Source organism: Streptomyces sp. JK94 (genome assembly GCF_053613315.1).
Window position 1 is genome coordinate 342146 of sequence record NZ_JBSICH010000007.1, and the last position, 54079, is coordinate 396224.

The following is a 54079-nucleotide window of genomic DNA, read 5'->3' on the forward strand; positions in this document are numbered from 1 at the left end:
GCGTCCCCGGCGTCCGCCGCCGTGCCGCTCACCGTCACCCGCAGGCCCCGCCGGGCGTCCCCGGCCTCGGGCAGGGCCGCGTCGACGACCCGGACGTCCCGGACGGCACCGCCGGCGGACCGGGCCGTGAAGCGCCCGCACGCGTCCGGCAGCGTTCCGAGCCAGGCCAGTGTCCGGTCGATGTCGGCCGCGCGGTGCGAGGTGACCCGGTAGTGCAGCTGGGCCCCGCCCGCCGTGTCGTCCAGGGCGACCGCGGCGCGCGGGGCGGTGGCGGCGCCGAAGAGTTCCTCGGTGTAGAGGACGTCCAGCAGCCGCCGGCAGCCGGACCGCTCCGCGGTGGCCTTGAGCACCCCGTCCCGCCAGGTCGCGGCGCCCCGGGTCGGCTCCCAGGTCTCCCCCAGGTCGGCCTCGGTGATCAGGGCCGCCCGGGCCTGGTCCCGGGTGAGCACGGGCGGCACGGCGGGCGACGGGAGCGCGGCCGGGGACTGCGCGGTCGCCGGCGCGGTGCCGGGCGGCCGGTCCCCGTGCCGCCCGCCCCAGGCGCAGGCGGCCACCGCCAGCGCCAGCGCCACCGTCAGCGCCGCCGGGAGCGCGCGGGCGAGCAGGGGGCGGGCGGCGGCGTGCTGCATGGGCGTGCCTCCTGAAGGGCCGGGGGACCGGCCCGCCGGGACCGGTCGCACCCTCCACGGCACCACCGCCCCCGCCCCGCCACCAGCGTGCGGGGCCGTCCGGGTGAGGCGGGGGCGGGGGCGGGCGGAGCGGCTACCGCCCCAGCCACACCGTCGTGTCCGGCCCCAGGCGGCCGTCGTCCAGAGGGGCGCTGCTCAGCAGCACCTCCCCGGCCGGCAGGTCGACCGTGGTGCCGGAGAGGTTGGTGACGCAGCGCCAGCCGTCCGAGCGGTCGAACTGCAGCACCTCCGCCGGGACGTCGTCCGCCCAGGTCAGCGACTCGCCGTCGAGCAGCTTGCGGCGCAGGCGCAGGGCCGTGCGGTACAGCTCCAGGGTCGATCCCGCCACCCCGTCCTGGGCCTGGACGGCGTACGACGCGAAGTCCGGGGGCTGCGGCAGCCACGACGCGCCCGCGCCGAAGCCGTACGAGGGGCCCTCGGTCGTCCACGGCAGCGGCACCCGGCACCCGTCGCGGCCCTTGCGGACGTGACCGGTCTGCTCCCAGATCGGGTCCTGGAGCACCTCGGTGGGCAGGTCGGCCACCTCGGGCAGCCCCAGTTCCTCGCCCTGGTAGACGTACGCCGAACCGGGCAGCGCCAGCATCAGCAGCGTCGCCGCGCGCGCCCGGCGCAGGCCGGCCCGCGCATCGACGGCCGGTGCGTGGCCGCCGGACAGCAGCCAGGCGTCGGTGTCGGTGCCCGGCGGCAGGACCAGCCGGGTGGCGTGGCGGACCACGTCGTGGTTGGAGAGCACCCAGGTCGCCGAGGCACCGGCGGCGCGGGCGTCGGCCAGCGAGCCGGTGATGATCCCGCGCAGCTCGGCCGCGTCCCAGCCGGCCTGGAGGTACTCGAAGTTGAAGGCCTGCCCCAGTTCGTCCGGGCGGGCGTACAGCGCGCGCCGGGCACCCGGCACCCAGGCCTCGGCGACCGCCGTCCGGGGCGGGGTGTAGGTGTCGAAGATCTTGCGCCAGTCCCGGTACACCTCGTGCACGTCGTCGCGGTCGTAGAACGGGTGGGTGCCGGGGGCGAACTCCGCGAGCGCCGCCTCGCTGCTCAGCTCGGGGGAGCCGAGGTCGCGCAGCGGCTCGGTCAGGTCCTTGACCAGCGCGTGCGCCACGTCGACGCGGAAGCCGTCCACGCCCCGGTCGCACCAGAACTTCAGCGTGGTGCGGAAGTCGGCGCGGACCTGCTCGTTCTCCCAGTTCAGGTCGGGCTGCTCGGGGGTGAACAGGTGGAGGTACCACTGTCCGTCGGGCACCCGCTTCCAGGCGCTGCCGCCGAAGACGGACTGCCAGTCGGTGGGCGGCAGTTCCCCGTGCTCGCCGCGGCCGTCCCGGAAGACGTAGCGGTCGCGGGCCGCGGAGCCCGGCCCCGCGTCCAGGGCCTCGCGGAACCACGCGTGGCGGTGCGAGGTGTGGTTGGGGACCAGGTCGACGATCACCTTCAGTCCCAGGCGGTGGGCCTCGGCGGCCATCGCGTCGAAGTCGTCCAGGGTGCCCAGGCGCGGGTCGACGTCGCGGTAGTCGTCGACGTCGTAGCCGCCGTCGGCGAGTTCGGAGGGGTAGAACGGGCTGAGCCACAGCGCGTCGACGCCGAGGGTGGCCAGGTGGGACAGGCGCTGGGTGACGCCGCGCAGGTCACCGAGCCCGTCGCCGTCGGCGTCGGCGAAGCTGCGGGGGTAGACCTGGTAGATGACGGCCTGCCGCCACCAGTCGGGGTTCTGGGACGACAGATCGGGCGTGCGGGTGGTGCTGCGTACGGTCACGCGGTCTCCTTCGCGAGCGTGCGGGCGACACGAATAGATCTGTCCACATCACCCGAAAAGTGAACCCGCGGGGCGAGTGACGCGCCGTCGCCCGCACGCCTTCTACGCGCCCCGGTGTTCGACCGCGCTCAGGTACAGCTCCACGTACCGCGCCACGTCCACGTCCAGCGCCACGTCCACCAGGGCCTGTTCACGCGTGCCCCCGTGCAGTTCGGACTCGCCGGGGCGGGCGCGGCGGTCGACGACGGTCTGGCCGCGGGCCGGTCCGGGGGCGAGGGAGACCTCGACGGGCAGCCGGTGCGTGGTCAGGCCCCGCGGGTCGATCACCGCGCAGACCGCGCCCGCGTCGCCGAGACCGCCGCCGGGGTCCGCCTCGTCGGTGGCCGGACCGCGGTGGGCGAGCAGCTCACCGGCGAGCCGGGTGCCGGGCTCGGCGCTGGCGCGCAGCCGCCGTACGTCCGGGCCCGGGACGATCACCCGCTGGAAGACGTCCAGTCCGTACATCGTGATCGGCACCCCGGCGGTGAGCAGGATCGCGGCGGCCTCCGGGTCGTGCCAGACGTTGAACTCGGCGACCGGCGTGGCGTTCCCGGTGGCCACCGCGCCGCCCATGAACACGATCCGCCCGATGTTGCCGGTGACCTCGGGGTGGGTGCGCAGCAGCAGGGCGATGTTGGTCGCCGGAGCGGTCGGGACGAGGGTCACCGGGCGCGGGGAGGCGAGGATCTCCCGGCGCAGCAGGGTCACCGCGTCCACGTCCGCGGGGGCGCGGGCCGGCGCGGGCAGGCCGAGGTCGCCCATGCCGTCGTGGCCGTGCACGTGCCGGGCGGTGCGCACGGCCTCGATCAGCGGACGTCCGGCGCCCCGGGCGACGGGGACGTCCGGGGCGCCGGCCTGCTCCAGCACGGTCAGGGTGTTCCGCACGACCCCCTCCACGTCGGTGTTCCCGGCCACACAGGTGACCGCGCGCAGGTCGAGCCCCGGGTGACGGACGGCCAGCAGCAGGGCCAGGGCGTCGTCGACGCCGGTGTCGCAGTCGACGATCACCGGGATGGGCGGCCGGCCGGAATCGGTCGTCACGACGGGGCTCCTCGGGTTCCGTGCGGGCGCGGCTCCCGGGGACCCTACGCGGGCGGCCCGCTTTCCCACAGCTCGGGGCCGGGGCCCTTGAGAGGCCGGGGCTGTCCGGAGGCCGGGGCCGTGCGGGTGGTGGACACGGCGCCGGTCGGGTCGTCCCCGGTCAGTAGCGCACGGCCCGGGCCACCGCCGTGCGCACGTCACCGGACAGGTCGTGGCTGCTGCGGGCGGTGGCCCGGGCACTCTCCCCGGCGGGGACGTCCGGGACCGTGACGACGACGGTGTCGAGCAGGTCGCCCCCGGTGTTCGTGAGGTTCACCTGCACCGCGAACGACTTCGTCGAGTCGGCGGTGTTGCGGACGGTGACCTCGACGGTGGTGCGTCCGTCGGAGGCGGTCTCCGGCGCGCCCAGCCGCACGTCGCCCTTGACGTCGGCGCCCTCCTGGATGTCCTCCAGCCACCGCCCGGCCTCCGCCGTCGCCGACGCCACGGCGTCCGAGCCCCGGGAGGCCAGTGAGGACGCGGCCGACGCGGCCCGGCTGGCCGCCGCGCTGCCGGCGTCCGTCGGTACGGCGCCGTCGCCGTCGTCGCCGTCGGAGCACCCGGCCAGCAACGCGCCGGCCAGCACGACCACGCAGACCGCCCCGCGGGTCCGGTGAGCCCGGTGACCGGCCATGACGCCTCCAAAGAGCTGGTGAGCACTGATCCCGCGCCGGCACGCGGGTGCTCCCCAGTGAAGGTCCACGGCCGCCACCGCGCACGCCGGAGTCCGGCGGTCGGGTGAGCCGTGCGGCGCGCCGAGTGCGGGGAGGAGGGAGGGGAGGGGAGGGGGGGCGGGCCTTGCAGTCCGGTGGCGGGGCGTGGGGGCGTGGCGGGGTCAGGCCTGCCGGGTCCGGCGAGGAGGGGAGGCCTGTCCGTTCCGGGAGGAGGGGAGGCCTGTCCGGTCCGGGAGGAGGGAGAGGCCTGTGCGGGGTGGGAGGAGGGGGCGGCCTGTGCGGGGTGGGGGGCGCCGAGGGCCCCGGTCACACGTGACCCGGCCCGCCGCCGCCGAACGACCCGCTCGACCCCGGCAGCCAGCGGCGGCGGTTCTGGTCCTCGCCCCGGCGGCTGCCCGAGTGGTGGAGTTGGTACGGCATGAGCCGCGGGCTTCCGTCGGCCGCCAGCGGGATCTCGTCCGGCTCCCGGATCTCCCGTTCCTCGTGCACGGCGCCGGTGCGGGGGAGTTTGCCGTGCTCTTCGGCGTGGGGGCGCTCGGATTCACGTTCCATGACGTTCAGGCCCATGCGCACGGCCCAGATCAGCACGCCGACGATCACGAGCCCGCCGATGAAGGCCACCGTCATGTTCACCGCGTGCGAGGACGCGGCCAGCAGTTCATACGTTGCCGTACTCATGTTCTGATTATGTACCCCAAATGGGATAAAGCGCCACGAATGCCCGGTTGTCCCCCGCGCCCTCCTCAGGGCGCGCGCAGCGCGTCCACCGCGATCCGGGCGGCCGTGCCGATCACCGCGTCGGCCGCCGGGAGCGTGGCCGCCGTGTGGGCGGTGCGGGTGAAGACGGCCACGGCGTAGCGGCCGCCGTCCGGGTACTCCACGACGCCGACCTCGTTGCGCAGCGTCGGCAGGGTGCCGGTCTTGCCGGCCACGTGGACGTCGTCGAAGGGGAAACCCGAGGCCAGGCGGTGCGGCCACACCTGGAGGCCCATGACGCGGCGCATGGCGGCGCCGTACTCCGGCGGGCCCGTCTCGTCCCGCCAGAGGGCGGCGAGCAGCCGGGTCATGTCCCGGGGGGTGCTGCGGTTGGTGCGGGCCGGGTCCAGGGCGCGCAGCCGGGTGATGACGCGCGGGTCGGTCAGCGCCCGGGCGCCGGCCGGGCCCGCGTCCTCGCGCATGGTGTCCAGCATCTCGCCGAAACCGTGCACCATCCGCGTACGGGTCAGGCCGAGGCGGGCGGTGGTGCGGTTGACGGCGTCCAGCCCGACCCGGCGCAGCAGCAGTTCGGCGGCGGTGTTGTCGCTGACGGACATCATGAGGAACGCCGCGTCGCGCAACGACAGCCCGACCGGGTCGAGCATGGCGGCGAGCCCCGTCTGCCCCGGGGTGCGCCCGGCCGGCGGGCACTCGACCCGCTCGGTCAGGTCCAGGGCCCCGGCCGCCGCCAGCCCGTGCAGCGTGACCAGGACGCACACCTTGTGGACACTGGCCGTGCACACCGGTTGGTCCGCCCCGGCCTCGACCTGCGCACCGGAGTCGATGTCCACGGCGTGCACCCAGCCGGTGACCCCGGCGTCGGCGAAGGCCGCGTGCAGACGGCCGGACACGGCGATGTCCTTCATGGCCGGTCCTCCGGTGCCGGGCGGGGGCGCGGGGGTGCGGCGGGCGCCCGGCCGGCGCCGGGGGCCGGGTGGGGGCGGCCGGGGGAGGCGGTGTCGGTCAAAGCCAGAACTCCGATGCCGGGCGAAGGTGCAGGGGCCGGGCGGGTGTCTCGGCGCGGGCGCCGGCCGTGGTGCGCAGGGCGTGCGTGGCCGCGTCCGCGAAGGCGCCGACGGCGGCGTCGCCGCGCCCCTTGGGCCAGGCCACGGAGTGCCGCCAGGCCGGCGCCGCCCCGGCCAGCGGACGCCAGACCAGGTCCCGTTCGGCGGGGGCCGCGAGGTGGGTGTCGCGGGGGCCGAGGGCGACGGCGCCGGCCGACAGCACCAGGCCGCGGACGAAGCTGGCACCCTGGCCGTGCCGTACGGCGGCGGGGGTGTAGCCGCCCCGCGCACAGGCGGTGAGCAGGTCGTCGTAGACCGCGGGGGCGTGGGTGCGCGGGAAGAGGACCAGGTCGTAGCCGCTGAGAGCGGCGAGCGGTACCTCGTCGAGGTCCGCCTGGGGGGCGCCGCGCGGCAGCAGCACGCCGAGGTCGCGGCGCAGGACCGGGCCCAGCTCCAGGCCGGTGACGTCGCAGGGGTGGTGGATGAGGCCGACGTCCAGTTCGCGGGCGGCGAAGGCGGTGAGCTGCTCGGCGGTGGACAGCTCGTGCAGCTCCAGTTCCAGGCCGGCGTGCCGGTGCCGGAAGTCCGCCAGCAGCGCGGCGACGGTCTCGCCCGAGATGTCGGGGGACAGGGCGGCGCGCAGCAGACCGGTCTCGCCGTCCCGGATGCGGCGCGCGGCGGCCAGGAAGGAGTCGGAGCGGTCGAGCAGCGCACGGGCCTCGGCGAGCAGCAGGGTGCCTGCCTCGGTGATCGTCACCTGGCGGCTGGTGCGCTCGAAGAGCCGGACGCCCAGCGCCTCCTCCAGCCGCCGGATGCGCTGCGACAGAGGGGGCTGGGCCATGCCGAGACGGGTCGCGGCACGCCCGAAGTGTGACTCTTCTGCAACAGCCACGAAGCACTCCAGGTGCCGCACCAGGTCCACGACCAGTAATCATATCGGGGATTGATCGATCCGACATCCATATCAATCTTGGACAGGAGCCCGGTGGGGTTGCTCTGCTCGGGGCATGCGCTCCCTCCGTTACCTCACGCTCCGCCCTCGCCGGTGGCCCGGCGCGCTCGCCCTCGTCCTCGTCCTCCCCCTGGCCGGCTGCGCCGCCGCCGAGCGCCCGGACCCGGCACCACCGGCGAGCGGCCCGTCCACGGCCGGCGGCGGCACGGCCGGCACGGCGCCGGACGTCCGCGCCCGGCTGCGGGTGGACGGCGGCACCCGCGAGTACCTCCTGCACCGGCCCGCCGCGGGCGCCGACGACGGCCGAAGGCCGCTCGTCATCGCCTTCCACGGCCGCGGCGCCGACGCCGCCGAGCTGCGGGCGAGGAGCCGGCTGGAGAGGGCCGCCGGGGCGCGCGGCATGCTGGTCGCCTACCCCGAGGGCCTCGACAACGGCTGGGGCGCGGGCACGCGGGCGACCGAGCGGCGCCCGGACCCCGGCCTCGACGTGCGGTTCACCGAGGCACTGATCAAGCACCTGGTCCGCACCGAGCGGGCCGACCCGGAGCGCGTCTACGCCACCGGCTTCTCCAACGGCGGCTCGATGGCGCTGCGCATGGCCGCACAGCGGCCGGGCCTGCTGGCGGGAGCGGCCTCCGTCTCCGGGCAACTGCCCGCGGGCACCGCCGCGGTCGAGCCCTCCGGGCCCGTCCCCGTCCTGGTCGTCTACGGCGCCGACGACCCGGTACGGCCCCTGGAGGGGTGGCCCTCCCCTCCGCCGGACCCCGAGGAGCCGATCATCCCCAGCCTGTCGGCCCGGGACAGCGCGGAGGCGTTCGCCGTCGCGGGGGGCGCCGGCGAACCGGTCACGGAGGAGAAGAAGGGCTACGACCACACCGTCTGGCACCTCGCGGGCCCACCGGCTTCTCCGGCCTCTTCGGGTTCTCCGGCCTCACCGCGCGATCCGGCGGCCACCGTCGAACTGCTCGTCGTCCACGACGCCGGCCACACCTGGCCGGGTTCGGACGTCACCCCGCCCAGGGGCTTCGGCCCCACCAGCAAGGCCCTGAACGCCACCGACACGATCCTCGACTTCTTCACCGACGAGTCCTGAACCGAACCGAACCGAGCGGGCCGAGCCGAACCGAGCGGGCCCAGGCCGAACCGAGCCGGCCGAGGCGCCGAGGCCGAGGCCGAGGACGAGCCGGGCCGACCCGAACATGCCGCCCCGCCCGCCCCACCCGGCCCACCCGGCCCCGGACCCGGCACGAGGTCCGGCTCAGCACCCGCCAATGACCGGTCACCCGCCGGGAGCCCCCCACGAACAGCCGTCCCCCACGAACAGCCGTCCCCCACGAACAGCCGCCCGCCCCCACGAACAGTCACACCCCACGAACAAACGCCTCCGCCGAACAGCCGCCGCCCCCGCCGACAGACAAGGAAGCCTCCGATGCCGGACCTGCCCCACGTCACCTCCCCCCGCCGCCGCGGGCCGCGCAACGGCGTGCGGGCCGTCACCGCCGTGGCGGTCGTCCTCGCGCTTGCCGCGGGCGGCTCCTACGCGGCCGGCCTCGGCCCCTTCTCGCGGGACGACGACGGTCCCGACCCCGCCGCGATGAAACAGGCCCGCGCCTTCCTCGCCGACTGGGCCGCCGGGCGCCTGCCGAGCGCGGCCGGCCGCACCACCAGACCCGACGCCGCCCAGGAGGTGCTGCAGAGCTTCACGGCGGGGCTCGACATCGGCAAGCCGGGGCTGACGGCGGCGGGGGAGGCGGTGGAGGCCGAGGACGGCACCCTCGGCGTCCCCTTCACCGCCCGGATGCCCATCACCGGCCTGGGCACATGGACGTACACGTCGCGACTGCCGCTGCGCGAGCAGGACGACGGCGGCTGGAAGGTGGACTGGCGGCTGTCCCTGGTCCATCCCCGGCTCAGCGACTCGGAGAAGTTCCGGCTGGAGCGCGAGGAGACGACCCCGCCCCAGGTCACCGACCGGAACGGGACCTCCCTGACGGGCGGCGGGCACCCGTCGCTGACCCCGCTCCTGGGCCGGCTGGCGGGCGGCGCCGACGGCGGACCGCGGGGCGCCGTCGAGCTGGTCGACCGGGTCACCGGTGAGACCGTGCGCACCGAGGCGTCCTTCGGGAAGGAGCCCGACCCGGCGACGGACGGCCGGCCCGTCCGCACCACCCTGGACGCCACCTGGCAGTCCGCCGCGGAGGAGGCCCTCACCGAGGCCGGCGGCAAGAACGCCGCTCTGGTCGCCCTGCGCATCGACGACGGCGAGGTCCTGGCCCTCGCCAACTCCCCCTCCACCGGCTTCAACCGCGCCGCCTCCGGCACCTACGCCCCCGGCTCCACCTGGAAGATCGTCACCAGTGCGGCCCTGCTGCTCAAGGGCGCCGTCAGGCCCGACGACGTGGTGGACTGCCCCAAGTACCTGACCGTCGGGAAGGAGTTCCACAACGTGGAGACCTCCGAGCACCCCGGCGCCACCTTCCGCAAGGACTTCACGGAGTCGTGCAACACCGCCTTCATCAGCCTGCGCGGCAAGCTCGACGACGGGGAGCTGGGCGAGGTCGCCCGCACCTACTTCGGCGTCGGCCAGGAGTGGCACATCGGCATCCCGACGTACGACGGCTCCGTGCCGGTGCCGAAGGACGAGACGGAGAAGGCCGCGTCGATGATCGGTCAGGGCCGGGTCCAGGCCAACCCCCTGATCATGGCGTCGGTGACGGCCACCGCCGTCTCCGGCGAGTTCCACCAGCCGTCCGTCACCGCCGGGGCCACGGACGAGACCCGCACCGAGCCGCTCCCCGACGAGGTCGTCACCCGGCTGCGCGAGCTGATGCGCGCCACCGTCACCGAGGGCACCGCGCGGACGCTGGCCGGTCTGCCCGGTGGGATCGGCGCGAAGACCGGCACCGCCGAGGTGTCCGAGGACCAGGACAACAACGGCTGGCTCGTCGCCCACCGCGGCAACGTGGCCGTCGCCGTGGTCGTCGAGGAGGGGGTCACGGGCGGCGGCTCGGCGGGCCCGGTCGTGCGCAGCCTGCTGTCCGCCGTACCGGACGACCCGTCCTGAGCCGGTGCGCAGCCTGCCGTCCGCCGTCCGGGCCGCCCCGTCCGGGCGCCCCGTGCGCCCCGTCCTGGGGCCGCCTGAGCCGCCTGAGGCGGGTACCCGGGCGCGCGGGGAGCGCTCCCCGGGCCGTCGGGCACGGCGGGCGCGGCATCACGAGCGTGAGGACGACCGTCGGCGCACACGGCGGAGCCCCGGTGAGGCCGGGCGGGTGGGACGGGCCCTCAGCCCCGCGGGAGGTCCCGGTCGCCCGGCGCCGGGCCGCCACCCCCGCCACCCCCGGTACCCCCGGCGTCCTCGCGCCGCACCGTCTCGCCCCGGACGACGCGCGGCGCGTCCCGGTCCTGTGCCGGTGACCGCTCCTCGTCCTTCATCGCCCGGGCCTCGGCCTTGAGGATGCGGGCCGACTTGCCCGCCGAGCGGGTCAGCTCGGGCAGCTTCTTGGCGGCGAGAACGGCTATGACGACGATGAGCAGGATCGCCAGCTCGCTCAGTCCGAACACGGCACTCCCCTGGTGAACGTACGGTGCGGACCCGCGGCGCGGACCCGCTCGGAATCTACGGCACGGCCGCCGGGCGTCAGAGGTCGAACTCGTGCGGCGGCAGGTCCAGGGCGAAGCACGCCTCGCGCACCACGGCCCGCTCGTCCTTGTCGAAGTCGCCGTCGGCGCCGCCGATCACGATGCCGATCTGCACCACCGCCCGCGCCTCGGCGGGCTTCTTCTTCGCCTTGGCGATCTCCTGCAGCACCTCGACCCTGCCGAGGGCGAAGTCCGCGGTGAGCTTGTCCAGGTTGCCCTCGAAGCGGCGGCGCAGATCGTCGGCGGGGAAGTTGCGCAGCGCCTCGTTGGTCGCGATCAGCTGGGACACCCGCTGCCGCTCCGACGGGTCGACGCTTCCGTCGGCCGCGGCGACCAGCGCGCACATCGCCATGCTCGCGTCGCGGAAGGCGCCGCTCTCGAGGTCGTGCTTCTTCGCCACGAGTTGCGTCTGCATCTGCGACGCGGACTCCTTGAAGCGGTCCCACAGGGCCATGAGAACTCCGTACGGATCGGAAGCGGACTCTTCTACAGTTCTGTAGAAGTTACCAGTCCGCCGCGTCACCCGGCCCGCGGAACGGACAGGTGCCCGCCGTCGTGGCCGTAGACCGCGTGGGAGCCGTACGACGCGCGGTGCTCGACCAGTTCCCGGACCCAGCCGTCGACGAGGGCGTTCCAGTCCAGCGGCCCGGCCGGCCCGTCGTGCGGGACGGTGTAGCGGCTGAGGGCGTCGTGGCCGTCGGAGCAAGGGCCGCCGCGCTTGTCCGCCTCCAGCACCACCTCCAGGGCGCCGGGCAGGGCCAGGAAGGTCAGCTCGATCTCGTTGACGTGGTCGGCGTACCGCGGGGGCGGGGAGAGCTCGATCTCCTGGCGGAAGGGCAGCCGTTGCCCGGTGCCGCCGATGCGGCCGTACTCCAGGCCCGCGGAACGCAGGCCGAAGCCGAGCTGCCCGAGGGCCCCCAGGACGGCCTCCTGGGCCGGCAGGGGCGTCACGGCCAGCGGGTCCGGGTCGCCCCGGCCCGTGGTGCCGGCCGCCGCCAGCTCGGTGCGTACGCCGAGCGCGACGTCCGGCGTGCGGCCGGGCAGCTCGGTGACCGGCGTCTCCCAGGGCAGGGGCACCGAGAAGGGCACGCTGTGCCGCTCGCCCGCGGCGAGCCGGAAGGCCCCGCCCGCGGTGTGCCGGCCGAAGGCGACCTCGTCCCCGCCGTCCCCGGGTCCGGCGGGCGAGGCCCCGACGCGGGCCACCAGCTCCAGCGCGACGTGCTCGACGTCGTGGCCACCGGGGCCGCCGACGAGGTCGACCCGGCCCGACAGCACGCCCCCCGGCCGGGCGGCGCCCGGGTCGAGGACCGTGTCCACCGTGGGCCCGCCCACGGCGAGGGCACCGGGCAACCGCTTGAACACCATCGAGGCGTGCACTCCTTCACGTGGGCGCGGGAAACTACCGTGCGGGGGCGCCGTGCGGGGAACAACCGGAACCGTCCGGCCGTTCTCTACAGGCGAGTAGAAGCATAGGGGTCGAGGGACTCCCTATCTTTTTGCTCGTCCTTTACCATGAGGGGGAAAGCCCCCGGGCAGCCGGCTCGTACCGGCGCCCACCGACCCCGTTAAGGAGTCCCGTTCCGTAATGGAGCCTCCCAGTACCGGCCGTGGCACGGCCGGCCCGCAGATCCCCCGGTATGCGCGTGAGGGAAGCGGGGTGGCACGGTGACCGAGGTCCTGCTGCTCCTGCTGGCCCTCCTGCTCACCCTGGCCTGCGCCCTCTTCGTCGCGGCCGAGTTCTCCCTCACCACCGTCGAGCGCGGTGACCTGGAGCGTGCCGCGGAGTCCGGCGAGCGCGGTGCCGACGGCGCCCTGAAGGCCGTCCGGTCCCTGACCCTCCAGCTCTCCGGCGCCCAGCTCGGCATCACCGTGACCTCCCTGGTCATCGGCATGCTGGCCGAGCCGTCGATCGCCGTGCTGCTGCGCGGCCCGCTGACGGCGATCGGCCTGGGCGGTGCCGCCTCGACGGTGGCGACCGTGCTCGGCGTCGTCGTCTCCACCGTCGTCCTGATGGTCGTCGGCGAACTCGTCCCCAAGAACTGGGCGATCTCCCGCCCGCTGGCCGTCTCGAAGGTCGTCGCGGGCCCGCAGCGCGGCTTCACCACCGCCTTCGGCCCCTTCATCCGGCACCTGAACAACACGGCGAACCGCTTCGTGCGCCGCTTCGGTCTGGAACCGGCCGAGGAGCTGGCGTCCGCCCGCAGCCCCGAGGAACTGGTCGCCCTGGCCCAGCACTCGGCCGCCGAAGGCACCCTGGAGGCGGACTCGGCCGAGCTGTTCGTGCGCACCCTGCACCTGAGCGAGCTGACCGCGGAGAACGTCATGACCCCGCGCGTGGACGTCAAGGCCCTGGAGGCCCACGCCACCGCCGCCGACGCCGCCAACCTCTCGCACGCCACCGGCCTGTCCCGCTTCCCGGTCTACCGGGACAGCCTCGACGAGGTCGTCGGCACCGTGCACATCCGCGACGTCCTGGCCCTGGAGCCGGAGCGGCGCCCCTCCACCCCCGTCACCGAGCTGGCCACCGCGCCGCTCCTGGTGCCGGACAGCCTGCCCGCCGACCGCCTCCTGGAGCGCATGCGCCGCGCCCGCACCATGGCCGTCGTCATCGACGAGTACGGCGGTACGGCGGGCGTGGCGACCGTCGAGGACATCGTGGAGGAGGTCGTCGGCGAGGTCCGCGACGAGCACGACCCGGTCGAGATACCGGACCTCCTGCCGGCCCCCGCCGAGTCGGACGGCCGCGCGGCCTGGGAGGCCGACGGTTCGCTGCGCCTGGACCGGCTCGCCCGGATCGGTCTGACCGCACCGGACGGGCCGTACGAGACGCTGGCCGGCCTGGTCGCCACCCATCTGGCGCGCATCCCGGCCAAGGGCGACGTCATCGACCTGGACGGCTGGCGCCTCGACGTCCTCGACGTCGACCACCACCGGGCCGACCGCCTCCGCGTCACCGCGCCCGCGCCCGCCCCCTCGGCCGGCCGGACGCCGGAGGTGGCCCGATGACCGCCGTACAGCTCTTCATCGGCGCCCTGACGCTGCTGACCAACGCGTTCTTCGTCGGCGCCGAGTTCGCCCTGATCTCCGTACGCCGCAGCCAGATCGAGCCGCGCGCGAAGGCGGGCGACAAGCGCGCCCGGATGACCCTGTGGGGTCTGGAACACCTCTCCGCGATGATGGCCACGGCCCAGCTGGGCATCACCGTCTCCTCGCTGGTGCTCGGCGCGGTCGCGGAGCCGGCCATCGCGCACCTGATGGAGCCGGTGTTCGAGGCGGTCCACATGCCGCACGCGCTGGTGCACCCGGTCGCCTTCGCGATCGCCCTGGCACTGGCGACGTACCTGCACATGCTGATCGGCGAGATGATCCCGAAGAACATCGCGCTGGCCGCCCCGGCGACCACCGCGCTGTTCCTCGGCCCGCCGCTGGTCGCCCTCACCCGGGCCCTGAAGCCGTTCGTCTTCGGCGTCAACGCCGTCGCCAACACCCTGCTCAAGCTGCTCAGGGTCGAGCCGAAGGACGAGGTCGAGGCCGTCTTCACCGACGACCAGCTGGCCCGCATGGTGGTGGACGCCAGCGAGGCCGGCCTGCTGACCCCCGCCGACGGCGAGCGGCTGCGCGACGCGCTGGAGCTGGGCACCCGCCCGGTCGGCGAGATCCTGGTCCCGGCACCGAGGATGCGCACGGTCGCCCACACGGTCACCCCGGCCGAGCTGGAACGCCTGGCCGCCGAGGCGGGCTACTCCCGCTTCCCGGTCACCGGTCCGGGCGGCACGGTCCTCGGCTACCTGCACATCAAGGACACGCTGGGGCTCACCGACCGCGACGCCCCCTTCCCGCGTTCGGCGCTGCACCGCGTCACCCGGGTCCGCATCGACACCCCGCTCGACGACACCCTCACCGCCCTGCGCACCGAGGACAGCCACCTGGCCGCGGTCACCGGCGAGACGGGCGCGGTCCTGGGCTTCGTGACGATGGAGGACGTCCTGACGGAGCTGGTGGGTCCCGCCGCGGCGACCTCGTGACCTGAGCCGCGGACAGGGGACGCGGGGCCGCAGGGCGCCCGCGACCGTCTCTCCCGGCGTCACCGCCCGTGGCCGTCTCCCCGGCTTGACCGCCGGGGGAGACGGCCACGGGCGCGTGGGCACTGGTCCCCGCCGGTGCCCGCCGGTGCCCACCGGTGCCCGCTGGTCCCCGCTGGTGCCCACCGGTGCCCGCTGGTGCCCACCAGTCCCCACCGGAGCCTCTGGTCCCCGCTGGTGCCCACCGGTCCCCGCCGGAGCCGCGCACGGCCGCCACCGGGCCGGCCCGCCCCGCCCCGCGGATATACGTTCGCCGCGACAGCTTTCCGCCGGGCGCGACTAGAGTTCGGGTGTGGGGGGAACCGGTTCCCCCGCGGCGGGCCGTGTCCTTCAGCGGTCCGCGGGAAGGCACGTGCATGTCCCCGGAGAGCAGGCTGGACGCCGAAGGCCGGCCGCAGGCCGCCGACCGGCTCGACGACGACCAGTACCCGGCGTACACCATGGGCAGGGCGGCCGAGCTGATCGGCGCCACGCCCGGTTTCCTCCGCGCCCTCGGCGAGGCGGACCTGATCAGCCCGTCGCGTTCGCAGGGCGGACACCGCCGCTACTCGCGCCGGCAACTGCGCCGCGCCGCGCGCGCCCGCGAGCTGGTCGACCAGGGGACGCCCGTCGAGGCCGCCTGCCGCATCGTCCGCCTCGAGGACGACCTGGAGGCGGCGCTGCGCATGAACGAGGAGCTGCGCCGTGGGGCCGAACGGCGCGATGAGTGAAAAACTGATACCGGTGAAACAGATATTCGCCGGGAGCCGGAAAACTATTCCGCGATGAAATCTGCGGGCGTTTCCTTTCCCTTGCCGCCGGTGCATTCCGTGCTAGGCTGGACGTCAGTTGCAGTTGTGGTTGCCATTTGTGTTACCGGTTTTTCCGGGCAGGTGATCGCCGCAGCGAGTGAAGGCCCGCGAGGTGCGGGCCTCAACACTGCCTAGGAGAAAAACATGGCTTCCGGTACCGTGAAGTGGTTCAACGCCGAAAAGGGTTTCGGTTTCATCGCGCAGGACGGCGGCGGCGCCGACGTCTTCGCCCACTACTCGAACATCGCCACCCAGGGCTTCCGTGAGCTCCAGGAGGGCCAGCGCGTGAACTTCGACGTCACGCAGGGCCAGAAGGGCCCGCAGGCGGAGAACATCGTTCCCGCGTAACGCGCGCATCGCGTCATACGGAGCAGGGCCCGCACCGCACGGTGCGGGCCCTGCTCCGTATGCGTGCGCCCGGCCGGCCGGTCTGCGTGCGCCCGCCTACCAGCCGGTCGCCAGCAGATGGTTGAGGAGCAGGGCCAGGACGGCCTGCGCCGCGAGCCACCCCCGCCGCCGGGTGAGGAACGCGCCGGCCGGCAGCAGCCACAGGGCGAAGGGCAGCCAGATGCGTTCCGTCTCCGCCTTGCTCATGCCGGACAGGTCGGCGACCAGCAGGGCGAGCAGCCCGGCGGCCACCAGGAAGGCCGCCCGGACGTCCTCGGCGTTCACGCCCTCACCGCGCCGCAGGCCCAGCCCGCCCTCACCGCGCCGCCGGACCAGCACGCCCGCGGCGCGCCGCAGCCCCGCCACCGTCGCCAGGCCCGTGATGAGCACCGTGCAGGCGAGGTTCGCCCACACCCAGTAGCCGTAGGGGCGGATGCCGGCCGCCCCCTGGTAGTAGCGCTCGACCAGCAGGCGGTACGCCTCCCACCAGTCGAACCCGGCCGCGGTGAACGCCACCGGCACCACCGCCATCCCCGCCAGCAGCGGCACGAACAGCACGGGACGCTCCCGCACCCCGCGCCGGCCGAGCCACAGCACCGCCGCCCCGATCACCGCGAACAGCGTCAGCCCGTACGAGAGGTAGCAGGTCAGGCCGAACAGCAGGCCCGAGCCCGCCGCCCACCACAGGGAGCGCCCGGTGACCGCGAGGGCCAGCAGCGCCACGGCCCACGCGGCGACCGCCGCGAAGTACCCGTCGGCCGACGTGCCCATCCACACCGCGGCCGGTGCCAGGACCAGGAAGGGCGCCGCCCGCCTCGCGGACCGCTCGCCGGCCAGCACCCGCACCGCCACCAGCACCGCCACGCACGCCGTCGCGCCGACGGTGACGCACCAGACCCCGGCCCAGCCCTCGCCGCGCAGCCCGATCCGGTCGAGCAGCACGAAGGTGAGCGTGGCCGCCGGGGGGTGACCGGCGACGTGCGCCGGCCAGTTGTCGGGGGAGTCGATCAGGATGTGCCGGGTGAAGTCGCGCAGGGTCGCCGGGACGTCGTGCCAGCGGTCGATGACCTGGAGGTACTCGAAGCGGGTGGTGAGCCGGACCGCGACGCCCCGGTGCCAGCCGTCGACCAGCGCGAGGGAGAAGGTCCAGGCCGTCGCCGTCGCCCAGGCCGTCGCGAGCAGGGCGCGCCAGGGCAGGCGGGCGGCGACGGCCGGGCCGTACGCCGCCACCCCCACCGCCACCAGGACGGCCGCGGGCGTGCCGGGGCCCACGTGCGGGTCCCAGCGCCCGACCAGCGGCGGCCAGCCGACCAGCAGGGAGCGGTCGGTGGCCTGGAGGTGGCGGCCGATCAGCACGGCAGCCGTCACGAGGAGCACGGCGGCCAGGACGGCGTACAGGTCGCCGGGGGCGCGGAGCCCGCGGAGGGCGGGGCGGTGGCGGGTCACACCGGCACGGTAGGCCGGGAGATCGCCGGGACGGTGGTGCGCACGGCGGACGTCAGCGTTTCGTCATGGGTCGCGGTCCGTCCTCGGGGCCGGTCCCGGCCTACCGTCGGGACATGCGCGACCCCGCCTCACGGCTCCCGTCCGCACCGGGCTTCTGGCGCAGCCCCGTGCGCGGCCCACGGTTCACCTCGGTGCTCGGCCTCGTCCTGCTCGCCGGCGTCACCGTGCTGTTCCTGACCGGCCTGCTCTCCTACACCGCGTACAACCCCGGCCTGGACCCGGTCAACGACAAGACCCCGGACCGGGGAGTGCTCGGCTTCCACCTCTTCGCGTGGCCGACCGACCCGGTCTGGCTGTACCGCCTCACCCAGGGCGTCCACGTCACCCTCGGCCTCACCCTGATCCCGGTGCTGCTGGCCAAGCTGTGGTCGGTCGTGCCGAGGCTGTTCACGCTGCCGCCGGCCCGCTCGCTCGCCCACGCGCTGGAGCGGGTCTCGCTGCTGCTGCTGGTCGGGGGCGCGCTGTTCACGTTCCTGACCGGTGTGCTCAACATCCAGCTGGACTACGTCTTCCCCGGCTCCTTCTACCCCCTGCACTTCTACGGGGCCTGGGTCTTCTTCGCCGCGTTCCTCGCGCACGCCGCGCTCAAGGTGCCGGTGGCGCTGCGCAACCTCCGGGCGCTGCGCGAGGACCGCGACGACGACCTGGTCGCCCCGCGCCCCGATCCGCCCACCGTCTCGCGGCGCGGGGCGCTGTGGCTGGTCGGCGGCGGCTCGCTGCTGATGTCCGCCACGAACGCCGGCCGCAGCTTCGACGGGCCGCTGCGGGAGACGGCCGTGCTCTCACCGCACGGCGGACCCGAACCCGGCAGCGGCCCCAACGGCTTCCAGATCAACAAGACCGCCGCCTACGCGGGCATCGACCCGGCCGAGACGCGCGAGGACGCCTGGCGGCTCGTCGTCACGGGCCGTACGGGAACCGTCCGGCTCGGTCGGGCCGCACTGCTGCGCATGGAGCAGCACGGCGCGGCGCTGCCCATCGCCTGCGTCGAGGGCTGGTCGACGTCCGACCAGTGGTGGGGCGGGGTGCGGCTGCGGGACCTCGCCGCGCTCGTGGGCTTCGAGGAGGACCCGCCGGACGTGTTCGTCGAGTCCCTCCAGCGGCGGGGTGCCTTCCGCCGCGGCGCCCTGCGGGCCAACCAGGTGGCCGACCCGCGCTCGCTGCTCGCCCTGCGCGTCAACGGCGAGGCGCTGAGCGCCGACCACGGGCACCCGGCGCGGATCATCGTGCCCGCCGCGCCCGGCGTGCTCAACACCAAGTGGGTGGCCCGGCTGACGTTCGGAGACCTGTGAGGGACCACGTGCGCGGACCGAGGTCCGGGGAGTCCGCCGGGGAGCCGTCCGGGAAGCCCGCCGGGAAGCCGTCCGGGAGGCGGCGCGTGCCGCGGCCGGTGATCGGCAGCCCCTTCCAGCTCCTGCTGCTCGCCTGCTCGTTCGCGCTCGCGGGCTACGCGGGTGTGCGGCTGCTCGCCGGTGACCCGCTCGGCGTGCTGCTGTGGTTCGTGGGGGCGGCCCTCCTGCACGACCTGGTGCTGCTGCCCCTGTACGCGCTGGCCGACCGGGCGGTCGTACGCGGGCTGGGGGCGGCCGGGCGCCGCGGGTGGGCGCTGTACGTGCGGGTCCCGGCCGCGTTCTCCGGGCTGCTGCTGCTCGTGTGGTTCCCGCTGATCAGCGGGCGGGTGGACGGGCGCTACCGGTCGGCCACCGGACTGTCGGCGCAGGGCTTCACGGCCCGCTGGCTGCTGATCACGGCCGTCCTGTTCGGCGGCTCGGCGCTGCTCCTGGCGCTGCGCAGTGCGAGGAAGCGGCGCCCGCCCGACGTCCACTGAGCGACGGTCCGCCAGCCCGCGGCGCCCGCGTGGCGGGCCAGGGCGGCCACGCCGATCCGCGCCCAGGGGAAGGCGCTGCCCGCCGTACGGCCGTCGGTGACGCCGACGACCTGCACCTCGGCGCGTTCGTCGACGTCCGCCTCGGCCGCCTCGGCGATGAGCAGGCCGCCGGGCACCAGCAGGGCGGCGACGCGGGCCAGCAGGGTGCGGGGATCGCCTCCGATGCCGACGTTGCCGTCCATGAGCAGGACGGTGTCCCAGCGTCCCTCACCGGGCAGCGGGTCGAAGACGGAGCGCCGCAGCGACGGGCCCCCGAGCCGCCGGGTGCGGGCGACGGCCGCCTCACTGACGTCGATGCCGAGGACGGTCCGGCCGCGGGCGGCGAGTTCCGCCACCAGCCGTCCCGGGCCGCAGCCCACGTCGAGCACGGCCCCCTCGCACCGGTCCAGCGCCTCCAGGTCCGCCGCATCGGCCCGCGCGCACCAGCGCTCCACGTCCAGCGGCAGCAGCCAGCCGTCCGTGCGGCGCAGGAACAGCGGGCCGCGGCCGGCGCGCAGGGCGGCGGCGTAGGGGTCGGAGGCGGCCCAGGGAGGCGGGGCGGCGGTGCGCGGCGCGGGTGCCTGGGGGCGGCCGGGGGCGCCGGCCGGCCGGCCGTTCGCCGGGCCGCCCGCCGCCCTGCTCAAGGCCCCGCTCATCGGCCCGCCCGTCCGTCCGCGGACGCCGTGGACGCGGCCAGCCGGGCGGCGAAGCGGCTGTGCGGGGCGCGGGCGGCGACGGCCCGCGCGTCGGCGGCGGTGTCGACGTCGCGCAGCCGCGGCAGGTCGCGCACCAGCAGCCCCGCCGAGCGCAGCCGCTCCCGCTGCACCGCCCCCGTCGTCGGCGTCGACATGGGCACGCCCCGCAGCAGCGCGGGGTCGGGGCGGGCCAGGCCCAGGGCCCAGAAGCCGCCGTCCTCGGCGGGGCCGAAGTACGCGTCGCAGCCGGCGAAGTCGACGCCGAGCAGCTCCGGCGTCACCTGCGGGGTGTCCATCCCGATCAGCAGGGCGGGCCCCGCGCACCCGGCGAAGGCGTCCGCGAGCCGTGCGTCGAGTCCGCCCGCGCACTGCGGTACGACGTCGAAGCCGGACGGCAGCCAGGGGCCGGGGGAGCCGTCGAGCACCAGGACCCGGCGCCGCGCGCGGGCCGCCGCCACGGCCCGCAGGGTGTCGGTGAGGGCCGCCTCCGCGAGCGCGGCTGCCTCGGCGGGGCTGTGGGGCGGGGTGAGCCGGGTCTTGACCCGGCCGGGCCGGGGCTCCTTGGCGATGACCAGGAGGGTGGTGCTCACCATGCTCAACGTGAGTTCCCTTCGTGGGCGGCGTCATGCGGGAGCGGGCCGGCCGGACGCTCGGCGAGGACGTCGCGCATGTCCCGGACCGCGTGCCAGGTGCCGCGCCAGGTCCCCGTCACCTTCGAGGCCCCGGTGCGCGGCAGGTAGGGGACGTCGTGCTCGGTGACCGTCCAGCCCGCGTCGGCGGCGCGCACCACCATCTGGAGCGGGTAGCCGCTGCGCCGGTCGGTGAGGCCGAGGGCGAGCAGCGGCTCGCGGCGGGCGGCGCGCAGCGGGCCGAGGTCGTGCAGGCGCAGGCCGGTGCGGCGGCGCAGCATCCGGGCGAGGGCGAGGTTGCCGGCCCGGGCGTGCGCGGGCCACGCGCCCCGGCCTCGCGGGCGTCGGCGGCCGAGTACCAGGTCGGAGGTGCCGGCGCGGATCTCGCGCACGAAGGGCTCCAGCAGGCCCGGGTCGAGAGAGGCGTCGCAGTCGCAGAAGCAGACGACGTCGGCGGTGGCGGCGGTCAGCCCGGCGTGGCAGGCGGCGCCGAAGCCGCGGCGCGGCTCGGTCACGACCGTGGCGCCGAGCCCGCGGGCGAGGTCCGCCGAGCCGTCGGTGGAGCCGTTGTCGACGACGAGCGCGCGCCAGCCGGCCGGCACGCGGGAGAGGACCCAGGGTAGCGCCCCGGCCTCGTTGAGACACGGGAGCACGACGTCGACGGGCGGAGCGGGCGAGATGGTCACGGCTTTCACCCTACGAACCGGAATCGGGTGAACCGGACTTCCGCTCCTTACGAAACGCGGACGTCCCGGCCCCGGCGCCCCGGCCGGCGACGCCGGGGGCCGCACGGTGCGAGGCTGTGCCCATGCGCCAGCAGCAGCCGTACGAGTCCGCTCCCCGGGACCCCTCCCCCGGCCCGGCCGGGTCCGCCCGGGTCCTGGTCGTCGACGACGATCCCACGGTCGCGGAGGTCGTCGCCGGTTACCTGGACCGCGCGGGGTACGTGGTCGACCGGGCCGCCGACGGCCCCGCCGCGCTCGACCGGGCCGCCGAGCACCGGCCGGACCTGGTGGTGCTGGACCTCATGCTGCCCGGCATGGACGGCCTGGAGGTGTGCCGGCGGCTGCGCGGCAGGGGGCCCGTGCCGGTCGTCATGCTGACCGCCCGCGGCGACGAGGACGACCGCGTCCTCGGCCTGGAGGTCGGCGCCGACGACTACGTGACCAAGCCCTTCAGCCCCCGGGAGCTGGTGCTGCGGGTGGAGTCCGTACTGCGCCGGACCCGGCCCGCCACGGAGGCGCGACCGCTCGGCGCGGCCGGCCTGACCGTCGACCCGGCCGCCCGGCGGGCCACCAAGGAGGGCGTGGAACTCGCCCTGACCCTGCGCGAGTTCGACCTGCTCGCCTTCTTCCTGCGCCACCCGGGCCGGGCGTTCACCCGGGAGGAGCTGATGCGCGAGGTGTGGGGCTGGGACTTCGGTGACCTCTCCACCGTCACCGTCCACGTCCGGCGGCTGCGCGGCAAGGTCGAGGACGACCCGGCCCGGCCCCGGCTGATCCAGACCGTGTGGGGCGTGGGCTACCGCTTCGACCCGGCCGGCGTGGAGGCGGACTGACCGTGCGCGACACCCTCCTCATCGCCCTCTACGCCTTCGCGGGGGCCGCCGCCGCCGGACTGGCCGGGGCGGGCGTACTGCGACTGATCCGCCGGCGTTCACTGACCGCGTCGCTCGCGGTGGTCGCGGCGGTCGCCGTCCTCGCGATGCTCGCGGGCACCCTCGCCGTCGCCTGGGCGATGTTCCTGTCCCCGCACGACCTGTCCGTCGTCACGACCGTCGTGGCGATGGCGGCCGTGGTGTCCCTGGCCACCGCACTGCTGCTGGGCCGCTGGGTGGTCGCCCGCAGCCGGGAACTGACCGCCGCCGCCCGCTCGTTCGACGACCACGGCGGCTACGCGGCCCCCACCGTCCCGGCCACCGCCGAACTGGACGCGCTCAGCCGCGAACTGGCGGCCACCAGCGACCGGCTCAGGCAGTCCAGGGAGCGGGAGCGGGCCCTGGAGGCCTCCCGGCGCGAACTGGTCGCCTGGATCTCGCACGACCTGCGCACTCCGCTGGCCGGTCTGCGTGCCATGTCCGAAGCCCTGGAGGACGGCGTCGCCGCCGACCCCGCCCGTTACCTGAGACAGATCCGCACCGAGGTGGAACGCCTCAACGGCATGGTCGGCGACCTCTTCGAGCTGTCCCGCATCCACGCCGGCACCCTCCCCCTCGCCCCGGCCCGGATCTCGCTCTACGACCTGGTCGGCGACGCCCTCGCGGGCGCGGACCCGCTCGCGCGGGAGCACGGCGTGCGGCTGGTCGGCGACGCGGTGGCGGCCGTGCCGGTCGAGGTCGACGGCAAGGAGATGAGCCGGGTCCTCGGCAACCTCCTGGTCAACGCGATCCGCCGGACGCCCGCCGACGGCACGGTGGCGGTCGCCGCCGAGCCCTCGCCGGCCGGGGTGGTGCTCTCCGTCACCGACGGCTGCGGCGGCATCCCCGAGGAGGACCTGCCGCGCGTCTTCGACACCGGCTGGCGCGGCAGCCACGCCCGTACCCCGCCGGCCGGGGCCGGCCTGGGCCTCGCCATCGTCCGGGGCATCGTGGAGGCCCACCGCGGGCAGGCCACGGTACGCAACATCCCCGGCGGCTGCCGCTTCGAGGTGACCCTGCCCCTGGCGGACGCCTGAGAGCGTGTCGGGCGACTGACCGTTTGCGGTGTGGCCCTCCCCGAACCACCTGGGAAGGGCCACACCGCGCTCCGGCCGAGGCCGCTCAGCCGGCAGTCTTCGGAGCGAAGGCCGCGAAGCCGATCGGGACCGTGCCCATCGCACCACTGCCATAGGGATGGTTACTGGCGGTCGAGCCGTCCGGGAACAGCGTCGTCCGAGAGCATCAGCCCGACGAACGAGGCCCAGGCGGCGGTCGGCACAACGAGTGCGGGACCGGTCCTGTCCTTGCAGTCCCGGATACCGACAAGACCCCACCGAGGAACTGCGCCTTCTCATCGCCCCGCGCGACGAGGAGACAGCCCCGGGCGAGGCGCTGTCGTACGGGCGCCGGTACGCCTTGGCGATCCTCGCCGTCCTCGACCTGATGGGAGACGACGCGTGAGGCGCGCTCCCTTCCCAGACGCCGGGCCCTTTCCCGCCGGGGCCCGACCGTCAGCCCGGCGCTGGGGGAACACGGCTCCTCTCCTTCTCCCCGAGGAGCCGTACCGCCCCGGCGCCGGGGTGACCCCTCGCCCTCACGCTCAGGCCCGTGCCTGCGCGCTCCTGAGCCGGGCGCGGTACCGACGGCGGCCGAGACCGGTCGTACACAGCCTGGTGGCTGCTGACGAGCTGCGGTTCGCCGAGCTGTCCAGCTCCTCGCCGGTACCCGCCGAGGAGCTGGACAGTGACAACCACGACCATCACGACACCGACCGAACCGGGCGTCGGCAGCCCCGGACCGGATGCTGAACCGGCCTACGGGCAACTGCCGCGCTGCCGGGTGGCCGGGTGTTCACTCCCCCCGCAGCCCGGCCCGCGCGAACTCCCGCATCCCCTCCGCGAACCCCACCCGAGGCCGCCAGCCCAGCTCGCCGCGCAGCCGCGCGGAGTCGGCGGTGATGTGCCGTACGTCGCCGAGGCGGTACTCGCCGGTGACCACGGGCTCGGGCCCGCCGTACGCGGCGGCCAGGGCGGCGGCCATCTCGCCCACGGTGCGCGGCTCGCCGCTGCCGGTGTTGTACGCCGTGAGCGTCCCGGGCGGCGGTACGGCCTCCAGCGCCGCGACGTTCGCCGCCGCCACGTCCCGTACGTGCACGAAGTCCCGGCGCTGGCGGCCGTCCTCGAAGACGCGCGGGGCCTCGCCGCGGGCGAGGGCGGAACGGAAGAAGGAGGCCACACCGGCGTACGGGGTGTCGCGCGGCATCCGGGGCCCGTACACGTTGTGGTAGCGCAGCGACACCGCCGTCGCGCCGGTCGTCCGGGTCCAGGCGGCGGCCAGGTGCTCCTGCGTCAGCTTGGTGGTCGCGTACACGTTGCGCGGATCGGCCGGGGCGTCCTCGCCGACCAGGCCGGGGGAGAGGTCCTCGCCGCACACCGGGCACAGGGGTTCGAACCGGCCCGCGTCCAGGTCGGCGACGGCACGCGGCCCCGGCCGCACCACCCCGTGCCGGCGGCACGCGTAGCGCCCCTCCCCGTACACGACCATCGACCCGGCCAGCACCAGCCGCCGCACGCCCGCCTCCGCCATCGCCGCGAGCAGCACGGCGGTGCCGAGGCCGTTGCGCGAGACGTACTCCGCCGCGTCGGCGAAACCACTGCCGAGCCCGACCATCGCCGCCTGGTGGCACACGGCGTCCACCCCGGCCAGCGCCCGGCCGACGGCCGCCGGATCGCGCACGTCGGCGCCGGGGTCGTCGCGCACGTCGTAGCCGACGGGTTCGTGCCCGCGCGACCGCAGCGCCTCGACGACGTGGGACCCGATGAACCCGGCACCGCCGGTGACCAGTACACGCATACGGCCACGCTAGGTCCGCGGGGGCGCCGGACCGGGCGCCCCGCCCGGCACGTCACGGCTCCGTAAGGAGGAGGGGCGGACGCGGTCCGCCGGTGGCTTTACCTTTTCTTTGCAACCCGCTCCGGTGCCGCCTCGTCTCTCCGTCCGATCCCCCACCCGCGCGACACCCGTGCGCCCCGCGCGCACACCGATCCGACGAGAGAGAGCGACCCGATGCGCCGCACCATCCTCAGCGCCGTGGCCCTGGCGTGCACCGCCCTGCTGGCCGGCACCGCACCCGCGTTCGCCGACGACCCCACCGCGGCCCCCGCCTCCGCATTCGCCACCCCGAGCCCCGGCACGGACGGGAACGAGGCCCCGTCGGTCTCCGACGGTTCACCGGCTCCGGCCGAGCCGACCGCCGCACCGGCTCCGGCCGAGCCGACCGCCGCACCGGCTCCGGCCGAGCCGACCGCCGCACCGGCCGAGGGCCAGGTCTCCGCCGTGCCCGAGGGCGCGCCCGACACCGGGGCCGCGGCGCCGGCGTCCGCCGGGACCGGCGAGAGGGCCGTCGGGGCGGGCGCCGGTGCCGTGCTCGCGGCGGGCGGCGCCGTCCTCTTCGCCGTACGCCGTCGGCGGGCGGCGACCGGGGCATGACCCCGCTCTCCGGGCGCGCCCTCGCCACCGTCGCGCTGGCCGCGGCCCTCGTGGGCTGCGGTGCCGGCCAGGGAGGCGGCCAGACCCCGCCCGCCCGCTCCGCGTACACGGCACCGCCCGCGCACCCCGCCACCGGACCGGTGCGGCCCCTGGGGCGTTCGGTCCCCGTCGGCCTGCGCGTCCCGGCCATCGGCGTCGACACTCCGGTGATGCGGCTGGGACTGGCGGCCGACGGCACGGTGGAGGTCCCGCCGGTCACGGACGACGACCGCGCGGGCTGGTACCGGCACTCACCGACCCCGGGCCAGGTCGGCCCGTCGGTCATCCTCGGCCACGTCACGGTCGGCAGCCACGGGGACGGGGTCTTCCGGCACCTTGCGCGGCTGCACCGGGGCGACCGGATCGAGGCGCGGCTGGAGAACGGCACGGAGGCCCGGTTCACGGTCACCGCCGTACGGACGGTGGCGAAGGCCGACTTCCCGACCGGGGACGTCTACGGGGACGTGGACGTGGACGGACCGGAGCTGCGGCTCATCACCTGCGGCGGCCCGCGGACCGGCGAGGAGTACCGGGACAACGTGATCGTCTTCGCCGCGCTGGACCCGGCGGGCCCCGCGCCCTCCTGACCGGCCGTCCGTGCCGATCCCCCTCGACCATGGAGAACGTTGAAACGGTCCCGTGACAGGGCGGCTTCCGAGCTGTTCGCCGCCCTGTATCCGCGCCTCGCCGGCTGGTGCCGCCGTCTCGTCGACGACGACGGGACGGCCCACGAGATCGCCTCCGAGGCGTTCACCCGGCTCTGGGCCCGCTGGACGTCCGTGGAGGAACCCCGCGGCTTCCTCTACGTCACCGCCGCCAACCTCGTCCGCGACCACTGGCGCAGACTGGAGCGCGAGCGCCGGGCGGTGCGCCGGGTCACCGCGGAGGTCGCCGTGCGCCCGCACCCCGAGCAGACCGACCCGTCGGTGCGGCTGCTCGTGCAGTCCCTGCCGGAGCGACTGCGTGTGCCGATCCTCCTCCACTACTACGCTGACATGCCGATCCGGGAGGTGTCCGTGCTGACCGGGCGCAAGGAAGGAACCGTCAAGGCCGATCTCCACGCGGCCCGCGAACTGCTCCGCGTCCACCTGAGGAGAAGCCTTGACCACACGCCTTGAGGACGATCCCGGGTCCGGGCGGGACGACGACCCGCTGCTGGTCGTGCTGCGTCCGGGCGCCGGCCGTCTGGCCCCCCCGCCGGGGCGCTACGAGGAGATCCGCCGGGCGGCGTCCCGTCGGCGCCTGCTGCGGGCCGCGGCCGGTGCCGCCGCGACCGCTGCCGCCGCCGCCCTGATCGCGCTGCCGTTGCAGGGGGCGGCTCCCCCCTCGCCCGGCCGCCCGACGGCTCCGCCGGCCCCGGCTCCCGCCGCCCCCGCGCCGGTGGCCCCACCGAGCCCGGCCCCGCCCCGCGAACCCTCGCAGGGACCCGCTCCCGAGGATTCCGTCACCCCCACCCCGGCCGTACCGCCGTCGGCTTCGCCGACCACCGCGCCGGCCGAGGGGCCGGCCGCGCCGGCCACCCGGCCCACGCCGTCGGCGTACGAGGGCACGGCCGCCGCTGCTACAACGGAACGATGATCTACCACGTGGTGCCGCTCACCGACTGGAACGCCGACCCCGGCCGGCCGTACGCGCCCGCCTCCCTGGCGCAGGACGGGTTCGTCCACTGCTCGCCCGACGAGGAGACCACGCTCGCCGTCGTCAACGCCTTCTACCGCGCCGCGCCCCGGCCGCTGCTGGCGCTCCTCGTCGACGAGGAGCGGCTCACCGCGGGGTGCGTGTGGGAGGCGGCCGTTCCCGCCCCGCCGCCCGGGGTCCCCGGGGGCACCCTGTTCCCCCACGTCTTCGGGCCCGTCGACCGTGCGGCCGTCCAGCGCGTGCTGGAGGTCCGGTGGGACGCCGAGGGCCGGGCGACGGGGCTGGCCTGACGGGGCGCGGTGCGAGGGGGCGGGGCCTGACGGGGCGCGTCTGACGGGGCGCGGTGCGAGGGGGCGGGGCCTGACGGGGCGCGTCTGACGGGGCGCGGTGCGAGGGGGCGGGGCTGAAGCGACGCAAGAGGGCGGGGCCGGAAGCTTCCGCTTCCGGCCCCGCCCTCTTGACTCGGTTTGACTCGGTCCTGTGCTCACACGTCCAGGGACGTCGTGCCGCCGAGCAGTGCCGACGCGGTCTGGACCGGCGTGGCGGTGGTGGGCGCCGGCGCGGCGTCCGGGGCGGCGTGGCAGGTGAAGCCGAGGCGTGCCATGGCCCGGGTGACCTCGCCGCCGGAGAAGTCGCGGCGGTCCTGCCGGGTGATGACCTCGCCCACCTGCTTGACGGGGTAGCGGCGGCGGCCGATGGTCACCGACTCACCCGTGACGGGTTCGGGCGTGACGCCCTTCATCGAGTCCAGGACCCCGTCCTTGGTCAGGTCGAACGGGTACCGGGCGATGACACAGCGCATGATGCCTCCACAGGGGGAGAGGGGACGTGGATTGCCGTTCTCTGGGGTCTAGGCCGCCGAGCCGCCGGCGGACTGGTGCCGCGGCCTGCGGCGCGGGGACTCACCGGCGGGCCGGCCCTGGGCGCCACCGCGGCCCTGGCCGCTGCGGCCCTGCGTCGGGTTGCCCTGACCGGTGCGGCCCTGTCCGGAACGGCCGCGGCGGCCACGGGACGAGGAGCCCCCGCCGGACGCGGCACGGGGACGCTCCGCGACCGGCGCGGTGATGACGACCGGGACACCGGACGGGGTCTGCGCGCCGGTGATGCGGGACAGCTCCGTCTCGCCCGAACGGATCGGGGTGACCAGCGGGGTGATGCCGGCCGAGACCATCAGCCGGGTCATGTCGCGCCGCTGGTCCGGGGTGACCAGGGTGACGACGCTGCCGGACTCGCCGGCGCGGGCGGTGCGGCCGCCGCGGTGCAGGTAGTCCTTGTGGTCGCTGGGCGGGTCCACGTTGACGACCAGGTCGAGGTTGTCGACGTGGATGCCGCGCGCGGCGACGTTGGTCGCCACCAGCGCCGTGACGTGCCCGTCCTTGAACTGGGCGAGGGTCCGCGTGCGCTGCGGCTGCGACTTGCCGCCGTGCAGGCCCGCCGCGCGCACGCCGCTCTTCAGCAGCTGCTTCACCAGCCGGTCCACTCGGTGCTTGGTGTCCAGGAACATGATCACCCGGCCCTCGCGGGCCGCGATCTCGACGGTCGCGCGCTGCTTGTCGTCGTCGTGCACGTGCAGCACGTGGTGCTCCATCGTGGTGACGGCACCGGCCGACGGGTCGACGGAGTGCACCACCGGGTCCGTCAGGTAGCGGCGGACCAGCCGGTCGACGTTGCGGTCCAGGGTGGCCGAGAACAGCATCCGCTGCCCCTCGGGGCGCACCTGGTCGAGCAGGGCGGTGACCTGGGGCATGAAGCCCATGTCGGTCATCTGGTCGGCCTCGTCCAGGACGGTGATGGTCACGTCGTCCAGCCGGCAGTCGCCCCGGTCGATGAGGTCCTTGAGCCGCCCGGGCGTGGCGACGACGACCTCGGCGCCGGCCCGCAGCGCGCCGGCCTGCCTCCCGATCGACATTCCGCCGACCACGGTGGCCGACCGCAGGCCCACGGAGCGGGCGTACGGGGCGAGCGCGTCGGTGACCTGCTGGGCCAGCTCACGGGTGGGGACGAGGACGAGGGCGAGCGGACGCTTGGGCTCGGCGCGCCGGCCGGCCGTACGGGCCAGCAGGGCGAGGCCGAAGGCGAGCGTCTTGCCCGAACCCGTGCGGCCGCGGCCGAGCACGTCGCGGCCGGCCAGGGAGTTCGGCAGGGTCGCCGCCTGGATCGGGAACGGCGAGGTCACGCCCTCGGCGCCGAGCGCGGCCAGCAGACGGGCGGGCATGTCCAGTTCGCCGAAGGACTCGACGGCGGGCAGCGCCGGGGTGACCGTCTTCGGCAGGGCGAACTCGCCCTGCGGGGCGGCCGGCCGGCGCCCGGAGGTCTGGGAACGGCGGGGGCCGCCGCCGCCCGAGCGTCGGCGGTCGTTGGTGCGTACGCGGTTCATGGGGAACCTTCCTTGATATGGCACGTATCAAGGGAGACCCGCAGCGGAAGAGCAGCGCAGGGAATCGCAAGAACGAGCCGGCCCCGGTCGGTCTCGGCACGGGAAGCCGATCGGACCGGGAGAAACGGGGGACACGGGAAAACGGAATACGTGGTGCGGAAATCGGGGCGGGAATCAGAATCCCGCGGGGCGCTCTGCGCCCGGAAAAGCGGCGAGCTGGGGCCCGCACCCCTAGGTGCGGGCCCCAGCTGCGAAGTGCGCGTGCGCGTGGTGTGCGTCAGGCGGGAGTGATGTTCTCGGCCGTCGGGCCCTTCTGGCCCTGCGCGATGTCGAACGTCACCTTCTGGCCCTCGAGCAGCTCGCGGAAGCCCTGGGCGTTGATGTTCGAGTAGTGGGCGAAGACGTCGGGGCCGCCGCCGTCCTGCTCGATGAAGCCGAAGCCCTTTTCCGCGTTGAACCACTTGACGGTGCCGGAAGCCATGCTTTCTCCTTCGGTACGGTGCTCGGAGTTCACCCTGTGTGAACTCCGGTCGCCGTGATCACCCCGTCGGAAAACCTTCAGGCAACCACAACTGCAACTTCCCACGACACTAGCACGACGTGATCGGCCGGTCGCTTGCCATAGTGTGGGCCCGGCCGGGACGTGCGGGCCGGGTGAGGAATATTCCCCGGGCCCGCGGTCGGTTTCTCATGTGAGGACGGCAGATAATTCCTCGCGGCGGCCACAGGCTCGTCGTCCGCTCCGTCCTTCCGTACCGCCATGACCTCGCACGACGGCGATCCGGGCGGCCTTTGCCGCCGTCCGGCTCCGGGCAGCGTCATATGCGGCGATATCCACGCACGGAGACAAAGGACACGTCGGCCGCACGGGTGCGGCAACCGGTCGGTCTGCGAGGAGCGGCGCGGGCCCGGCGGCCCCTGGCGGCGCGGACACGAACGCCGTCGGCTCCGTGCCCCTCGAAGCGGCCGATCCCGCCGCCGTCGCCCGCTTCCGCTCCGCCGCCTTCGGCCTGGGCCCGGCGCGCGTGCGGGCCGCCGAGGTCCCGCGACCGGCTTCCGCGGCTTCACGCCGTCGCTCGTGGGGCTTCGGGGGCGCGTACGTCGAGTCCGCCTCCGCGCCGGGTGCCGTCGAGCTGTCCCTGTTACGGGCGCCGAGCGCCGGCCAAGGCCGCCGACGCCCCCGCCGAAGGCACCGCCTCACACCGCCTCGCACCGCCTCGTGCTGTCCGGCGCCGGGGGAATGGCCCCCGGAATCCGTATTCACCTCGACTTACCGAGCCGGAACCCGCGATGTAACCGTTCCGTCTTCCCTGCCGGAGGGAGAAAGGGCGAAAGGGTGATCCGTCGCACTTCGCCCTCCGTCCCCTTTCGGCAGAGAAGACGCGCTATTGCTCACGACTGGCGACCGCCGTAAACGGTGACCATTCACTTCAAAACGAGCATATCGAATAAAGAATGAGAGGCATGTCATCACGGGTGATTTCGCGAATACATGGCAGAACGGTGCCTTCTGCCTCGGTTCGGCCACGGACCGGACTGTGGGTCGCGGCGGGCGCGGCGACCCTCGGTTTCCTCGTCGCGCTGGAGATCGCCGCCCGTCGCTACGGCCTGCCGGGGCCGATGACCACCCAGGCGAAGGAGGTGCTGTTCGCCCCTGCGTCGGGGCCGCTCCTGTACGCCGGCATGGCGTTGACGACGGTGGTGCCGGACCGGCGGCAGCGGTTCGTCGCGCTCGGTTGCGCGGTCGGTGCCGACGTCGTCTTCGCACTGGTGCGGTGGGTGGCCGATGCCGGGGTGACCCCAGGTTCCCACTTCGGCAACGGCGCGCTGTGGGTGATGCTGGGCTGTGCGGTCATCGCCGTCACGCGGCGCTGCGCTCGCTCGACCGCGGCTGGGACCGGTCCGGAATCCGGCTGGTCGCCCACGGGACGGTGGTCTTCGCCGCGGTCCTGCTGTCGGCCCGCCACCTGTCGGTGGAGATGGCCGCCCGCCCGTGGGTGTTCGGACCGCTCCTCATCATGGCCATGGCCATGGCCTCGGTGGTCCACGGCTACGTGCGGACCACCCGGTGCGGGGCGGTGCGGTGCAGGGGGCCAGGTGCGGGGCCGTGTGCCGAGCGCCGCCGCGCTCAGCGCACCGGGAAGCCGAAGGAGTAGCCCTGCTCCTTGAGCCGGGGCAGGACGCGGCTCAGGGCTTCGACGGTCTGGGAGCGGTCGCCTCCCGCGTCGTGGAAGAGGAGCGTCGGGCCGTTGGGAAGCTCCCGCTCGACGGTGGCGACGATGGCGTCGGCACCCGGCCGTTCGAAGTCCTTGGTGTCGACGTTCCAGCCCAGCGGGCGCATCCCGTGGGAGGCGGCCAGCTTCCGGCTGTAGGGGGTGAAGGCTCCGCCCGGCGCCCGGTAGTACATCGGCCGTACGCCCCCCGACGCCTCGATGATCATGCGTTCGGCGTCGAGGATCTCCCGCGACTGGTAGGCCTCGGACTTGCGGTCCATGGCGGTGTCGTGCGACACGGAGTGGTCGCACAGCCGGTGCCCGGCCGCGACCACCTCCTTCACCAGCTCCGGGTGGGCCTGCGCCTGCGTCCCCGTCACACAGAACGTGGCCTTCACCCCGTGTTCCCGCAGAAGGTCGAGCACGCGCGGGGTCCACGTGGGGTCGGGGCCGTCGTCGATGGTGACGTTGACGCCGCGCGGTCCCGCGTCCGAGGCGTGCGCGATGGTCACGTCGACCGGCGCGCCGTCACCGCCGGGCGCGGCCGGCGCGGACGCCTTCGGGGCCGCGCCACCCTCGGGACCGGCCTGCGCCGTCCACACCGAGGCGCCGACGGCGAACATCGTCACCCCGAGCGCCGCCCCGGCCACCTTGCCGTACCAACCCCGCCCACCGCCGTGCCGTGCCATGTCCGCCCCGCCTTCGCACAGTGCCCCGCTGCTCCTCGGTCCCCTCGGTACCACCTGACAGGACGGCGGGCGGCGGCCACGGGATGCGTCCGTTACCGAGCGCGGACGAATCCGGGGGAGTTCACGGACACCCCGGAACCCGGTGGGCAGCGGGCGGGATCGCACCGGGAACCCGACGGGGCCACGGCACGGGGCTGCCGGCGGACCGCGGCTGACGGGCGGTCACGGGCGGGGCCCCGTGGTCGGGGCCCGCGGCGGGTACGCCGAGCGTGCGCTCGCGGCCGGCCGGCCGTCTCCTCGAAGGCGCCGGGCGGCACGACCGCCGCGTCCCCCGGGAGTGCTGCGGAGAGGACCGAGGGCACGTCGCGTACCGGTCCCGACACCGGTGCCGCCCTCGGCGACCGACGATGCCGGGCCGGAACCGCGGCGGTGGCGACGGGGTGCTCAGTTCCCGCGGCGCCGCGTCCAGGGAACGGTCGGCTGGAGCACGGCTTCGGTCAGGGCCCGGCTCCGCAGCGCCGTGATCTCCTGGTACCCGGGGTCGGTCACCATGCGGTGGAACGCGTCCCGGCTGGGGTAGCGGACCAGCAGGACGGCATCCCACGCCTGCCCGTCCTCGGCGACCAGCGGCGAGCGGCCGTCACCGGCGTAGAGCAGTTCGCCGCCGTACCGCTGCAGGAAGGGCGCGGCTCGGCGGGAGTACTCCTGGTACGAGGCACGGCCGTCCGGCGCGAAGCGCAACAGGTTGAGCATGACGACGGGCTCGTCCGGGGCGTGCGCACGCAGTGCCGCGAGCGCGGCTCCCGAGGGGTCGACGGCCATGGAGGTCTCCCAGTCAGAAGGGCCGACACGGGCAGCGGACACGGCTCGGCGCCCGCCTCGCACCGGTGGACGACGCAAGGTTAGAGGAAAGCGTCCTCGCTGCATACCATCTGGTCGGTACGGTGATCGGGACGTACGGCCCGCCACCCGGCCCGGCCCGCGCCAGTGGTTGCGACGGGCGAGGACGCGGAGCCATGCCGCGCGTCCCCGCCCGTCGCCGTCGGCCGTGCACATCGCCCGTCGGCCGTCGCCGTCGCCCGTCGCCCGTCGCTGTCGGCTGTCGGCTGTCGCCGTCGGCCGTGGACGTCAGGCTCCGCCTGACCCGGGGCGGCGCTCCGGACCGGTCGTCACGTCGGGCACCGGCCCCGCCACCGGCACCGGGCGTGAACCGTTCGCCGGTGACTCGGCGCCGGCCGCGCCCGCCGGTGACGCGGCCGTGGCGGGCCGTACCGGGAACGGCGGCGGCTCACCGTGCTCCCGGCCTCGACCGCGTGCCGGACGGCACGGACCCCGCGTCAGGTCAGGTGCCGGGTGAGGAACCGGGCCGCGGCGTCCCCCGCGAACTGCGGGACGCCGGTGTGCCCGCCCATGTTGGCGTGCAGTGTCTTCTCCTCGGAGCCGAAGGCGTCGAACAGGTCCAGGGCCGCCTGCCGGTCGTTCCCCTCGTCGTCCCACTGCAGCAGGACGTGCAGCGGAATGGTGACCCGGCGGGCCTCCTCGAACACGGCGCGGGGCACGAAACTACCGGCGAACAGGACAGCGGCCGAGATACGCGGCTCGACCACCGCCAGCCGGGTCCCGAGGGAGATGACTCCCCCCGAGTACCCGACCGGACCGCCGATCCCGGGCAGCGACAGGAGGGCGTCCAGGGCGGCCCGCCATTCCGGGGCCGCCCGGTCGACCAGGGGCAGGACGAGGGCGTCGATGATCGCGTCGCTGACCGGCTCGCCGGCCTCCATCACCCGGCGCAGGTCGGCGCGGGCCCGTTCGGCGGCGGGCCAACGGGGCCGGTCGCCGCTTCCGGGCAGTTCGATGACGGCCGTGGCGAAGCCGTCCGCCGCGGAGCGCCGGGCCCGGGCCACCAGCCGGGGGTACATCGTGTGCAGTCCGAGCGGAGGAGGGCCGAGCAGGATCAGCGGTGCCGGTGCGGATGCGGGCGTCCACAGGATGCCGGGGATCTCGCCGAGGGTGAACGTCCGCTCGAGGAGAGCCTCGTCGAGACGCCGTTCAGAGGTGAAGCGCATGGTCGTGCCTTTCGGGATGGCCGTGGAACGGCGCTCCCGGACGACCTATCGCCCGACCGTGACCCCGGAGGGGAGCACCCATGTCGAAACGTTCACGGGTACCACCTCCTCGCTCTCCTGCACGGCCTCCGGAAACGTAACAGTGGCCGCCGTCCTGCCGCCAACGGCTTTCCGGCGAAGGCCCGGTGGCCCCGGTCGGCCGCGGTCGCAGCAGTACAGGATGCCCGTCAAGAGCCGACGTTCCGCACCGGCAAGACGCGATCGCCCCGGGCCGTCGGCTACTTGCTGACCGCGAAGCGCATCAGGGCGTGCTCGTCGCCCTGCTTGACCTTCCCCGTCTCGTTGACGACCTCCAGCTTCCAGGTGCCGTCCACCCGCACGGCCTTGGCCACGGCGCAGGCGTTGTCCTGGCTGAGCAGGCTGGGCCAGATGTCGGCGACCTGCTGGGTGCTGCCTCCGGTGGCGTCGTAGACCTTGAAACTGATGTTGCGGGCCTTCTGGAAGGAACTGCCCTTCTTGTAGGCGACCGCGACGAACGCGATCGACGTGATCGGGGCGGGGAGCCGGGCGAACTCGACGGTCACCGTCTCGTCGTCGCCGTCACCGTGCCCGGTCTGGTTGTCGCCGCTGTGCAGGAGCGAGCCGTTGCCCATGGGGTCCAGGGAGTCCAGGCCGGCGAGGCGTACCGGGTCCCCGCCCTGCAGGGCGACGGCGATCAGGTCGAGGTCGGTGCCGGTCTTGCGGCGCAGCTTGCCGAGCACCCCGCCGCTGCTGCCGGCGGTCGGGTCCCAGGAGACGCCGATGGTCAGGTGGGTCACCCCGTCCAGGTCCGCGGGGCCGTCTTCCTTCGTCAGCGTGATCATGTTCGAGTCGTCCTCCGTTTTCGTGCCTATGGCACAGAGTCTGCCCCGCGCTCCCCGTTCCCGGCGCGGCGGGTGCCGTCATCGTGCGACCGGGCCGTCCGAGAGGCCGGCCCGGCGGATCGGTCTGAGTGAACCGGCTCCGGTGGTCGTCGTTCTCGGGGTCGGGAGGGGGCCGGAGCGGATGCGCCCGGCGGGCCGGGCCGCACGCATCCTCCGGAGCGAGAAGAAGGCGCTGAAGGACGGTGAGCAGTGAGCCGAGCCGGCTCGCAGGGAGAGCGAGCCCTGCTCCGGCGAGCGGGGCCGGGGCCGGTTGCGTCAGATGTTGACGCCGAAGTCGGCGGCGATGCCGGCCAGCCCGGAGGCGTAGCCCTGGCCGACGGCCCGGAACTTCCACTCCGCGCCGTGCCGGTAGAGCTCGCCGAAGACCATCGCGGTCTCGGCCGAGGCGTCCTCGGAGAGGTCGTAGCGGGCGATCTCCCGCTGGTCCGCCTGGTTGACGACGCGGATGAAGGCGTTGCGGACCTGACCGAAGCTCTGGCCGCGGGTGTGGGCGTCGTGGATGGAGACCGGGAAGACGATCCGGTCGACGTCGGCGGGCACGGCCGCGAGGTTCACCTTGACGGCCTCGTCGTCGCCCTCGCCCTCGCCGGTGAGGTTGTCGCCGGTGTGCTCGACCGACCCGTCCGGGCTGGTGAGGTTGTTGTAGAAGACGAAATGCCCGTCCGAGAGGACCTTGCCGGAGGTGTCGAGGAGCAGCGCCGAGGCGTCCAGGTCGTAGTCGGTCCCGGTGGTGGTGCGCACGTCCCAGCCCAGGCCGACCAGTACGGCGGTCAGACCCGGTGCCTCCTTGCTCAGCGAGACGTTGCCGCCCTTGGCCAGTGAGATTCCCATTGCGTACTCCTTCTCGGCAGGTGCGGTGTGGTCCCCGCCGTGTGCGGGGCCGCGGACAGCGACGAGGGGTGAGAGCTTCTTCCCGGGGGCTGCCTGTCAGTCCCGGGAGTTGCCGAACAGTAGTCGGTAGCCGACCAGCAGCACGAGGGCGCCGACCACGGCGGACCCCCACGTCGCGGCGTCGAAGAACTCCCGCTGCACCGGGCGGTCGAGGAACTCGGCCGACAGCCAGCCGCCCAGGAAGGCGCCGGCGATGCCGGTCACCGTCGTACCGACGCAGCCGCCGGGGTCCCGCCCGGGCAGGATCACCTTGGCGATCGCTCCGGCGAGGAGTCCCAGTACCAGCCAGGCGACGATGCTCATCTCCGCGCTCCTTACCGCTGCGTTGTTCACCGCTGCGTTGTTCATGAGGTGGACGGCCCCGGACACCCTATCTTCTACAGTGATGTAGAGGATGTGGTGGTCGGCAGGGCGTCCATACGGTGGTCGCCCGGGAAACGGGCGGCGGAGGAACTGCGTGGGGCGGGCTTCACCGTCATCGGCACGGGCAACGCCGAGGCGACCAGCAGTACCACGGTGCGTTACCCGGCCGACCTGGAGCAGCAGGCCGAACTGCTCGCGAGCAGGACACCCGGTGCGCGGTCTCAGCGGGACGAGGAGGCCGCTCCCGGTCCGGTGACCCTCGTCGTGGGGACCGGTCTCGATCCTGAACGCATCCGATGAGCATCGCTTCGCATGCCTGATCGGACCCGGTCGTCCGCAGGAGCGGCCTGCGTCCGTCCGGGCCACGAGGGGTGAACGGACCCGCCGGAACGACACACGACTGCGACCGCTCCGGCGTGGGTGCCCGTCTGCTGGTCAGTCCTCGCTCTCGTCGTCGCCCTCGAAGAAGTCCCCCACCTCGTCGACGACCTCGGCGGCGACCATGCCGCCCACGGCACCGACCGCGAGACCGGCGGCTCCGGCGGCGATCGCCGTGCCCATACCGGGGCCGGAGCGGTGGTGGTCGTCGTCGTGGTGGTGATCCCCGTGTCCGTGGTGTCCGTGGTGTCCGTGGTCGGCGAAGGGTGCGCCGTGCCCGTAGGCGGACCGGTGCTCGACGAGCTGCCGGATCCAGCCGTCGACCTCGGCCGTCCAGTCGCGTGCGTCGTGGTGGCCGACGGTGAAGCGGGTGAGCGCGTCGTGGCCGGAGGAGAAGAGGCCGCCGCGCTTGTCGGCTTCCAGGACCACCTCCAGTCCCGCGGGACCGGCCAGGAAGGTCAGCTCGATCTCGTTGATCCGGTGCGCGTACCGGGGCGCGGGAGTGAGCTCGATCTCCTGGTAGAAGGGGAGTTGCTGCCCGGTGCCGCCGATGCGCCCGTATTCGAGGTCGGCGGACCTGAAGCCGAAGCCGAGTTGTCCGAGGGCCTCCAGGACCGCCTCCTGGGCCGGCAGCGGGGCGACGGTGAGCTGGTCCAGGTCGCCCTTGTCCTTGGCGCCGGCGACCGCCAGTTCGGTGCGCACACCGAGGACGATGCCCAAGGGCTGCCCGTACAGCTCGGTGACGGGCGTCTCCCAGGGCAGTGTGACGTTGAAGGGGACGCTGCGCGCCTCTCCGGCGGCCAGCCGGAAGCCGCCACCGACGGTGAACCGGTCGAAGACGACGACGCCCTCGCTCTCACCTTCCTCGTGCTCGGCCTCGACCCGGGCCACGAGGTCGAGCGTGATGTGCTCGATGTCGAAGTCCGCCTGGCCGCCCTTGAGGTGCACCTGCCCGCCGAGTGTGCCGCCGGGCAGAACGGGAGCCGGGTCGAGGACCGTGTCGACCGTGGGGGCACCCACGCCGAGCGAGCCGAGAAGTCGCTTGAACACCATCGTGGCGTTCACTCCTTATGCGTGCTTGTCTTTCATCAGGAAGGCGCCGTCCGTCCGCGTGGCGACGAACGGCACCACAGCCGTCGACCGGTCGGCTGCTCGGCCGCTCCGTGAGCGGCGAGGGCCTGCGCCCGACGGACGTACGTCACGTCGGCCGGGTCCGCGACGGTCTTGACGGCCGAACGTCTCCCGGAGCGGCTGACCGTGGCGGTCGGTGACCCCCTTCAGCGCTCCCACGGGGGCGGCGGGTGTCCCCTGCGGACTCCTGTCCGCCCACGCCTGGTCCAGCGCCTTGTCCAGGACGGTCGAGGCCATGCGTGTCGTCTCCAGGGGTGTGCGGCCCGGGTGTGCGGCCCGGGGGACCCAGGGCCTGTTTCTACAAACGAGTAGAAGCATAGAGTTGGCCCGGCGGGTGGGGAGTGTCCTGCGGGCCACCTGGCCGGGAAAGGCCGAAATCCGCCCCTGGGCTGGACAGAGGCGCTGGGCGCGAAGACCGTTCACCGAGGCGGTGTGCCGGAAATGAGGGAGTGCATGCCGGGGATGGGAACCTGGTTTCAGCCAGAACCGTTCTGCTGTCCGTACGTACAGGTAGGGAGCCGGCGCTTGTCCGCCAGATCGACGGGCCCTTCGGGGCTCAGTCCTCGACCGTTCCGCACACGGTCTGTTGAGCACGGCACGCGGCGGGGTGGTGAGGGATGAGCGCCGCGGAAGCCTGGCTCGGTGTGCTGGCCGTGTTCGTGCTGACCGCGGGAACCGGCTACTTCGTCGCCCAGGAGTTCGCCTACGTCTCGGCCGACCGGCTCGCCCTCGCCCGGGAGGCCGCCGAGGGGGACAAGAAGGCCGGCCGTGCGCTGAACGTGCTGGAGCGACTGTCCTTCATGCTCTCCGGCGCCCAGCTCGGCATCACGGTGACCGGCCTGGTCGTCGGATTCATCGCCGAGCCGGCCGTCTCCGCGCTGCTGAAGCCGGTGCTGTCCGGTCTCGGTGTTCCCGACGGCGCCGTCACCGGCATCTCGGTGGTGCTCGCGTTCGTGCTCGCCACGGTCGTACAGATGGTGCTGGGCGAGCTGGCGCCGAAGAACCTCGCCATCGCCGTTCCGGAACAGCTCGCGAAGTCCCTGGCGAGCTCCACCCTGGCCTACCTGAAGGTCGTCGGCCCGGTGGTCCGGGTCTTCGACGGCGCGGCGAACAGGCTGCTGCGCAAGGCCGGTATCGAGCCGGTCGAGGAGCTGCACCACGGCGCCACTCTGGAGGAGCTGGGCCACCTGATCGGCGAGTCCCACGACCAGGGGCACCTGCCCCGCGGGACCGCCGAGCTGGTGGACCACGCCCTGGAGTTCTCCGAGCGGACGCTACGCGAAGTGATGGTGCCGCGCGTCGACGCGGTGTTCATCCGCAGGGACGCCACGGCCGCCGAGGCCATCACACTCATCGGAAGGCGCGGCCACTCGAACTACCCCGTCCTGGGCGGCCACCCGGACGACGTCGCGGGCGTGCTCGGGGTACGGGAGCTGATGCGCGTCGCCGCCGAGCGGCTGACCTCCAGCACGGCCGGTTCGCTGGCCCGGGAGACGCTGCTCCTGCCGGACACCCTGCCCCTGCCGGCTGCCGTGGAGCGGATGCGGGAGCGGGACGACGAGTTCGCCGTCGTCCTCGACGAACACGGCGGGGTGGCGGGTGTCGTCACCTACGAGGACGTCGCCGAGGAACTGGTGGGGGACCTCGCCGACGAGTCGGACAGCGTCATCGCCATCGCGGTGCCGGATGGAGCCGGCTGGCTGGTGGACGCCGGGCGCCGCCTGGACGAGGTGGCCGGCGCCACCGGCGTGGAGCTGCCCGAGGAGGAGGACTACGACACCGTGGCCGGCCTGGTCGTCGACCGGCTCGGCCGCTTCCCCACCATCGGTGACCGGCTCACCGTGGAACTGCACACCGGCGGCAGCGTCCTGATCGACGTACGCACTCTGGACCGGCACGTCCCGGAACGGGTCCGCATCGAGCGGCTGGTCCGGAAGGCGGAGGAGCAGGCATGAGTTTCCCACTGGCGCTCTTCGTCACCGTTCTGCTGCTCGTCGGCAGCGGGTTCTTCGTCGCCGCCGAGTTCGCCCTGGTGGCCGCCAAACGGCACCGCCTGGAGCAGGCGGTCGCTGAGGGGCGGCGCGGTGCCAAGGCCGCACTGGCGGGCATGCGTGAGCTGTCCCTGATGCTGGCCGGCGCCCAGCTCGGCATCACCGTGTGCACGCTGGGCCTCGGCTCGGTCTCCAAGCCCGCGATCTCCCACGAACTCGACCCGCTGCTGCACAGACTCGGTCTGCCCAGTGCGCTCAGCTACGGCATCGCCTTCGCCGTGGCGATGATCGTGGTGGTCTTCCTGCACATGGTGCTCGGTGAAATGGCGCCCAAGTCGTGGGCCATCGCTCACCCCGAGCGCTCCGCGATGCTGCTCTCCCCGGCCTTCCGGACCATCACCACGGCCGTACGCCCGCTCATCCGGGTTCTCAACAGCATCAGCAACGCGCTCGTGCGGCTCTGCAGGATCACCCCACGCGACGAGCTGGCCTCCGTCCACAACCGCGAGCAGCTCACCCACCTGGTGGAAGAGTCCGAACGGCTCGGCCTCATCAACGAGGCCGACTCCGAACTGCTCACCCGCTCGCTCACCGAGCCGGAGACCCCGGTACGCGAGCTGCAGATCCCGGCCGCCGCCATCACCGCGGTCGACGCCGACGCCGACGCGGAACAGATCCTGGCCCTGGCCACCGCCAGTGACCGCACTCGGCTGCTGGTCCGCGAGGGCAAGGACATGCTCGGCTCGGTGCACGCCCGCGACGTCCTGGTCGCACGGGCTCAGGGCCGGCCCGCCAGCGCCCGCGACCTGGCGCGCCCCATGCCCGGACTGGCCGAGGACACCACGGTGGCCGAAGCCATCGAACTGCTGCGCCGACGCCGGGCCACGCTCGCGGTGGTCCGCGACGGCACCGGCAGACTCGTCGGCATGGTGAGTCTGGACGACCTGCTGGCCCGCTACCTCCAGCCCCGCCCGGCCTGAACACCCGCCTCCCGCCCGAGCGCCCCCGACCATCCCGGGGCGCTCGGGCAGGGCCGTGACCGTGGAATCCACACTGACCAGTTCCAGCCCGGCCCTCCCGCGTGCAGCAGCCTCGGCGGTCAGACCGTCCATCAGCGCCTGGAACACCCCGGCCGTCGACCAGGCTGGCAGGAATAGTGCGTCACGCTCATTCCGAGCGGCCGCAGCACCCGCTCCATGGCTGCGCGCAGCGCGCTCGCAGCCTCCTTCAGCAGGTAACCCAGTGATGTGTCCAGATTGTTGCCGGCACCCTCTCCCGCGCCGGTCGAGTCGGCCAGTGGAGACCGGGGTTGGCGCCCCCCATTGAGAGATCACCTCCTGCCCGAAAGATCATTTTTGTGAGGAGGTATCAGCGCCTGGCATACGCGCGGATGAACGCATGGGCTCCGTCGATCATGATCTGGCGGATCTGGTCAGGGTCGGCGTGGGCGGGAACCGGTTGGCGTTCGTAGGCCAACAGGAGAGTCAGGGCGCCGAAGTGATCGGCGGCCAGGCGCGGGTTGTCCGTGTCGAGGAGTCCGGCATCGGCGAAGTGGGCGATGCGTTCCGCGAGTGCTGCCTGCATCGGCGCCGTTTCGATGTCGTCCTCGGTTGTCGGCGTCCGCAGGCGCTCCTGGGCGACGAGGGCGAACCCGGCGTGCAGGTCGGCGGAGCCGACGACCGTCGCGCCGAGGTCGATCGCCAACGCGGTGAGTGCCGCTTCCAGTTGCGGCACTGTCGTGATCACCGCACCTTTCGGAAGGTGTTCCTCGATTGCCCGGAGTCCCGTGGCCAGTAGCGACTCGGACACTTCGGAGAGGATGGCCAGGAAGAGGCTCCGCTTGTCGCCGAAGTAGTCGTACACGGTGCGTTTCGAGACAGCCGCTCGGGCCGCGACAGCATCCATGTTGACGCGGTCCACGCCTTCGTGGACGAACAGGTCCCGGGCGGCGGCGAGGATCGCCTTCCGCTTCCCCGAGGACCCCTCGCGCACCGTCTTCTCCACACCGTAAGAGCTCACTGCCCACCTCCGGAGGCAACTCTACACCGTGCAGTTTACTTACTGCACTGCACGGTGTAGTTTCGTTGTCGGCAACGCCACCAGACCTCCTGAGGAAAGGAATCGCCCATGCCGCGAGCGCCTGCTGTCATCGGTGATCTCGTCGAATCCGCCATGGGGCGGCCGGCTCAGCTGCTCGACGCCAGTGAGCCAGCCCCCGGCTTCCTCGAACTGGAACTGCACGCCGAGCCGCCACCCGGCGGCTGGCATCCCGGCCACGAGATACAGATCCGCGCCACCCCCACCCAGGGGCGTCGCTACACCGTGCGGGCGGTGGGCGTCACGGACTCCGGCTCCGAGCGCATCACCGTCCTGGCCGCCACCGACGCCGACGGGCCAGGCACGATGTGGATGCGCCGCCTGCGTGTCGGCAGCCGCACGACGGTGCTGGCCGGTCGCCACCGGCCGCTTCGCGAGCACGGAACCCGCCGCCTCTACCTCGGCGACGGCTGCGCCCTCGGCACCCTCGACGCCTGCGCCCATGGCGGCGATGCACCGATCGTGACCGTCGAGGTACCGGCAGACGCCGTCGGGCCCCTCGCCGACCGCTGGCCCCAGTACCGCTTCCTGCCCGCCACGGGAGCGCCGGGCGACGCACTGCAGACCTGGCTCGAACGGACCGTCGGCGACGACGAGCTCAGAAACCTCGACGGCGCCGTGCTGCTAGGCCACGCCCAGTCGATCCAGCGCCAGCGGCGGGTGGTCACCGACTCCCTGAACCTGCCGCGCCATGCCATCACCACGAAGCCGTACTGGGCCACCGGCAGGGCGGGACTGTAGTGCCCGCCGACACGACCCGCGCGGAGCAGTACCCCAGGAGTACGTCCTGCCGAGCGCACCTCCAGAACACACCGATCAAACCCCAACGGACTGAACATGACTGAGACACGCCGCCCCCACCGCAACCGCTCCGTCCTCGTCTCCGGCGCGAGTATCGCCGGCCCTGCGATCGCCTACTGGCTGCACCGCCACGGCTTCGACGTCACCGTCGTCGAAAAGGCAGGCTCCGTGCGCGGAGGCGGCTACCCCATCGACATCCGTGGCACCGCCCTGGAGGTCGTGCGGCGCATGAACATCCTGCCCCGACTGCAGAAGGCGCACGTCAACACGGACCGCATCACCTTCGTGGACACCGACGGCAGCACCATCGCGGCCCTGAGCGCCGAGAGCGTGGCCATCGGCGCGGGCGAAGACCTCGAGGTACAGCGCGGCGACCTGACCGAGACCCTCTACGACGCCGTCCGCGAATCCGTCACGTTCATGTTCAACGACTCCATCGCCACCCTCGACGACCGCCCCCACGGCATCGAGGTGACCTTCCGCAGCGGCGCCAGCCACACCTTCGACATCGTCATCGGGGCGGACGGAATCCACTCCCACACCCGCCGACTGATCTTCGGCCCCGAGGAGCCCTTCCACCACTACCTCGGAGCCTGCTTCGCCGGTTTCACCGTGCCCAACCACCTCGGGCTCTCCCACGAGGGCATGCTGTGGAACACCCCCAGCCAGCGCGCCGCCCTCTACGCCGCCGGCTCCGGCGGTCAGGTGTTCGGGCTGCTCTCCTTCAGGCGCCCCGACCTGCCCTTTGACGTCTTCCGCGACCCGGACGCGCAACGCGAACTGGTCGCCGCCGCCTTCCCGCACGAATGCTGGGAGATCCCCCGGATGGTCGCCGAGATGCGCGCCGCCGAGGACCTGTTCTTCGACGCCATCAGCCAGATACGGATGACCCACTGGTCCCAGGGCCGGGTCGCGCTGGTCGGCGACGCCGCCTACGCCCCCTCGTTCCTGACGGGGCAGGGCACCAGCCTCGCCCTGGTCGGCGCGTATGTCCTGGCCGGAGAGCTGGCCACGCACGCCGACCACACCGAGGCGTTCGACGCCTATGACAGGGTGATGCGGCCGTTCGCGACCCTCAACCAGGAACTCGCGAACGGGGGCGACACGCGCTTCTTCCCCGCCACCGACGAGTCCCTCCAGGAGCGCAACGCGGCCCTCCGCGCGCTCTCAACCCTCCCCGCCGACTCCGGGCACGACGCGTTCAGCGCGCTCACGCTGCCCGACTACGAGTAGCCCTGACGGTTGTCTCAACGGATGAGCCTGCCACGATTCCCGGGAGTCGGCGCCTGCTGAGAGTTCTTCCTTGGCGCGGTTCAGCCAGGGGCCGCGGTGAGTGAGCCGGGGGTGCATCCGGTCCCAGGCCGTCGCGGTGGCCGTGCCGTAGCGGGTGGTGTCCGTGACGGTCGTGACATCCGGCTCGTGCCAGCTGTCGGGCTTCTTGAACGTGAGGACGCCGCCATGCCGGCGGGGACGCCCGCCTCGGGGACCCGACCGGGCAGGGCCGGGGTCACGGAGCATGACCCGGCCCGAGCGCAGGCGCCCGACCAGCACGACGGGCAGGTCGGCGAGGGCGTGGGTCAGATGGGCGACGTCGTAGCCGGAGTCCTCTGGAGGCGCTCAGTCATCAGGGGCTCGTCGAGAAGCGGCAGGGCTCGGGGACGTATGTGCGCAGCCTGGAAGTCAACCGGCGGGCGCGGGAGTTGTACGGCCGGGCGCGTCCGACGGGGATGATCTACACGCCCGGTGAGTACGCGGTGATCACGTCGGCCGGGTGGATGGACGCACCGGACCACGTGGCTGAGGCTCTCGGGCTGGTGAAGGACCGCCGGGCCGTGCACCGCCGGCGCGTGACCAACAACCAGGACGGTCCCATCACGTTGTCGACCTCGTGGTTCGCTCCGGACGTCGGGCAGCGGGCGCCCAAGCTCACGGACCCCGGGCGGATCCAGGAGGGGACCCTGATGTACGTCGAGAACATGACCGGCCGGAGAGGGAGTTACGCCGAGGACCGGATGTGCGCCCGGAGCGCCACCGGGGAAGAGGCCGCCGACCTGGAGCTGCAACCGGGCTCGGCCGTGCTGATCGTCCACCACGTCGTCTACGACATGCAGGACCGGCCGTTGGAGTTCGCCGGGGCGACCTATCCGCCGCACCGCTGGGCGTTCGAACAGGGCTATCCGCTGGTGTGATGTGACGGTTCGTCAGTTGGACCAACCGCGCACACGGCGCGGGTGGCCAATGCCCCTATCCGGCGAGTGGCTGAGGCCACTTACCGGGCGGGGGCAGGGTGTGACAGGTCGGCGGCCGGATCAGGGCACGCGCGCAGCATGCCGGGGATGCCGGGGACGCGGTTGGAAGCGCGTCGCTTCGCGTACGTCGGTGGTCCTCGCCACCGCCAACGACCACACCCGTGCCACATCGAAGCGGCGCTGCCTCGACTGCGACGGCAGCGGCAAGGAGTGAGCGCGGATGACCTACCGGTATAACCGCTTCCCCAGCGAGGAATCACCGTGGCTCGGGGCGATGACCCTGCACCCGGTTCCGGAGTCCGTACCTCGGGCTCGACGCCGGTTCCGGAAGTTCATCGCCCCGTACAACCCGGCCTGGTCGGTCGACGGCTGTGCGCTGATGATTTCCGAGCTGGTGACCAACGCCATCCTGTACGGACGGGCGGACGAGGAGTGGTGCGTGCGCGTGGAGTGGTTCCGCGAGGAGACCTCGCTCCGCGTGGAGGTGCACAACCCCGGCTTCCCGGCGAACGTGCGCCTTCGCCGGCCGAACGCGAATGACGCGCACGGGCGCGGGCTGCTGCTGGTCGACGCCATGGCCGAGTCGTGGCACTCCGGGCCCAGTCGCTTCGGCGGGACGGTGGTCTCCTTCGTGATGGCTGATGCCTGGCCTTCCTGAGGGAGAGGTGCCCCGCTTCTTCATCTGTTTGGGGATTGTCGCCAGTCTGGTTGACCAGTCGACTTGGCCGATCGCGACGGGTGGCGTTCATGGATATAGGTGGAGGCCCCCAGGTACGTGCGTCTCGCACAGACCCTGCAAGGTCGCATCGAGGACGAAACATACCGAGCTACGCCGAACGGGCCCGGGCGGGCTGCTCTTCGTGGGGGAGAAGGAGGGCGCTTTTCCGGCGCAGCAGCTCTGGGCGGAAGTGGCGGAAGGCGCGGGGCGTGGTGGGCATGCCTGACGGCTTTCACTTCTACGGCCTTCGCCACACCGGGCAGACCCTCTCCACCCGTTCCGGTGCCACCCCCAAGGGTGCGATGGTCCGCTGCCGGGCAGTCGCCCGAGAAGGCGGCGCTGATCTACCAGCACTCCGACGAGGAGCGTCAGGAAGAGGTCGGCGCCGGCCTCGACGCGACCGTCCGGAAGGCCCGGGCCGCCGCTGCCCGGAAGGCCGGCGAGAAGCGTTCTGGCACGGATCTGGCACGCAGCGAATGATCACCGTGAACAGCAGAAAGGCCCGGGTCTCTGACCTGGGCCTTCTTCATGGAGCGGGTGACGAGAATCGAACTCGCGCTCTCAGCTTGGGAAGCGACGGCGCTTGCGCGAGCGTGAGGCTGCTGACCTGCGTGGATTCAATGTGCTGCGGTAGGCGTGGGCGTCCTGTGGCACCGCTGTTGACCGTAGGTGTCCGCTCTGAAGGGCACACTGTGGGCACGACACTGCGAGGTGGACGACCACTGCTCCGATGTGGACTGCTCGGGTGTGCGGGCTTGGGCATGCGCAGAGCGACTGAGCGCGGCAGTTGCGGTCGCGCATGGCTGCCGGGCCCTTGCCTCGGCTCGGAAGATCACAGAATGCGGGATCACCCCTACGGACTTCGACCTCCACGAGAAGTGGTTCGGTGCAAGATGCGGCGAGCACGTTGCGGGGCCACAGCTCGATGCCGCACACCCATGGTGAGCGCGGCCAGTTTCGTCGTCTGCGATCGCGGCATCCGATGAGCCGACGGACGAGGCACCTACGTGTGTCAATCCGGTACATGGACTACTCTTGGTACATGTCCATGAAGCGCACGAACGTCTACGCCGACCCCGAAGACCTGGCGATCATCAAGGAGGCCGCGAAGCGTCGGGGGATAAGTGAGGCCGAGATCATCCGTCAGGGCATCCACCTCGCGGCCATGGCGAACAGGGTCTGGGACGAGCCGCTGTTCTCGCGCACCTTCGAGGGGACGGGACGCACACCCTCCAGATCGGAGGTGCGTGACACGGTCGCCGACGCTGTCCGCCGTGGGACCGACCCGGATTCCGGAACCGCCGCGTGATCATTGTCATCGCCGACACGTCCGGTCTCCTGGCGGCCCTGGACTCGGCTCACCCGGAACACCGGGCGGCGAACGAGGCGATCATGGCGGCCGGCCTCCTGGTCATGTCCCCGCTGCTGCTGGCCGAACTGGATCACGTCGCCACGCGCGAGCTCGGCAGGGAGGCCGCCCTCGGCGCGGTCGACGACCTCCGGCGCTGGATGAGCCGGGGGCGTGTCGTCATGCCGGAGATCACGGAGGACCACCTGGGCGCCGCTCAGTCCGTCCGTGTCCGCTACCGTGCGCTGGACCTCGACCTCGCTGACGCGGTCAACGTGGCGCTCGCTGCCGACTACGACACGGACGCGATCCTCACCCTCGACCGACGTGACTTCCGGGCCGTACGCCCCTTGGGCCACCACAAGGCGTTCCGGGTACTCCCCGACGATCTCCCGCTCTGATACGACGAGAGTCGAACTCGCGTTCTTCGCTCGGGAGTGACGGTGCTCGGGCAACTCGTGCGGCTCTGGTGCGCACGGATGTTGTGCAGCAGGGTGGGAACGGTCGCTGAGAACACATGCAGTCGTGTCTCCACCATGCTGTCCGCGCTACGTCGGCCTCACTTCCGTGAGGTTCACGCAGTGGCCTGGGCTTCGTGAGCCAGCTCGTCGAAGGAGCTCTCCCACACCTCCCGGACATCACGGCTGACCAGTGTGCGCAGTGTGGGCCATAGGCTGACCAGAAGGTCGCGACTGAGGAACTGGACCAGATCGTCTTGCGCTCCCTCGGTCAGGACGATCCGGCAGTAGTTCATCCACAACCGCGGCTGATCGAGATCGAACGTGGTCAGCCCCGGCCGCGCCAGATGCAGCGGCAAGGTCACTGTGCCGTGCTGAGGGCCGACGAGCTCGGAGAGGGTGGTAGGCGCGCCGAGCGGACTTGGCACGGCGAAGACCAGAGGGACCGGGCTGTGTTGCCATACGTCGATCATCCAGGAAGAGCCTGCGGTGGGGCTTCTTGATCCGCAGACCGGCGCAAGCCCTTCTCAGGTAGACCCTTAACAAGAGATGCTCTTCTCCTCTCGGTGATCGGGTAGCAAAAGAGGGTGACGGTAGTGCAAAGTAGCTGCTCAGCTCCTTGGTGGTCCTTGAAAATCTGAAGCGCGACCCATGTGTCTTGCCCGCTTGTCGATGTGCGCACCGTCGGTGCGCTGATTGACGCTCCCACTGTCGCCTCTCTACCGTTCCCTCATCGAGAGCAACCAGGACGGTGTACGGGGGTTTCATGGACGGTACGGGTCTCAGCGACGATCGCCTGCTGTCGAGGGCCGAACTCGCGGAACTGGCCGGGGTGATGCGGCCGGCGGTCACCAACTGGCAACGTCGGTACGAGGATTATCCGGAGCCGGTCAGGACGGGGGAAACGGAACTATTCAGTCTACGGGCGGTCCTCCGCTGGCTCGACTCCCGTCAGATCCCGTCACGTGCGCGTGCGTCCGACGAGCCGGCCGGGTTCACCTATGCCGACCGTATGCGGCGGAACCTCGTCGCGTCGGACGATGCCCGCCAGGGAGCGGCCGCGCTGGGTGATGAGGCAACAGGCAGCGATCCGTTGAGCGACGAAGAAGAGCGTGCGCGGCAACTTGCGCAATTGTTGGGACCGATGGCAGACGCCGTGCGCGGCGGCGCATCGATGACGGACTACCTTGCCTTGCTCCTCTCCCTGGTCTTTCTTCAGGTGAGCGGAAGCCCGCGCTCGATGTCGCTCCCGCGTACGGTGCAGTCTCGATCGAGGGCTGCCACGGCGGCGTTGTTGCAGGAGATCGGGGAGGCAGCCGACGAGGCACTGCGCCTGCGCGGTGTGCCGCCGGGCATGCGGACAGCCATCGTCAGGCTGGAACCTCGGGAGTACGGGGATGTTGTCGAGGTTATCCGCCTGACCGACGGCTTGGGGATCGACGAGTTCCGACAACTGGTGGATCAATTCGGCTCCCGAGCCGCGCTTCCCAGCGGAGAGTTCTTCACTCCACGTGCCGTGGTGCGGCTGATGCGGGACGCCGCCCTAGGGGACGAGCACTCCGCGCGACGCGTCTACGACCCGTATGCGCGCGCAGGCGAGATGCTTGACGGAGTCGCTGAACGCCTCGGTGGTGTCGTGCCTCTGACTCTGCGTGGTGAGAGTCCGCAGCGCGGCACACTTCGGCTCGCCGGAATGAACCTCGCGCTGCACGGTATTCCGGTCGAACTGGAAGCCGGCACCGCGGCCCCATGGAACGAACGTGCCTGGCCGAAGGGCCACCGAGCCGATCTAATTCTGACCAATCCGCCTTTCAACGCTCACGGGGCCGTGCCGAAGCCGCGTGAGGGCATCGACTGGCCGTACGGACCGCCTCCCTCCGGTAGTCCTGCCTTCGCCTGGCTCCAGCACGTCCTGGTGTCGCTCAAGGACGAGGGCCGTGCGGGTGTGGTGATGCCGGTCAGCGCGGGCACCTCCACAGACGTCCGGGAGCGGGAGATCCGGAGCAGGCTGGTGGAGGATGGCGCCGTCGAATGCATTGTCGCGTTGCCGCCTCAGCTCTTTTCCGGGGCTCAGGTGTCCGTCTGCTTGTGGTTCTTGCGGAGTTCCGCGGCGGTGCGCGAGGAGATCCTGTTCGTGGACGCCCGGGACCTGGGTGACAAGGCGACTCGCGGACCCCGAGTCCTCTCCGACGAACACGTCGGGGCTGTCACGAGAACCGTTCAGGCATGGCGACGAGGGACCGGATTCCGCCTCGGTCGGCAGAGCGCGGGCCATCTTGCGGTCGCTGCTCCGCTGGAGGCGGTGCGGGCTGCCGGTTACTCGCTCAGCCCCGCCGACTATGCGGACCGATGGATGTCCACGGCGTCACCGGCTGAAGCGGCTACCGAGGCAGCAACCACAGAGCGGGTGCTCGCCGAGGCGAGGCGTCGAACGAAAGCCGTGGACGGCACGGTCGATGCGCTCTCGTACGGCCCCTTGCCGTCAGCCACCGTGCTCTCGTACGACGGGCTACCTCATGACTGGCGTCGGGTTCCGCTGGGAGAACTGGTCGACATCATGGCTGGTCCGTCCTACACACGTCTGCCGGCCGAGGTTCGCTCCGCGGCAGGCGATCTCCGTGTCGTGATGCCCAAGCACCTGCGTGAGGGTCGTATCGACGATCGTGACATGGAGAAAGTAAGCGTGGATGTCGCCCGCGCACTGGCAAGGTTCCGTCTCAGGCCCGGGGACATTCTGTGCGTGCGTTCCGGTGCCCAGATGCCCCCTGCCTTGGTCGAGAAGGCGCAGGACGGTTGGCTGTTCAGCACCAACCTGCTGCGGCTGCGTGCCCTGGAGACGGATGGGGAGCCACTTGTCCTCCCCGGCTACCTGCTCGCCTACTTGTCTCTGCCGGAGACGGTGCACTGGCTCAAGGAGTACGCCCGCGGCACCGCCGTTCCTTCCCTCAGCGCCGCCACACTGGCACTTCTGCCCGTACCGCTGCCGCCCCTTGCCCACCAGCGACGAATCAGTGCCGTGCTGGATGCCGTGAACGCGCAGATCACCGCGCACCGCGAACTCATCCAGGCCGCGACTCAGCACCGCAGCACACTCGCCGCGCATCTGCTGACCGGCGTTCTGGTCCCCGAATGACGCACTCCTCTCCTTTCAGTCCGTCCGCGAAGGAAGACTTCTGTGAATGCTCCGCCGTCCGAGTCACGATCCGGAACGAGGTACCTGTGGCTGCTCGTGGCAGCGCTGTTCTCGCTCGTGGTGGCTCTTGTCGCTGGGATCCTGAAGACCAGCACCGGAGCCGCATTCGCTGAGGCAGTCCTTTACGGCGGCACTGCTTTTGCCACGTCGATGGGCCTCTGCGTGCTTGTCCTGTCTGCAGTCGGCCAACTCTGAGCAAGCTGACACGCTTTTCGGAACATCCTGCTGCGGCCGCGCGCGTTCACCTCTGCTGGGAAGCACCGCGTGCGCGGGCCACAGCTCAACCGTCGGACAGAGTGTACAAACGGTGCGAATTCCCTGATCGGTCCAGACAATAAAGAAGGCCCGGGGCTTTGACCTGGGCCTTCTTCATGGAGCGGGTGACGAGAATCGAACTCGCGCTCTCAGCTTGGGAAGCTGATGTTCTACCATTAAACTACACCCGCGTAAGCCGCCGACCGAGGTCGGTGCTGGACGCCCGCTTACTCTACCCCATTGCCGGCCCTCGGTGTTCACGCCGTGGGGTCGAGGTGTGTTTCGGGGGGCCTGGGTGCGGCTGCGGGGGACCGGAGTTGGGGCGTACGGTGGGGGCCCGAGAGAGGTGTCGGGAGGGGCCGGAGTGCCGCCTGGAGGGTCGTCTCTTTGATCCCGTAGTGTGGCTTTTGTCGTCAGGGTAGTAAGCCAGACGCGGCTCTTGGGGAAGGGACTTGAAGGACTTGATGGATCGCACCGTCCTCCGCTGTGCCGATGGGCACGTGTTCACCGCCGCCTCGTTCCCGATGCAGCAGGCCGAGCGACTCGGCCCCGGCCGACTCGTCCGATGTCCGCGGTGTGCGCGGCTGCGGAGTGCCGTGCCGGTGGGCTCGGGGAAGCGGTAGCACACACCCCGGGTGGGTTCACGCGCGCGGCGCGGCGGCGGTTGTCGCTGCTCCGCGCGCCTTGCGTATCCTCGGTGCGTGCTTCTCTCAGACAAGGACATCCGGGCCGAGATCGATTCCGGACGGGTCCGCATCGATCCCTTCGACGACTCCATGGTGCAGCCGTCGAGTATCGACGTGCGTCTCGACCGCTACTTCCGGGTGTTCGAGAATCACCGGTACCCGCACATCGACCCCTCCGTCGAGCAGGCGGATCTGACCCGGCTCGTGGAGCCGGAGGGCGACGAGCCGTTCATCCTGCATCCGGGCGAGTTCGTGCTGGCCAGCACGTACGAGGTCGTCTCGCTGCCCGACGACCTCGCCTCGCGGCTGGAGGGGAAGAGCTCGCTGGGCCGGCTCGGGCTCGTCACGCACTCCACCGCGGGGTTCATCGACCCCGGGTTCTCCGGGCACGTGACGCTCGAACTCAGCAACCTCGCGACCCTGCCCATCAAGCTGTGGCCGGGCATGAAGATCGGGCAGCTGTGCATGTTCCGGCTCACGTCGCCGGCCGAGCACCCCTACGGGAGCGAGCGGTACGGGTCCCGTTACCAGGGGCAGCGGGGGCCGACCGCCTCCCGGTCCTTCATCAACTTCCATCGGACCCAGGTATGAGCAGGACGCGCGCATGAGTGATGTACGGGAGAACCTGACCTACGAGCAGTTCGGCGTCGCGGTGCGCGAGCTCGCTCAGGCCGTCGCCGACGACGGCTACGAGCCCGACATCGTGCTCTCCATCGCCCGCGGCGGGGTCTTCGTCGCCGGCGGACTGGCGTACGCGCTGGACTGCAAGAACATCCACCTCGTGAACGTGGAGTTCTACACGGGGGTCGGGACCACGCTCGACATGCCCGTCATGCTCGCGCCCGTCCCGAACGTCATCGACTTCTCCGACAAGAAGGTGCTCATCACCGACGACGTCGCGGACACCGGCAAGACGCTCAAGCTGGTGCGGGACTTCTGCCTCGACACCGTCGCCGAGGTCCGCAGCGCCGTGGTCTATGAGAAGTCCCACTCGCTCGTCCAGTGCGAGTACGTGTGGAAGCGGACCGACGAGTGGATCAACTTCCCGTGGAGTGTCCTGCCTCCGGTCGTACGGCGGGACGGACAGGTGCTCGACGCCTGAGGCCGCTGAGGCGGAGGAGACGTGCACGGACGTGGACGGACGTGCACGGATGTGAAGAACCCCCGGCGCCGCGACGCCGGGGGCCCTTCGTGTGCGGGTGGTGGAGGGCTAGAACGTGCCGAGCTTCACGATCGACAGCAGGGCGATCAGCTGGATCGCCGACGCGCCCAGCGCCTTCGGCCAGGGCAGGTCGTGGGAGCGGCTGACCATCAGGGTCAGCAGGGCGCCGGCCGCGACCCAGGTGGCCCAGCCCAGGATCTGGACGAAGGACGCGTCGCCGCCCGCGAACAGCGCGACGACCAGGCGCGGGGCGTCCGTGAGCGACATGATCAGCATGGAGAGGCCGACCGTGGGCTGCCAGGCGCCGTCGCCGCCGAGCTGGCGGGCCAGGGTGTGGGTGACCACGCCCAGGACGAACGCGCTCAGCACCATGGCCACGGCCGTGGTCAGGACGATCGGGACCGCGTTCGACAGCGTGGCGTTGATCGCCTCCTCGCGGGCGCCGTCGAAGCCGAAGACCGCCAGCAGGCCGTAGAGGAAGGTCACGACGAGCGCCGGGGCCCACATCGCGTAGTCCCGCATCTGGAGGAAGGTCTGGCCGGGGGCGAGGACGACGCCCTTCAGCAGTGCCTTCCAGTGCAGGCGGGGGCCGGCCGGGCCGGGCGGCGCGGCGGAGCCGGCGCGGTAGGTCTCGCCCTGGTTGTAGGGGTCGTCGACCGTGAACGCCTGGGTGTGTCCCGGGTTGTTGGCCGCGTACGGGTCGTACGGGGGCGGGCCTCCGTGGGGGCCGCCCGGGGGGTGGCCGCCCTCGCCG

Annotated in this window: 56 protein-coding genes, 1 tRNA gene and 5 pseudogenes (2 of these 62 cut by a window edge); 30 read left to right on the top strand and 32 right to left on the bottom strand. The window is 72.9% G+C overall.

Translation table 11 applies throughout. The features are described from left to right. The 7 genes from ACVV2G_RS08150 to ACVV2G_RS08180 all read right to left on the bottom strand — a co-directional run. Window positions 1-629 carry the 5' portion of a hypothetical protein gene (locus ACVV2G_RS08150; protein ID WP_453841915.1) on the bottom strand. 163 nt of this gene lie to the left of the window's left edge, so the window shows 629 of its 792 coding nt (coding positions 1-629); it begins with the start codon at window positions 627-629; its stop codon lies beyond the left edge, outside the window. A 133-nt stretch (window positions 630-762) separates the two neighbouring features. Continuing rightward, entirely contained in the window at window positions 763-2433 is a 1671-nt protein-coding gene (locus tag ACVV2G_RS08155; protein ID WP_453841916.1) for a glycoside hydrolase family 13 protein, read from the bottom strand. Window positions 2434-2535: 102 nt separating this feature from the next. Next, window positions 2536-3513, bottom strand: coding sequence for a nucleoside hydrolase (locus tag ACVV2G_RS08160; protein WP_453841917.1), 978 nt, complete (start codon window positions 3511-3513; stop codon window positions 2536-2538). Between the two features lie 160 nt (window positions 3514-3673). Next, window positions 3674-4186, bottom strand: coding sequence for an FxLYD domain-containing protein (locus ACVV2G_RS08165; RefSeq protein WP_453841918.1), 513 nt, complete (start codon window positions 4184-4186; stop codon window positions 3674-3676). A 346-nt stretch (window positions 4187-4532) separates the two neighbouring features. Next, complete coding sequence (locus ACVV2G_RS08170; RefSeq protein WP_453841919.1) at window positions 4533-4904, bottom strand: DUF6479 family protein; 372 nt, start codon at window positions 4902-4904, stop codon at window positions 4533-4535. Window positions 4905-4969: 65 nt separating this feature from the next. Then, on the bottom strand, window positions 4970-5848 hold the full coding sequence (locus ACVV2G_RS08175) for a serine hydrolase (protein ID WP_453841920.1): 879 nt from the start codon (window positions 5846-5848) through the stop codon (window positions 4970-4972). Window positions 5849-5945: 97 nt separating this feature from the next. After that, entirely contained in the window at window positions 5946-6908 is a 963-nt protein-coding gene (locus ACVV2G_RS08180; protein ID WP_453841921.1) for a LysR family transcriptional regulator, read from the bottom strand. 85 nt (window positions 6909-6993) lie between these two features. Between ACVV2G_RS08180 and ACVV2G_RS08185 the strand changes: the two genes are divergently transcribed. After that, the gene (locus ACVV2G_RS08185; RefSeq protein ID WP_453841922.1) at window positions 6994-8031 is read left to right on the top strand and encodes a CE1 family esterase; all 1038 of its coding nucleotides are present in this window, start codon (window positions 6994-6996) and stop codon (window positions 8029-8031) included. A 336-nt stretch (window positions 8032-8367) separates the two neighbouring features. Further along, window positions 8368-10002 carry a penicillin-binding transpeptidase domain-containing protein gene (locus ACVV2G_RS08190; protein WP_453841923.1) on the top strand — a complete coding sequence of 545 codons (1635 nt, stop codon included), beginning with the start codon at window positions 8368-8370 and terminating at the stop codon, window positions 10000-10002. Between the two features lie 218 nt (window positions 10003-10220). Here the strand turns inward: ACVV2G_RS08190 and ACVV2G_RS08195 are convergent, their stop codons facing one another. From ACVV2G_RS08195 to ACVV2G_RS08205, 3 genes are all read right to left on the bottom strand, one after another. Further along, window positions 10221-10499 carry a twin-arginine translocase TatA/TatE family subunit gene (locus ACVV2G_RS08195; RefSeq protein ID WP_453841924.1) on the bottom strand — a complete coding sequence of 93 codons (279 nt, stop codon included), beginning with the start codon at window positions 10497-10499 and terminating at the stop codon, window positions 10221-10223. A gap of 76 nt (window positions 10500-10575) precedes the next feature. After that, the gene (locus tag ACVV2G_RS08200) at window positions 10576-11031 is read right to left on the bottom strand and encodes a tellurite resistance TerB family protein (protein ID WP_453841925.1); all 456 of its coding nucleotides are present in this window, start codon (window positions 11029-11031) and stop codon (window positions 10576-10578) included. 65 nt (window positions 11032-11096) lie between these two features. After that, complete coding sequence (locus ACVV2G_RS08205) at window positions 11097-11942, bottom strand: sporulation protein (protein WP_453841926.1); 846 nt, start codon at window positions 11940-11942, stop codon at window positions 11097-11099. 300 nt (window positions 11943-12242) lie between these two features. Between ACVV2G_RS08205 and ACVV2G_RS08210 the strand changes: the two genes are divergently transcribed. The 4 genes from ACVV2G_RS08210 to ACVV2G_RS08225 all read left to right on the top strand — a co-directional run bounded on the left by ACVV2G_RS08210 (window position 12243) and on the right by ACVV2G_RS08225 (window position 15798). Continuing rightward, window positions 12243-13583, top strand: a complete 1341-nt coding sequence (locus ACVV2G_RS08210) for a hemolysin family protein (protein WP_453841927.1) — start codon at window positions 12243-12245, stop codon at window positions 13581-13583. Further along, entirely contained in the window at window positions 13580-14602 is a 1023-nt protein-coding gene (locus tag ACVV2G_RS08215; protein ID WP_453841928.1) for a hemolysin family protein, read from the top strand. Before ACVV2G_RS08210 ends, ACVV2G_RS08215 begins: the two co-directional genes overlap by 4 nt. A 413-nt stretch (window positions 14603-15015) precedes the next feature. Then, the gene (locus ACVV2G_RS08220) at window positions 15016-15369 is read left to right on the top strand and encodes a MerR family transcriptional regulator (protein ID WP_453841929.1); all 354 of its coding nucleotides are present in this window, start codon (window positions 15016-15018) and stop codon (window positions 15367-15369) included. A 225-nt stretch (window positions 15370-15594) separates the two neighbouring features. Continuing rightward, window positions 15595-15798 (top strand): cold-shock protein, encoded by a 204-nt coding sequence (locus tag ACVV2G_RS08225; RefSeq protein ID WP_003975194.1) that lies wholly within the window; start codon window positions 15595-15597, stop codon window positions 15796-15798. Between the two features lie 96 nt (window positions 15799-15894). Here the strand turns inward: ACVV2G_RS08225 and ACVV2G_RS08230 are convergent, their stop codons facing one another. Further along, window positions 15895-17283, bottom strand: a complete 1389-nt coding sequence (locus tag ACVV2G_RS08230; protein ID WP_453841930.1) for a hypothetical protein — start codon at window positions 17281-17283, stop codon at window positions 15895-15897. Between the two features lie 113 nt (window positions 17284-17396). Here ACVV2G_RS08230 and ACVV2G_RS08235 point away from each other — a divergent pair, with 113 nt between their 5' ends. Next, window positions 17397-18635: a molybdopterin-dependent oxidoreductase gene (locus ACVV2G_RS08235; RefSeq protein WP_453841931.1), complete on the top strand. Its 1239-nt coding sequence runs from the start codon at window positions 17397-17399 to the stop codon at window positions 18633-18635. A 397-nt stretch (window positions 18636-19032) separates the two neighbouring features. On the opposite strand, the gene ACVV2G_RS08240 is transcribed toward ACVV2G_RS08235, so the two are convergent. The 3 genes from ACVV2G_RS08240 to ACVV2G_RS08250 are packed head-to-tail and all read right to left on the bottom strand — an operon-like array spanning window position 19033 to window position 21229. Continuing rightward, complete coding sequence (locus tag ACVV2G_RS08240) at window positions 19033-19866, bottom strand: class I SAM-dependent methyltransferase (RefSeq protein WP_453841932.1); 834 nt, start codon at window positions 19864-19866, stop codon at window positions 19033-19035. Beyond that, window positions 19863-20498: a TIGR04282 family arsenosugar biosynthesis glycosyltransferase gene (locus ACVV2G_RS08245; RefSeq protein ID WP_453841933.1), complete on the bottom strand. Its 636-nt coding sequence runs from the start codon at window positions 20496-20498 to the stop codon at window positions 19863-19865. Before ACVV2G_RS08245 ends, ACVV2G_RS08240 begins: the two co-directional genes overlap by 4 nt. Window positions 20499-20500: 2 nt before the next feature. After that, the gene (locus ACVV2G_RS08250; RefSeq protein ID WP_453841934.1) at window positions 20501-21229 is read right to left on the bottom strand and encodes a glycosyltransferase family 2 protein; all 729 of its coding nucleotides are present in this window, start codon (window positions 21227-21229) and stop codon (window positions 20501-20503) included. A 113-nt stretch (window positions 21230-21342) separates the two neighbouring features. Here ACVV2G_RS08250 and ACVV2G_RS08255 point away from each other — a divergent pair, with 113 nt between their 5' ends. Together ACVV2G_RS08255 and ACVV2G_RS08260 are read left to right on the top strand one after the other, a co-directional pair. Then, window positions 21343-22092, top strand: a complete 750-nt coding sequence (locus ACVV2G_RS08255; protein WP_453841935.1) for a response regulator transcription factor — start codon at window positions 21343-21345, stop codon at window positions 22090-22092. A gap of 2 nt (window positions 22093-22094) precedes the next feature. After that, complete coding sequence (locus ACVV2G_RS08260; protein WP_453841936.1) at window positions 22095-23207, top strand: sensor histidine kinase; 1113 nt, start codon at window positions 22095-22097, stop codon at window positions 23205-23207. Between the two features lie 161 nt (window positions 23208-23368). Here ACVV2G_RS08260 and ACVV2G_RS08265 read toward each other — a convergent pair whose 3' ends face one another. Further along, window positions 23369-23488, bottom strand: a complete 120-nt coding sequence (locus ACVV2G_RS08265; protein ID WP_453842051.1) for a DUF397 domain-containing protein — start codon at window positions 23486-23488, stop codon at window positions 23369-23371. On the opposite strand from ACVV2G_RS08265, the gene ACVV2G_RS08270 reads away from it, so the two are divergent. Both ACVV2G_RS08270 and ACVV2G_RS08275 read left to right on the top strand, forming a co-directional pair. After that, window positions 23455-23631 (top strand): hypothetical protein, encoded by a 177-nt coding sequence (locus tag ACVV2G_RS08270; RefSeq protein WP_453841937.1) that lies wholly within the window; start codon window positions 23455-23457, stop codon window positions 23629-23631. The genes ACVV2G_RS08265 and ACVV2G_RS08270 overlap by 34 nt on opposite strands. A 212-nt stretch (window positions 23632-23843) precedes the next feature. After that, a complete protein-coding gene (locus tag ACVV2G_RS08275) occupies window positions 23844-23978 on the top strand; it encodes a hypothetical protein (protein WP_453841938.1) in 135 nt (44 codons plus the stop codon). A 43-nt stretch (window positions 23979-24021) separates the two neighbouring features. Here ACVV2G_RS08275 and ACVV2G_RS08280 read toward each other — a convergent pair whose 3' ends face one another. Then, a complete protein-coding gene (locus tag ACVV2G_RS08280) occupies window positions 24022-25023 on the bottom strand; it encodes an NAD-dependent epimerase/dehydratase family protein (RefSeq protein ID WP_453841939.1) in 1002 nt (333 codons plus the stop codon). A gap of 213 nt (window positions 25024-25236) precedes the next feature. On the opposite strand from ACVV2G_RS08280, the gene ACVV2G_RS08285 reads away from it, so the two are divergent. From ACVV2G_RS08285 to ACVV2G_RS08295, 3 genes are read left to right on the top strand one after another with little or no spacing between them, the layout of a single operon-like run. Beyond that, entirely contained in the window at window positions 25237-25659 is a 423-nt protein-coding gene (locus tag ACVV2G_RS08285) for a sortase-dependent protein (RefSeq protein WP_453841940.1), read from the top strand. Next, entirely contained in the window at window positions 25656-26285 is a 630-nt protein-coding gene (locus tag ACVV2G_RS08290; protein WP_453841941.1) for a class F sortase, read from the top strand. Before ACVV2G_RS08285 ends, ACVV2G_RS08290 begins: the two co-directional genes overlap by 4 nt. Window positions 26286-26324: 39 nt before the next feature. Beyond that, window positions 26325-26816, top strand: coding sequence for an RNA polymerase sigma factor (locus ACVV2G_RS08295; protein ID WP_453841942.1), 492 nt, complete (start codon window positions 26325-26327; stop codon window positions 26814-26816). Between the two features lie 87 nt (window positions 26817-26903). Here the strand turns inward: ACVV2G_RS08295 and ACVV2G_RS08300 are convergent, their stop codons facing one another. Next, window positions 26904-27248 (bottom strand): hypothetical protein, encoded by a 345-nt coding sequence (locus tag ACVV2G_RS08300; protein ID WP_453841943.1) that lies wholly within the window; start codon window positions 27246-27248, stop codon window positions 26904-26906. 24 nt (window positions 27249-27272) lie between these two features. Between ACVV2G_RS08300 and ACVV2G_RS08305 the strand changes: the two genes are divergently transcribed. Then, a complete protein-coding gene (locus ACVV2G_RS08305; RefSeq protein WP_453841944.1) occupies window positions 27273-27626 on the top strand; it encodes a DUF952 domain-containing protein in 354 nt (117 codons plus the stop codon). Between the two features lie 194 nt (window positions 27627-27820). On the opposite strand, the gene ACVV2G_RS08310 is transcribed toward ACVV2G_RS08305, so the two are convergent. From ACVV2G_RS08310 to ACVV2G_RS08320, 3 genes are all read right to left on the bottom strand, one after another. After that, a complete protein-coding gene (locus tag ACVV2G_RS08310) occupies window positions 27821-28138 on the bottom strand; it encodes an SCO5918 family protein (RefSeq protein ID WP_453841945.1) in 318 nt (105 codons plus the stop codon). 48 nt (window positions 28139-28186) lie between these two features. Beyond that, a complete protein-coding gene (locus ACVV2G_RS08315; protein WP_453841946.1) occupies window positions 28187-29713 on the bottom strand; it encodes a DEAD/DEAH box helicase in 1527 nt (508 codons plus the stop codon). A 277-nt stretch (window positions 29714-29990) separates the two neighbouring features. Further along, entirely contained in the window at window positions 29991-30194 is a 204-nt protein-coding gene (locus ACVV2G_RS08320; RefSeq protein ID WP_003975209.1) for a cold-shock protein, read from the bottom strand. 983 nt (window positions 30195-31177) lie between these two features. On the opposite strand from ACVV2G_RS08320, the pseudogene ACVV2G_RS08325 reads away from it, so the two are divergent. Further along, a pseudogene (locus tag ACVV2G_RS08325) lies at window positions 31178-31594 on the top strand (DUF5933 domain-containing protein); the annotation flags it as partial. Next, window positions 31543-31869 (top strand): hypothetical protein, encoded by a 327-nt coding sequence (locus tag ACVV2G_RS08330; RefSeq protein ID WP_453842058.1) that lies wholly within the window; start codon window positions 31543-31545, stop codon window positions 31867-31869. The pseudogene ACVV2G_RS08325 and the gene ACVV2G_RS08330, both read left to right, overlap by 52 nt. Here the strand turns inward: ACVV2G_RS08330 and ACVV2G_RS08335 are convergent. From ACVV2G_RS08335 to ACVV2G_RS08360, 6 genes are all read right to left on the bottom strand, one after another. Continuing rightward, on the bottom strand, window positions 31842-32615 hold the full coding sequence (locus tag ACVV2G_RS08335; protein WP_453841947.1) for a polysaccharide deacetylase family protein: 774 nt from the start codon (window positions 32613-32615) through the stop codon (window positions 31842-31844). The genes ACVV2G_RS08330 and ACVV2G_RS08335 overlap by 28 nt on opposite strands. A 444-nt stretch (window positions 32616-33059) precedes the next feature. Next, window positions 33060-33437: a DUF1330 domain-containing protein gene (locus ACVV2G_RS08340; protein ID WP_453841948.1), complete on the bottom strand. Its 378-nt coding sequence runs from the start codon at window positions 33435-33437 to the stop codon at window positions 33060-33062. Between the two features lie 515 nt (window positions 33438-33952). Next, a complete protein-coding gene (locus tag ACVV2G_RS08345; protein WP_453841949.1) occupies window positions 33953-34681 on the bottom strand; it encodes a dienelactone hydrolase family protein in 729 nt (242 codons plus the stop codon). A 278-nt stretch (window positions 34682-34959) separates the two neighbouring features. Then, window positions 34960-35544 carry a TerD family protein gene (locus ACVV2G_RS08350; RefSeq protein ID WP_453841950.1) on the bottom strand — a complete coding sequence of 195 codons (585 nt, stop codon included), beginning with the start codon at window positions 35542-35544 and terminating at the stop codon, window positions 34960-34962. Between the two features lie 315 nt (window positions 35545-35859). Further along, window positions 35860-36435 carry a TerD family protein gene (locus tag ACVV2G_RS08355; RefSeq protein WP_453841951.1) on the bottom strand — a complete coding sequence of 192 codons (576 nt, stop codon included), beginning with the start codon at window positions 36433-36435 and terminating at the stop codon, window positions 35860-35862. A 96-nt stretch (window positions 36436-36531) separates the two neighbouring features. Then, a complete protein-coding gene (locus ACVV2G_RS08360) occupies window positions 36532-36798 on the bottom strand; it encodes a GlsB/YeaQ/YmgE family stress response membrane protein (RefSeq protein WP_453841952.1) in 267 nt (88 codons plus the stop codon). 93 nt (window positions 36799-36891) lie between these two features. Here ACVV2G_RS08360 and ACVV2G_RS08365 point away from each other — a divergent pair, with 93 nt between their 5' ends. Further along, window positions 36892-37158 carry a LytR C-terminal domain-containing protein gene (locus tag ACVV2G_RS08365; RefSeq protein WP_453841953.1) on the top strand — a complete coding sequence of 89 codons (267 nt, stop codon included), beginning with the start codon at window positions 36892-36894 and terminating at the stop codon, window positions 37156-37158. A gap of 135 nt (window positions 37159-37293) precedes the next feature. On the opposite strand, the gene ACVV2G_RS08370 is transcribed toward ACVV2G_RS08365, so the two are convergent. Then, complete coding sequence (locus ACVV2G_RS08370; RefSeq protein ID WP_453841954.1) at window positions 37294-38289, bottom strand: sporulation protein; 996 nt, start codon at window positions 38287-38289, stop codon at window positions 37294-37296. A gap of 695 nt (window positions 38290-38984) precedes the next feature. Between ACVV2G_RS08370 and ACVV2G_RS08375 the strand changes: the two genes are divergently transcribed. Together ACVV2G_RS08375 and ACVV2G_RS08380 are read left to right on the top strand one after the other, a co-directional pair. After that, entirely contained in the window at window positions 38985-40322 is a 1338-nt protein-coding gene (locus ACVV2G_RS08375; protein WP_453841955.1) for a hemolysin family protein, read from the top strand. Then, window positions 40319-41338, top strand: coding sequence for a hemolysin family protein (locus tag ACVV2G_RS08380; protein ID WP_453841956.1), 1020 nt, complete (start codon window positions 40319-40321; stop codon window positions 41336-41338). The genes ACVV2G_RS08375 and ACVV2G_RS08380 overlap by 4 nt, the downstream gene beginning before the upstream one ends. Window positions 41339-41726: 388 nt before the next feature. On the opposite strand, the gene ACVV2G_RS08385 is transcribed toward ACVV2G_RS08380, so the two are convergent. Next, entirely contained in the window at window positions 41727-42362 is a 636-nt protein-coding gene (locus ACVV2G_RS08385) for a helix-turn-helix domain-containing protein (protein WP_453841957.1), read from the bottom strand. A 123-nt stretch (window positions 42363-42485) separates the two neighbouring features. Between ACVV2G_RS08385 and ACVV2G_RS08390 the strand changes: the two genes are divergently transcribed. Together ACVV2G_RS08390 and ACVV2G_RS08395 are read left to right on the top strand one after the other, a co-directional pair. Then, window positions 42486-43196: an SIP domain-containing protein gene (locus ACVV2G_RS08390; RefSeq protein ID WP_453841958.1), complete on the top strand. Its 711-nt coding sequence runs from the start codon at window positions 42486-42488 to the stop codon at window positions 43194-43196. A gap of 96 nt (window positions 43197-43292) precedes the next feature. Next, a complete protein-coding gene (locus tag ACVV2G_RS08395; protein WP_453841959.1) occupies window positions 43293-44489 on the top strand; it encodes an FAD-dependent monooxygenase in 1197 nt (398 codons plus the stop codon). On the opposite strand, the pseudogene ACVV2G_RS08400 reads toward ACVV2G_RS08395, so the two are convergent. Next, window positions 44424-44849 (bottom strand): annotated as a pseudogene (locus tag ACVV2G_RS08400) (transposase); the annotation flags it as partial. The gene ACVV2G_RS08395 and the pseudogene ACVV2G_RS08400 sit on opposite strands and share 66 nt — an antisense overlap. A 14-nt stretch (window positions 44850-44863) precedes the next feature. On the opposite strand from ACVV2G_RS08400, the pseudogene ACVV2G_RS08405 reads away from it, so the two are divergent. The 5 genes and pseudogenes from ACVV2G_RS08405 to ACVV2G_RS08425 all read left to right on the top strand — a co-directional run. Then, window positions 44864-45445 (top strand): annotated as a pseudogene (locus ACVV2G_RS08405) (GntR family transcriptional regulator); the annotation flags it as partial. A gap of 280 nt (window positions 45446-45725) precedes the next feature. Next, the gene (locus ACVV2G_RS08410) at window positions 45726-46163 is read left to right on the top strand and encodes an ATP-binding protein (RefSeq protein ID WP_453841960.1); all 438 of its coding nucleotides are present in this window, start codon (window positions 45726-45728) and stop codon (window positions 46161-46163) included. A 181-nt stretch (window positions 46164-46344) separates the two neighbouring features. Beyond that, window positions 46345-46703, top strand: a pseudogene (locus tag ACVV2G_RS08415) (tyrosine-type recombinase/integrase); the annotation flags it as partial. 562 nt (window positions 46704-47265) lie between these two features. Next, window positions 47266-47532 carry a ribbon-helix-helix protein, CopG family gene (locus ACVV2G_RS08420; protein WP_093549204.1) on the top strand — a complete coding sequence of 89 codons (267 nt, stop codon included), beginning with the start codon at window positions 47266-47268 and terminating at the stop codon, window positions 47530-47532. Then, window positions 47529-47972 carry a PIN domain-containing protein gene (locus ACVV2G_RS08425; RefSeq protein WP_344562890.1) on the top strand — a complete coding sequence of 148 codons (444 nt, stop codon included), beginning with the start codon at window positions 47529-47531 and terminating at the stop codon, window positions 47970-47972. The genes ACVV2G_RS08420 and ACVV2G_RS08425 overlap by 4 nt, the downstream gene beginning before the upstream one ends. Window positions 47973-48145: 173 nt before the next feature. Here ACVV2G_RS08425 and ACVV2G_RS08430 read toward each other — a convergent pair. Further along, window positions 48146-48491, bottom strand: a pseudogene (locus tag ACVV2G_RS08430) (transcriptional regulator). 304 nt (window positions 48492-48795) lie between these two features. Here ACVV2G_RS08430 and ACVV2G_RS08435 point away from each other — a divergent pair. Then, the gene (locus tag ACVV2G_RS08435) at window positions 48796-51162 is read left to right on the top strand and encodes an N-6 DNA methylase (protein ID WP_453841961.1); all 2367 of its coding nucleotides are present in this window, start codon (window positions 48796-48798) and stop codon (window positions 51160-51162) included. Window positions 51163-51594: 432 nt separating this feature from the next. Here ACVV2G_RS08435 and ACVV2G_RS08440 read toward each other — a convergent pair. Then, window positions 51595-51668, bottom strand: a tRNA-Gly gene (locus ACVV2G_RS08440). Between the two features lie 510 nt (window positions 51669-52178). Between ACVV2G_RS08440 and dcd the strand changes: the two genes are divergently transcribed. Together dcd and ACVV2G_RS08450 are read left to right on the top strand one after the other, a co-directional pair. Then, the gene (gene dcd, locus ACVV2G_RS08445; protein ID WP_239765110.1) at window positions 52179-52754 is read left to right on the top strand and encodes a dCTP deaminase; all 576 of its coding nucleotides are present in this window, start codon (window positions 52179-52181) and stop codon (window positions 52752-52754) included. Between the two features lie 13 nt (window positions 52755-52767). Next, on the top strand, window positions 52768-53265 hold the full coding sequence (locus tag ACVV2G_RS08450; protein ID WP_453841962.1) for a phosphoribosyltransferase: 498 nt from the start codon (window positions 52768-52770) through the stop codon (window positions 53263-53265). A gap of 108 nt (window positions 53266-53373) precedes the next feature. On the opposite strand, the gene ACVV2G_RS08455 is transcribed toward ACVV2G_RS08450, so the two are convergent. After that, a protein-coding gene (locus tag ACVV2G_RS08455; RefSeq protein WP_453841963.1) for a Yip1 family protein crosses the window boundary here: on the bottom strand, window positions 53374-54079 show its 3' portion. 335 nt of this gene lie beyond the right edge of the window; only the last 706 of its 1041 coding nucleotides appear in the window; its start codon lies beyond the right edge, outside the window; its stop codon occupies window positions 53374-53376.

Bases quoted from the DNA above. Each gene is read 5' to 3' on its own strand.
- ACVV2G_RS08165 (WP_453841918.1), bottom strand. From the start codon at position 4,186: ATGGCCGGTCACCGGGCTCACCGGACCCGCGGGGCGGTCTGCGTGGTC.
- ACVV2G_RS08370 (WP_453841954.1), bottom strand. From the start codon at position 38,289: ATGGTGTTCAAGCGACTTCTCGGCTCGCTCGGCGTGGGTGCCCCCACG.
- ACVV2G_RS08280 (WP_453841939.1), bottom strand. From the start codon at position 25,023: ATGCGTGTACTGGTCACCGGCGGTGCCGGGTTCATCGGGTCCCACGTC.
- ACVV2G_RS08225 (WP_003975194.1), top strand. From the start codon at position 15,595: ATGGCTTCCGGTACCGTGAAGTGGTTCAACGCCGAAAAGGGTTTCGGT.
- ACVV2G_RS08390 (WP_453841958.1), top strand. From the start codon at position 42,486: ATGCCGCGAGCGCCTGCTGTCATCGGTGATCTCGTCGAATCCGCCATG.
- ACVV2G_RS08245 (WP_453841933.1), bottom strand. From the start codon at position 20,498: ATGGTGAGCACCACCCTCCTGGTCATCGCCAAGGAGCCCCGGCCCGGC.
- ACVV2G_RS08255 (WP_453841935.1), top strand. From the start codon at position 21,343: ATGCGCCAGCAGCAGCCGTACGAGTCCGCTCCCCGGGACCCCTCCCCC.
- ACVV2G_RS08315 (WP_453841946.1), bottom strand. From the start codon at position 29,713: ATGAACCGCGTACGCACCAACGACCGCCGACGCTCGGGCGGCGGCGGC.
- ACVV2G_RS08410 (WP_453841960.1), top strand. From the start codon at position 45,726: ATGACCTACCGGTATAACCGCTTCCCCAGCGAGGAATCACCGTGGCTC.
- ACVV2G_RS08420 (WP_093549204.1), top strand. From the start codon at position 47,266: ATGTCCATGAAGCGCACGAACGTCTACGCCGACCCCGAAGACCTGGCG.
- ACVV2G_RS08345 (WP_453841949.1), bottom strand. From the start codon at position 34,681: ATGCGCTTCACCTCTGAACGGCGTCTCGACGAGGCTCTCCTCGAGCGG.
- ACVV2G_RS08435 (WP_453841961.1), top strand. From the start codon at position 48,796: ATGGACGGTACGGGTCTCAGCGACGATCGCCTGCTGTCGAGGGCCGAA.
- ACVV2G_RS08290 (WP_453841941.1), top strand. From the start codon at position 25,656: ATGACCCCGCTCTCCGGGCGCGCCCTCGCCACCGTCGCGCTGGCCGCG.
- ACVV2G_RS08350 (WP_453841950.1), bottom strand. From the start codon at position 35,544: ATGATCACGCTGACGAAGGAAGACGGCCCCGCGGACCTGGACGGGGTG.
- ACVV2G_RS08360 (WP_453841952.1), bottom strand. From the start codon at position 36,798: ATGAGCATCGTCGCCTGGCTGGTACTGGGACTCCTCGCCGGAGCGATC.
- ACVV2G_RS08380 (WP_453841956.1), top strand. From the start codon at position 40,319: ATGAGTTTCCCACTGGCGCTCTTCGTCACCGTTCTGCTGCTCGTCGGC.
- ACVV2G_RS08375 (WP_453841955.1), top strand. From the start codon at position 38,985: ATGAGCGCCGCGGAAGCCTGGCTCGGTGTGCTGGCCGTGTTCGTGCTG.
- ACVV2G_RS08185 (WP_453841922.1), top strand. From the start codon at position 6,994: ATGCGCTCCCTCCGTTACCTCACGCTCCGCCCTCGCCGGTGGCCCGGC.
- ACVV2G_RS08285 (WP_453841940.1), top strand. From the start codon at position 25,237: ATGCGCCGCACCATCCTCAGCGCCGTGGCCCTGGCGTGCACCGCCCTG.
- ACVV2G_RS08190 (WP_453841923.1), top strand. From the start codon at position 8,368: ATGCCGGACCTGCCCCACGTCACCTCCCCCCGCCGCCGCGGGCCGCGC.
- ACVV2G_RS08200 (WP_453841925.1), bottom strand. From the start codon at position 11,031: ATGGCCCTGTGGGACCGCTTCAAGGAGTCCGCGTCGCAGATGCAGACG.
- ACVV2G_RS08220 (WP_453841929.1), top strand. From the start codon at position 15,016: ATGTCCCCGGAGAGCAGGCTGGACGCCGAAGGCCGGCCGCAGGCCGCC.
- ACVV2G_RS08450 (WP_453841962.1), top strand. From the start codon at position 52,768: ATGAGTGATGTACGGGAGAACCTGACCTACGAGCAGTTCGGCGTCGCG.
- ACVV2G_RS08240 (WP_453841932.1), bottom strand. From the start codon at position 19,866: ATGAGCGGGGCCTTGAGCAGGGCGGCGGGCGGCCCGGCGAACGGCCGG.
- ACVV2G_RS08335 (WP_453841947.1), bottom strand. From the start codon at position 32,615: ATGGCACGGCACGGCGGTGGGCGGGGTTGGTACGGCAAGGTGGCCGGG.
- ACVV2G_RS08310 (WP_453841945.1), bottom strand. From the start codon at position 28,138: ATGCGCTGTGTCATCGCCCGGTACCCGTTCGACCTGACCAAGGACGGG.
- ACVV2G_RS08170 (WP_453841919.1), bottom strand. From the start codon at position 4,904: ATGAGTACGGCAACGTATGAACTGCTGGCCGCGTCCTCGCACGCGGTG.
- ACVV2G_RS08355 (WP_453841951.1), bottom strand. From the start codon at position 36,435: ATGGGAATCTCACTGGCCAAGGGCGGCAACGTCTCGCTGAGCAAGGAG.
- ACVV2G_RS08205 (WP_453841926.1), bottom strand. From the start codon at position 11,942: ATGGTGTTCAAGCGGTTGCCCGGTGCCCTCGCCGTGGGCGGGCCCACG.
- ACVV2G_RS08215 (WP_453841928.1), top strand. From the start codon at position 13,580: ATGACCGCCGTACAGCTCTTCATCGGCGCCCTGACGCTGCTGACCAAC.
- ACVV2G_RS08320 (WP_003975209.1), bottom strand. From the start codon at position 30,194: ATGGCTTCCGGCACCGTCAAGTGGTTCAACGCGGAAAAGGGCTTCGGC.
- ACVV2G_RS08340 (WP_453841948.1), bottom strand. From the start codon at position 33,437: ATGGCCGTCGACCCCTCGGGAGCCGCGCTCGCGGCACTGCGTGCGCAC.
- ACVV2G_RS08235 (WP_453841931.1), top strand. From the start codon at position 17,397: ATGCGCGACCCCGCCTCACGGCTCCCGTCCGCACCGGGCTTCTGGCGC.
- ACVV2G_RS08305 (WP_453841944.1), top strand. From the start codon at position 27,273: ATGATCTACCACGTGGTGCCGCTCACCGACTGGAACGCCGACCCCGGC.
- ACVV2G_RS08395 (WP_453841959.1), top strand. From the start codon at position 43,293: ATGACTGAGACACGCCGCCCCCACCGCAACCGCTCCGTCCTCGTCTCC.
- ACVV2G_RS08175 (WP_453841920.1), bottom strand. From the start codon at position 5,848: ATGAAGGACATCGCCGTGTCCGGCCGTCTGCACGCGGCCTTCGCCGAC.